This window comes from Streptomyces sp. NBC_00273 (assembly GCF_036178145.1).
Classification (GTDB): domain Bacteria; phylum Actinomycetota; class Actinomycetes; order Streptomycetales; family Streptomycetaceae; genus Streptomyces.
On sequence record NZ_CP108067.1, the window covers coordinates 9,692,391 to 9,749,211 of the forward strand.

Genomic DNA, 56,821 nt, shown 5'->3' on the forward strand with positions numbered 1-56,821 from the left:
GAGTATCGCGGTCAGGGGTGCGAAGACGGTGGAGGCGAGTCCGCCGGCGAGAGTGACGATCGTGAGGGCGCGGATGTGGCCGGGGGCCCACCAGCGGGTGAGGGCGGCGAAGGCAGGTTGGTAGAGGATGGCGGCCATAGCCGCTCCGGCGAGCAACCATCCGGCGAAGCCCCCGCCATGCCCGGCCGCCGCTACCTCGACTGGCCCGTCGCCGACCCCGACAGAGCGCCGATCGCCGTCGTCCGCGACATCCGCGACGACATCGACGCCCGCATCGCCGAGCTGCTCACCCAGCTCGCCCCCTAGAGCCAAAGCCCTACAGATCCCCATCGCAGTCGTCTCACCCCAAGGAAGAACAGATGTCCTCCGCTCCTGCCGCCTCCGTCCTGTTCGTCTGCATCCACAACGCGGGCCGCTCCCAGATGGCGGCCGGGTTCCTGCGCCACCTCGCCGGCGACCGCATCGAAGTCCGCTCCGCCGGTTCCGGGCCCGGCGAGCAGATCACCCCCTCCGCCGTCGCCGCCATGGCCGAGCTGGGCATCGACATTTCCGACCAGAAGCCCAAGGTCCTCACCCCCGAGGCCACCCAGGCATCCGACTACATCATCACCATGGGCTGCGGCGACGCCTGCCCGTACTTCCCCGGCAAGACCTACCTCGACTGGCAGCTCGAAGACCCGGCCGGCCAGGGCGTCGAGGCCGTCCGCCCCATCCGCGATGAGATCAAGGCCCTCATCGAGGAACTCATCGTCGAGATCGACGCCAAGCCGAAGACCTGAGGCACCTGACGAGACGACCCCGACCGACGATGTGCCAACGTCATCGTCATAGGCCGGCCCCACCGGATACACGGCCGCCCGCTACACCGCCCGCGCCCGGCTCAAGCCCTTACTCTTCGGCAGCTCCATCCTCGTAGGCGGCTCCCTCACCACGACCATAGAGGTCGAGAACTTCCCCGGCTTCCCCGACGGGATCGACCGGCCCGACCTCATGGTCAACATGCGGACCCAGGCCGAGAAGTTCGGCGCCGAGATGATCGACGACGACATCGTCTCCATGAACCTCACCAGCGACAGCAAGGAAGTCACCGACTCCGAAAGCACCGTCCACCGCGCCAAGTCCGTGACCATCGCGACCGGCTCCGGCTACCGCAAGCTCGGCCTCCCCAACGAGGGCGAGCCCTCCGGCCGCAGGGTGTCTGGTGCGCCACCTGCGACGGGTTCTTCTTCCGCGACCGCGACATCGTCGTGGTCGGCGGCGGCGACACCGCCATGGAAGAGGCCACCTACCTCACCCGCTTCGCCCGCTCGGTCACCATCGTCCACCGCCGCTCCACCCTGCGCGCCTCCAAGGTCATGCAGAACCGGACGTTCACCGACGACAAGATCTCCTTCGCCTTCGACAGTGAAATCGCCGAGATCAAGGAAACGAACGGCATGCTCTCTGGCGTCGTACTGCGCGACACCTTCACCGGCAAGCTCCGCGACCTCGACGTCGGCCTGTTCATCGCCATCGGACACGACCCGCACACCGAGCTGTTCACCGGACAGGTCGACCTCGACGACGAGGGCTACATCAAGGTCGCCTCGCCCTCGACCCGCCCGAAATCCCCGGCGTCTTCGCCGCCGGCGACGTCGTCGACCACACCTACCGCCAAGCCATCACCGCAGCCGGCTCCGGCTGCGCAGCGGCCCTCGACGCCGAGCGCTACCTCGTGACGGATCACATGCTTCGCTGGTCGTGGGTGTCCTGGCGGAGCTGGTCGGTGTGCCGGGTCAGGGCGTCGATGCGTTCGGCGAGGTCGGCGTTCTGGGGCCGCAGGTGGGTTCGGGTGGCGGTCAGGGGGCGCACGAGGCGGGCGGCATCGTTGTCTGCGAGGGCCAGGTTCAGGTCGCTGACCGCGTCTTTGGCACTGGCGGGCAGGTTGGTGAGGGCGGTGATCTGGCCGGCGAGGCGGCGGAGGTCAGCAGCGTTGTCGCGGGCCCAGGCGGTCACGGTGCGGTCGGCGGCGCGGGTGTCGCGGGTGGCCTGGACACGTTCTTCGCCGGTGCTCCCGGCGGTGCCGGGGCGCAGGCGCAGGTAGCGGCGTTCGGCGGCCTGGCGGCTGGCGACCCCGAGGGGTCCGGCGAGCTCGGCCCAGCTGGCACCCTCGCCGCGGGCGGTTTCGATCAGCCCGCTTTCCCAGCCGGCGAGTTCCTCGCGGACCTCGCGCAGCATCAGCAGTGCGGCCAGGGCCGGGTGCGGGCCGGAGTCGGCCGCGAGTGGTGCTGTCGTCGTCGGTGTTCCCGCGGAGGATTGCTGCGCCTTCTTTACGGACCGGTTGATGGCCTCCAACGCTGCCGCGGCGGCAGGGAAGGGAACGGGTGTGGTCGGCGGGGCGGGTTCGTTCATGGGGCTCTCCGTCGCTCTGTCATCCTCCAGATGACTCCCTGCTTGTCATCGTTTCGATGACATGTTACAACGGGAGCACGTTGAAGCGCATTGGCAGTTTCTGCCTGAACCAACTGGAGGTGTTTCGCAATGTTGATGCGCACTGACCCGTTCCGCGAGATGGACCGGATCGTTCAGCAGCTGTCGGGCACGTCGGGTACGTGGTCGAAGCCGTCCGTGATGCCGATGGACGCCTACCGGCAGGGCGACGTGTACGTGATCGCCTTCGACCTCCCCGGAGTGAGCACCGAGGCGATCGACATCGACGTCGAGCGGAACATGCTGACGGTAAAGGCCGAGCGCCGGCCCGCAGAGAAGTCCGACGGCGTGCAGATGGAGCTCTCCGAGCGGCCCCTCGGTGTCTTCTCCCGGCAGGTCATGCTGGCCGACACCCTCGACACCGAGCGCATCCAGGCCGATTACGACGCGGGTGTCCTGACCCTGCGCATTCCGATCGCCGAACGCGCCAAGCCCCGCAAGATCAGCATCGGCGGCGAAGCGGGCCGCAAGCAGATCACCGGCTGAACCCTCCCGCACCAGCCGGCAGCGGAGGGCGGGAAGAGCCCATTCCCCCTCCGGCACCCCGCCCTCCGCACCCCCTTGGACCCCTTCACCCCTTTCTCGGAGGTGACGTGATGTCGATGCGCAGGGAGTCGTTCCTGGCCCACGTCCAGGAACGCGGCGAGTACGAGACCCTGGAAGACGCCGATCGCATTGCCCGCGTCGTCCTGGCCCTGCTGGGCGCACACCTGGTCGGCACCGTACGGTCCGAGCTCGCCGCCCGCCTCCCCGAAACGTACGCCCTGATCCTCCTGAACCCGCTGCAGGCAGCAGAGCCGCTCTCGCCGGAGCGATTCGTGCGTGCGACCGCGGCCTGGATCGAGGGCGCCACCGAGACGACCGCACTGTGGGACATCGGCGCGGTCCTGTCCACCACGGCCGCCGCCGCGGGTGACGTCCTGACCCGCGAGGTCCTCCTGCAGCTCCCGCCCGGCTACGACCTCCTCTTCGGCCACCCCCAGCCCACCTGACTGTCGACCCGCCTGCCCCCAGACCTCCACCGGCCGGATCCTTCGCAGAGAAAGGCAACCGCAGCCATGTACGACCAGCCTCGACCGAACCGGGCCACCCCCGCCATGACGTTCGACCAGATGCTGGAACGCGTGCGCTACGAAGGCGCCTACCCCACCCGTGAACGCGCCGAGAAAGCCGTCCACAACGTCCTAGCTGTATTGACCCGCAGGGTTGTTCACGCGGCTGATGGGTGGCTTGCCGTCGAGTGCGGTGTGGCAGCGGTGATGGTTGTAGGTGTGGAGGAAGTCTGCCAGGGCCGCGGTCCGCTCGTCGTTCGAGGTGTAGGGCCGTAGGTAGGCCCACTCGTCGAGGAGGGTGCGGTTGAAACGTTCGACCTTGCCGTTGGTCTGAGGCCGGTAGGCACGGGTGAGCCTTCCGGCAGCGCCGAGGTCGGCCAGGACGGCCTTCCAGGCCAGGCCTTTGCGGTAGGCCCACGCGTTGTCGGTGAGAACGCGTTCGATGCGGGTGATGCCCTGGGTGTGGAAGAACGCGGCGGCGCGTGTGAGGAAGCCTGCGCACGTCGCGACTTTCTCGTCCGGGTGGATCTCGCTGTAGGCCAGGCGGGAGTGGTCGTCGACCGCGGAGTGGACGTAGTCGAAGCCCATGCCGCGGATGGGTCGGCCCGCGTCGCGGCCCAGGACACGGTGGCCGCCGCCGTCGGGGATCCGGCCGAGCTTCTTCACGTCGACGTGGATGAGTTCGCCGGGTCGCTCGCGTTCGTAGCGGCGGATCGGGGTGCCGGTCGGGCGGTCGATCCAGGCCAGGCGGTGCAGACCATGCCGGGTCAGAATGCGGTGGACGGTCGAGGCGGGCAGTCCCAGGACCGGGCCGATGCGGGCGGGCCCCAGTTTGCGGGTCCGGCGCAGGTTACAGACCCTCGCCTCGATGGCGGCCGAAGTCCGGTGCGGTGTCGTGCGTGGCCGGCTGGATCGGTCGTGCAGTCCGGCCTCGCCTTCCGTCCGCCACCGGCGCATCCATTTGTGGGCGGTGGCCCGCGAGATGCCCATCTCGGCGGCCACGTGGGCGACCGGGCGGCCCGATACGACTCGTTCGACCAGCAGGCGCCTACCGAAGACGGTCAGCCGGGCATTACGGTGGGACACGAAGACCTCCGTACGGTGAGTTCCTAGACAGCTCCCACCACACCGGAGGTCTTCGCCATGTTCAAGACCTGCCGAGTGTCAACAACGCTCGTGATCAATACACCTAGCCGCCCTCGGCCGCCAGCTCACCGGCGACGAACGCGTCGACCTCGCCCAGTGCCTGCCCGTCGAGGCCGCCCTCACCCTGACCGCCCAGATCCCCACCAACGAACACCTCAGCGGCTGGGGATTCGTCAAAGACCTCGCCGCACGCACCGGCGCCACCCCCGCCACCGTCCGCTGGGACACCGGCGCCGTCCTCGCCGTCGTCACCCGCCTCGCAGGACCCGACCTCCTCGCCCGCATCCTGCGCCAGCTCCCCGGCGGCTACGCCCTCCTCTTCGGCCAGGCAGAACTGCGCCAGCCCCAGCCCGCCGCCTGACCCCAGGTCCTGGCGGCCGGAACCCTCGGGGAGGCGGCCAGATCTGCCGCAGCCGCGGCGCCTGGGGCGGCGACGCTGTGCGCTGAGGACGCCGACCGGTGCATCCCGGCCCGGCACCGTTCGAAGCCGATTACCTCACCGTCGAACACACAGAAATCTATGTTGGCCAGAGTAGACATTGGGTGGTGACGTGGTTATGGTTTCTCTCGTAACCCAGAGAGACCGCAGGGCCTGGCAGAGACGAACTGCCGGGCAGCAGTATCCGCAGCACAGGTAGTTGCAGTTCGTTGGACGGTGCGGTGGTGGAGTTCCGAAGCCAGGGTTGTTGCAGGTCGGCGACGGGACTGACGACCGGACCGGGTGGCCCGCAGTGATCAGGGGCCGCCGCGAGTAGTACCGCAGTGGCAGTACCGGAAAGTGCAGTCAGAATCACCCAGCAGTGAAGTGAGTAGCAGCACCTCGGTGAAGGCGTCGGCTGCGGGCGCGCGCACCGGGAGGTTCGGCAGTGGGGTTCTAAGCCAGAGCAGACGCAGGACGGGCGACGGGGCTGGCTGCCGAAGTGGCGCTGTGAGAGGCCACCAGCGGTACAAGCAGTTGGCAGTGACAGCAGTACGCAGTTCCCGTTTGGTAAGTAGTTGATCACCGAGGGTAGAACGGAGGGATTGGGCGCCATCAGGATCGCCCGGGCAGAAGTCTTGAGTCCGGGTACCGCAGGACATCGATAGCGAGGTGGTCTCCGGTCAAGCAACCGCGATCCCCGCGCCCCCGACTGCGTATCGGTCGGGTATGCGGAAACAGAAGGCTGGCGCAGTATCAGGGCCGGCAGATGGTGTAACAGTTCCTTCGGGGCCCTGGTGCCATTGGCACCAGGGCCCCTCCACGCGTTCCACAAGAGAGGTTCCATGACAGCAGACGACTCGTTCGGCCGTCTCGACGACGACGACTACCCCGCCTACACCATGGGCCGGGCCGCCGAGATGCTCGGCACCACCCAGGGCTTCCTCCGCGCCATCGGCGAAGCCCGCCTGATCACCCCGCTCCGCTCGGCGGGCGGCCACCGCCGCTACTCCCGATACCAGCTGCGGATCGCAGCCCGGGCCCGGGAGCTCGTCGACCAGGGCACTCCCATCGAGGCCGCCTGCCGCATCGTCATCCTCGAAGACCAACTCGAAGAAGCCCAGCGCATCAACGCCGAGTACCGCCGCGCCGCCGAATCAGCGAATCCGACGGCTGCGACCTGACTGAGTCGGGGAAGCTGAAGGCCTGCCGGGTACCGGCGGGGGGACCGGGCCGACGAGCTCGCCGCCCTCGCCGCGACGGAGCGCCACAACGAGCACCAGGCGCGCGAGTCCGTGCGGCATGCCCAGGAGATCCTGCGCCGGGTTGTCGAGGCGAAGCAAGGGCTGGCCGACACCAGTCGCAAGGAGACGCTGGAGATCGCGGCCGAGTACGACAAGAAGGAGACCGAGGCGTACCGGGAGCTGTAGCGGGCCGGGCGGGCCGCCGAGGACGCCGGGCGCGAGGCGTGGGCCGCGATCCGCAATCCGGAGACGGTCGCCCTGTTCGAGGAGCAGGGCTCCCGCAGGCAGGGCCCGTCCGACGTCGCAGAGTTGCAGACCCGGCTCGCCGCGATGCGTGACCGGCTTTCGGAGATCGAGCGGCCCGCCAACAGCGTCGTCGAGAGGAAGGTCGGCCTCGCCGAGCGCCAGGCGGCAGAGTTCCGTGGCGTCGCTCAGAAGCACACCACGGCGGTGGGCAAGCTGCAGGAGGAACAGACACTGCGCTCGCACATGGCGATCGAGGCTCCCACCCAGCACGCCACCGAGACGCAGCAGCGCGCCGCGTACACCAAGCAGGCCCGGCAGCAGACCGCCGCGCAGGCCCGCGAGAACGCCCGGCGCGCACAGAGCGAGTACCAGTACCAGTCGCCGACCCGGGGCCGCTCCGGCCCCTCCCTCGGAAGCTGACCCCCCTGCGTCAGCTTCCTGTTGACGTGGGGTGTGCGATGGCTCGACTGCTTGTGCGCGCCCGACCCGGGCGTCGAGGTGGCCGGACGGCCGGCGTCTCGAATCGAAGGGCGCAGAATGCATGTTCATCGCTGGCGGGGACGTCCACGACCAGGAAGTCGGGCCTTGTGCCGCTGTGGGCTGGGAGCGGGATGATGTCACCTGCCCCAGATCTTTCCGTACGCCTCCCGATAGCCCGCCGGATCCCAGGATGTGGCGTCTTTGCTGTTCAGGGCGGTGGAGAGGTGAACGGGTGCGACATATTGGCTGGCTGGTTTGTCGGCGAACGCGCGGTTGAATTCGTCGATGATCTGCCAGCCCTGTTGGGAGAGCGGCTCTGGCACGGTGGCGGCTTGGTAGTGCTGGTGGTTGATGCGCTGGAAAGCGGAGGGGTCGCCGTCGCCTGCGCCGATGTTGAAGGGCGGGCCGTCGCCTTCCCTTTGCCCCGCCTGCAGAGCGGGGGCGGCGTCTGCGAAGTAAAGGTCGTTGATGGCGACGGAGTAGGTCCAGTTGTTCCGGAAGCGAGCCAGCAGGGAGGAGACCGCCTGGGGGACGCGGCTGGCCGAGTCCGTGATGGGGATGTTCTCGTATGAAAGGAGACTCACGCCGGAGCAGGTGGCGAGTTCCCTCCGGATCAGTTCGGATTTGTTCCTTGCGAAGGGCACCGAGGCGTCGGTGAAGATGACGGCTCCGGCCTTGCCGTCGGAGCGCGCGATGATCCAGTCAGCGCTGATGGTCGCGACGTCCTCGACCTTGGTCGTGATGTTGGTGAAGAGCCTGGGATGCTCGCTCGGCCCTGGAGCAGGAACTGCGTGCCACCCGATGAGCGGGATGTGCCGGGCATGGGCCTGCGCCATTTGCCGAGAGGTCACCGCGGGGTCGAAGCCGCTGATGACGATGCCCGCGGGCTTGAGGTTGATCGCCTGGCTGAATGCGGCCTGGATCCCGGCCGGCGTGCCCTGACCATCGATGACCCTCACGTCCCAGCCGATGACCTTCGCAGCTTCTTTCACGCCCCGTGCAACGCCCGACACCCCGGGGTTGGTCATGGCCTGTGCGACGAAGGCGATGGTTCTGTGTGAGGCGGCTTTGGGACCGGTTGTAGGGCCGTTCCAGGAACTGGGGCTGTTCATGGCCTGTTCGACGTTGCCGTTGGCCCGTACGAGGGTGGCCGGGCAGCCGGCCTTCGACGGTCCTGTGGCGTTGGAGCCTTGATCGCAGCCGGTCGTGACGGTGGCGAGAGTGAGGAGGGCCGCGGCCGCCGCGAGGGGTGTCTTACAGACGGTGTGCATGGGCGATGTCCTTCTTGCGGGGGCAGCGCACGAGATCCGTTCCGGGGTGGGGATCAAGGCGGTGGCTCTCGACGGCACCGGCAAATCAGGGTGGCGGCGGATCGTCCGTCAAGCGAGGACCGGGTGGTGGCGGGAGGCTGTGCCGATGCAGGCGCGGCCGAGGGTCGTGATGGACACGGCCTTCGACGTGGAAGCAGGTCGGGCGGGTCAGACGCGCTCGCGGCCGCAGAGCGGTGGGCCCGCGCAATCACTGCTGGCGGTGCTGCCGTGCAGCCACTGTCGCACGATGGGCCCCGGCGACCAGGCCAGATCCACCGAACGCGGCGAGGCCGTACCTGCGACCGCAGCTACCGGCGAAGTTTGGATGCATCCTGGCTCCTGGGCGCTTGGCGGGTCGAATGGGGCCGGCCTGTTTAGCATGGCGGTGATGGGCCCTGATCCGGCGATGGCTGGCCGCAGCTCGTTGTATTCGGCGCGGTTCGGCGCACGCCAGCGACGGGGGAGCAGATACGAGGTATGGGCCGAGCCTTCCCGCGATCCCGATGAGTTGCCAGTCGTGTCTATCACGTAACGGATTGTTCATGTCTCGCTCCAGCAATGAAGCCTTGACCCACCCGAGCATGCCGTTCAGTGCGGCAGGTAGGCCAGGCGGTGTGGACTGGCCGGCCCACCGGCCCGCCCCTCCGTGGCGTGTGTGTCGATGGGCTACTCGGAGGTGAACTCGGCCCAGATGACCTTTCCCTCAGCGGTATAGCGGGTGCCCCAAGCTTGTGTGAGCTGCGCGACGAGGAAGAGACCGCGGCCACCCTCGTCGGTGGAGGCCGCCTGCCGCAGGCGTGGCGCGGTGCTGCTGCCGTCGTAGACCTCGCAGATCAGGGACCTGTCGAAGATGAGGCGTACTCGGATGGGTTCCCGGCCGTAGCGGATGGCGTTGGTGACCAGCTCGCTGAGCAGTAGTTCGGTGGCGAACGCGGTTTCCTCCAGGTTCCAGTCGGCTAGCTGGCGCATGGCGGCGGCACGGACGTCGGAGACGCAGGACGGGTCGGCCGGCACGTCCCAGCTGGCGACCCGGTCGGGGGGAAGGGCGTGTGTCCGGGCGACCAACAGGGCTATGTCGTCGCCGGGGTGCTTGGGTGCCACGGCGTCCATGACGGCTGTGCAGGTGCCCTCCGGCGCGCGGCCGGGGTGGGCCAGCGCACTTCGCAGTAGGTCGAGGGCCTCGTCGATGTCACGATGACGGTCCTCAAGGAGCCCGTCGGTGTAGAGGACCAGGCTGCTGTTTTCAGGGAGATGGATCTCCACTGTTTCGAAGGGGAGACCGCCCAAGCCAAGGGGCTGACCTGCGGGAAGGTCCGGGAAACTCACATTGCCGTCGGGGCCCACCACCGCCGGTGGAGGGTGGCCGGCACGTGCCATGGTGCACAGCTGTGTGGTGGGGTCGTATATGGCGTACAGGCAGGTCGCACCGATAAGGGGCTCGCGGTCACAGTCCGCCCCGTCAAGGCGTCCCACAAGGTTGTCGAGGTGAGTGAGGACCTCGTCGGGGGGAAGATCGAGCTCGGCGAAATTGCGGGCAGCAGTACGCAGCTGCCCCATGGTGGCGGCGGCGTGCAGCCCATGACCGACGACATCACCGACCAGCAGGGCGACACGAGTGCCGGTGAGCGGGATGACGTCGAACCAGTCGCCCCCCACGCTGGATTCAGCGGGCAGATAGCGGTGAGCGAGCTCGACAGAGCTGTGCTCGGGCAAGGAGTGAGGAAGCAGACTGCGCTGAAGCGCCAGGACTGTGGTGTGTTCGCGGGTGTAGCGGCGGGCGTTGTCGAGACACAGCGCCGCACGGGCGGTGAGTTCCTGCGCCATGGAGAGGTCATCGTCGCCGAAGGGAGAAGAGTCCCCTGAGCGGTAGAAGGTGGCGATGCCCAGGACCACGCCGCGGGCCAGCAGGGGGGCGCTGATGAGGGAATGCACGTTCTGGGCGAGCAGCATGTCTGTGCGCTCCAAGTCCTGAGCGCGCCAACCGGCGGCAGCCTTCAGATCGGGCTCCAGCACCGCCTGCATGCTGTCCAAACATCGCAGATGAGGTGTGCTCGGCCGAAGGTCCACCCGCTCGCCGACCGGGTAGAAATTGCAGTCCTCACGGATGCCGTGGACCACCGTACGGTGCAAGTCGGTGCGAGGATTGACGGGTTCCTCCCCGCGCAGTACGGCCTCGGGGAGGTCAATGGTGACGAAGTCCGCCAGACGAGGTACCGCCACCTCGGCCAGCTCCCACGCGGTGCGCTCCACATCCAGCGTAGTGCCGATGCGGGTGCTGGCCTCCGCCAGCAACTCCAGACGGCGTCGCGCCGCGACGGCCAGCCGCCCCACAATCGGCTCACCCACCAGCACCAGGCGGTCCGCCTGGCCTGGCACCAGCACAGGCACCGGATGAGTCCGGGGCCGCACAACGGGAAGTGTCGCAGGCGCGTGCTCAGCCAGCGGGAGAAGAGAATCACCGAAGCGGGGCAGGCGAGGGCTACCACGCCGTGGCACATCAAGCGGCAGGACGACCTCGACGACAGAACCTGCCACCCCCGAAGGGCTCGTCAACGGACGGCTCAGAAGGGTTGCCTGTCGGCCGTGGGACAGGGGCACCACCGCGGCGGCCCGCTGGCCCGAAGAGATCAGTTCGGCGGCCTTCGCCTGCAAGATCACCTGGTCACGCCAGTCCAGCCCGCTCCGGGCCAGACCATCCTCTCCGATCACGTACCTGCCCCAGAACGGCCCGTCGACGCCCACCCGGCGCCGGGCATCGAGGTAAGCCCGCAGAAGAGACCGCTCCCGTTCCGTGCTGCGCTCCAGCAGCCGACCCTCGATAGCACGAGCGGCGTCGCATATCACCGTCCCCATCGCCAGATCCGCCTCGAGACGGGGACAGCCAAAAGCCAAAACACCCTCGATATGGCCATTGAGCGGATCACGGATGGGAATCCCCCAGCAAGCGTTCGCCTGGGAACGCTCGGAGAAGTGCTCAGCACCGTAAACCTGACAGAACCGCCTCTCCGCGAGCGCAAGAGCGATTCCGTTGGTCCCGGCAAACTGCTCGGCAAAAACGAAACCGGGCCTGCTGTGGGAGGCAGGGAGGTGACGCATGAGTGACGCGTCACCAAAACGGCGCAACAACACCGCCCCGCGCCGGTCGGCGAGTCCCACATTCATGTGACTCCCCGAGAACACCGCTTCCAGTCCGTCGAGCACTGGCTCGGCCGCATCGACGAGAGGGATCGCCAAGTCCAGATCTTCCCAGAACGGGGGATCGGAGCTGTCCGGCGAGACCCCCATCAGATGACAGCGCTCCCACGAGCCCAAGATGGGACTACGCACGCCGTCCTCGACACGCTCCCCCATGAGGAATCGCTCACGGGCACCCGTGGGGCCGCAATTGCCCCCGTCCAGGCCCCGCTCGATCATTTCCCTCACCGAACGCGCCACGACACTACCTCGATGATCCTTTGGAAGCACCTCTCCCCATACTAGAACCACTGCTCATAGGTGGAAATGATGTGGCAAGCGAGCTGAAATAGAGATGAAGCTCCAGCTGAACCGCGTCGGCCAAGATCGCTGCCCAGGAAGAGCCTCATGGGAGGCCAGGTCTGTTGTTCCTCGTGAGGTGGCCGTTGCCGCCGGTTCATTCGCGGCAGGCCGTCTGAGAGAGCCCTGATTATCTGAGGTAGCTCGGGACAGTACCACTGCAGTGCCGGTCGACCCGCTGCACGGACTGGCCGCAGGCCCCTGCACAGCAGGTGACGGATGGCGTGGGCTTCTCGTCTGCATCGTCGACAGCCCGCTGGTAGCCACGCTCTTAGAGCTCGTAACACGATCTTGATGAGATGTTCTGGTCAGCCGTGACCGGTGTGACGATTCGGCCGTTCGTGGTGGTGTGAGTACTCGGCCGTGGATCGTGGACGACGACTTGTGGGCACTGATCGAGCCGCTGCTGCCGCCTTGGCCGACGAGGTCGCCAGGGCCGCGGCCGGTAGCCGACCGATTGTGTCTGCAGGGCATCCTGTACGTCCTCTGCAATGACATCGCCTGGCAACTCCTGCCGCCTGAGCTGGGGTTCGGCTCGGGCCAGACCTGCTGGCGGCGCCTGGAGCAGTGGCAGCAGGCCGGAGTCTTCGACCAGCTGCACCGAATCCTGCTCGCCGAGCTGAACGCGTCCGGCCGGCTCGACTGGTCGAGGGCGTGCGTGGACGGCTCTCACATCCGGGCGAAAAAGGGGGAGCCGACACCGGTCCGTCGCCGGTCGACCGGCGGAAAACAGGCAGCAAACACCACTTGATCTGCGACGGCCGTGGCACCCCGCTCAAAGTCATCACAACCGCGGCGAACGTCAACGACGTCACCCAGACCCTCGCCCTGGTCGACGGCATCCCGCCAGTGGCGGGCCCCGGCCGGCCCCGCAGGCGCCCGGACGCCCTGCTTGGCGACAAGGGCTACGACTCCAACCCCAACCGGAAAGAGCTGCGCAAACGCCGGATCCTGCCCGTCATCTCCCGCAAAGGAGCCCCGAACATCAAGGGCATGGGCAAGCTCCGCTACGTCGTCGAGCAGACCTTCGCTCTACTCCACCAGTTCAAACGACTCGCCGTCCGATGGGAACGCCGCACTGAACTCCACGACACCTTCGTCTCCCTTGCCTGCAGCCTCATCTGCTGGCGACGCCTCAACAAGCCCGACTCATGATCGTGTTACGAGCTCTTAGCGTGAGAGAGCGTCAACCGATAGTGACGGATCTAGCTTCAAGTGCAAGGGATGCAACGCCGCAGCAGCCTGATAGCCATACCCGGCACCCCTGGGCGATCCAACCCTACGAATGGCTCGACCAACCCGATCAAGAAGGTAGAGCAGCCTGACCGCGCGGTCGGCAGCAGATTGGGGCGCCTTCAATGAGGGTTGGACGTCTCCCGATGGAGCAAACGTCAGCAGTTGGCGTCACTACGTCCCCATCAGTCGAGGGGGAGGCGTTGTCCTGGGCTTGAGGCTGCGGTGTACTTGATTCGTCCACGGCGTTCCGCAGGTAGAGGGGGCCACCGCATGGCTGCATCCATTACAACGGTCATCGCGGCAGTAATTGCGGCACTTGCAGCGATCAGCGGCTATCTGACGACGCAGCGCTGGAAACGACGCGAAGATAGGGCTCGCCTATATGCCGACGCGCTACAGGCGGTGCGACGTTACGAGGAACTGCCCTTTAGAATTGCACGACGAGTGGATTCTAGTCCGGCTACCCGCGAACGCATGGCCGGTACTGTTAGTGACTCCTTCGTAGAGCTTGGCCACTACCGTGCGTTACTCTTACTGCACTCACGCGAGGTTGGTGACGCTTATTCGCTCCTGTTGAATCGGACGCATCGCAATTGCCGACCGCACCGCCAAGAGGCATGGAGCATGCCACCTCCAAGAAATGACGCCGCCGCACATATGGGTGGGAAGTTTCTATTCGATAACAAGCCGGAGCTGGCCCTGTGTGTCGTAGCGATGCGGCGATCGCTTCATTTCGGCGCATTCTATCGGGCGTGGAGGACGAGGCGGGATTTGCGAGAACTTATCAAAGTGCGAGAAGTAGATCCCGACATGCAGATGGAGTTGACGACCCGAGTCCGCTCTATCGCAAAGGACATATTGTCGCTGCGACCGCCTGCACCACGATCTTAGCGAGTTGATAGCATCGTAGCGGAGAGTGCCGCTACCTGGATGGGGGGCGCTGTGCGTGCGCGCGTCGGCGTAGTGAGTCGGTTCGATGCCTGGACTGCCGAGGAACATCCATTTCGGGAGCCGCTCACCCAAGTAGGCCTTGACTATGTCCCGATTCGCCTCGGCGCCTTGCAGCTCAGGTCGGAGGCCGGAGGGGAATCGATCCTCCAACTTTACGACCGGGATGTGCAGACAGAGGCACAAGATTCCTCTCCTGTCGACGTGATCCTTTGGCGAGTATCGGAGAGTCTCTTCCTGCCTTGCCGGCCGTTGATCGAGATATTGGCACGCAAGTATAAAATAATAAACTCGCTGCAGTGTATGACCCGCTGCAGCGACAAGTGGGCGACCCACGAAAATCTGAACCTTAGTGGCCTCCCGACCGTCCCTACGCAACTTCTACTTCCCGACAATCTCATTCCTGACCTCGGCACCATGAGAACCGTCGTGAAGCCCTGCTTCGGAGCCGGTGGGCGCGGTATCCGTCTGATGATTCCAGGGGAACCCTTCATTTCGAACGAGCCGTACATAGCGCAACCTGAGATTACCTCTGACCCGCGAAGTTATGTGCGCGTCCTTGTCTGCGACGGGTCGGCTGTTGCTGCTATCCACCGGAATCCTCCAAATAAGTCGAGAGAGGGCGGGAATTTGCGGGTTAATAACCTGGAATCCGGGGGCGAATCGGAGCCGGCGAACTTGAAACCTGTTGCTGAAATTGCAGTCGCAGCTGCTGAGGTATTGGAAGGCACAGTTGTAGGAGTAGATCTGGTTCCGGGCCTTAATGGTAGCTATGAGATTCTTGAGATCAACTCGTCACCGGGCCTGGAAGGGGTCAATCGACATTCTCCTATGAATGTCTACTCCGTTGCGGCACGTGCAGTACGTCGTGCGGTTCTTGGGTCCGGCTGTACTTAGACCGTGTCCTACATGGTGAGGTTGAGGAAGCGTTTGTAGCAGCAGATGGCTGCGGCCAGGCCGAGGAAGGCCAGGTAGTTGCGGGGATGGCGTTCGTAGCGGTGGTTGATCCGGCGGTAGCCGGTGAGCCAGGACATCGTCCGCTCGATCACCCAGCGGCGGCGGCCCAATCGTTCGCTGGATTCGATGCCCTTGCGGGCGATGCGGACCCCGATGTGCTTGCCCCAGAGCCATTGCCGCAGGTGGGGGATGTCGTAGGCCTTGTCTGCGTGGAGTCGTGTCGGCTTGGAATCGGCTGCGTGGGATTCGTGTCCCATGTGGAAATGGGACAGCATCGGCTTCAGTCCGAGGCTGTCGTGGGTGTTCGCAGCGGAGAGGCCGACGCGTAGGGGCAGTCCGCCCGCATCCGACAGGACGTGCATCTTGGAACCTGGCTTGCCCCGGTCCACGGGACTCGGACCTGTGAATTCGCCCCCTTTTTAGCGCGGACGTGGGCGGAGTCGAGGACCACACGGGCGAGGTCGACCAGCCCTTGCTCGTCCAGGAGCTGGAGGACCTTCTGGTGAAGCCGCCCCCAGACCCCGGCTCTGGACCAGATGACAAACCGGCGGTGCACAGTCGACTTCGACGCCCCGAAGCAGGGCGGCAGTGCCCGCCAGGCGCATCCGCTGACCAGCACGTAGATGATCGCGGCAAAGACCGCCTCATCATCGATGTTCGCCATCCCACCGCCCTGCGGCCGAACCCGCGTCGGCGGCAACAACGGCCGCACTATCTCCCACAATCCATCCGGAACGATCCATCCCCACCGCCCACTCCCCATGCCCACCACAACGCCCAACAAGCCATGTAGGACACGCTCTTACTCCACACGTCGGTGGCATAGCCGCAGCCGTTGATCTGGCGCGCGCAGCGCCACCAGCTTCTGAATCGCGGCCGGCAGCGCGGAATCCTCCAGGATTGTCTTGCTCGCCATTGCGAAGTACCCGGCGGCTTTGGCAGTGGTCGTGGTCGGATTGCTGAAGAGATTCAAACGGGCGGTCATAGCGTGCTCCTTGGCGTGGGTGGCATCAAGACGCTGGTGGCTCGCGTCCTGTGACATCCCTTCGGGATGACGTGGTCCGGATGGGTTGCTCGGGTCGCCGGTACCGTTGGGCGCCGGTCCGCCGCCATCGGAGGGCGATCAGGCTGTGCGCAGCGGCGCGGGCGCTGTGGTGACCGGTGGGGCGCGGCTTCCCGGGGCGGCACTGCTGCGGATCATGGCGCGGTCCGGCGCGGGTCTGCGGTGATGCACAGGGCGGCCAGGGCTGCAGTGCCGAGCATGATGCCCAGCGCCCAGGTCGCGGCGGTGGCGTAGCCGTGCACGGTGGCGTCCCGGAGGACCTGTGCACCGTGGTGGTCGGCCAGGTAGGTGCTTGTCGCGCCGGCAGCGATGGTGTTGAGCAGTGCGGTGCCGATCGACGCGCCTGTCTGCTGGGCGGTGTTGACGGTCGCGGAGGCGATGCCGGCGTCGTGGGGAGCGACTCCGCTGGTGGCCGTCGCGACGGCGGGGCCGAACAGTGTGCCGATGCCGAGTCCGAGGAGCAGCTCGGCGGGCAGGATGACGGCCGTGTAGGAGCTCTGCTGGGTGAGCTGGGTGAGGAGGGCGAGCGAGCCGGCCGCGCACAGCAGTCCGGGCACGATCAGCAGCCGGGGCGGCAGCTTGGGAAGCAGGCGGCCGGACAACTGGGTCGCCGCCGCCACGTTCATCGAGACCAGCGGAAGCATGGCGAGGCCGGCCCTGACCGCGGAGTAGCCCATCACGGACTGCAGTTGGTAGGTGAGGAAGAGGAAGACCCCGAACAGTCCGAGCGTGGCCAGAGCGATGGTGGCGAGGGCCGCACCCCGGTGGCGGCCGGTCAGGATCCGCAGCGGAAGGAGCGGAGCACGCAGCCGGGCCTGCGCGATCCCGAACGTCAGGAGCAGGGCGGCGGCCAGGGCCAGGCAGAGGGAGACCCGGGGTGTGTGCCATCCGTGCTCGCCGGCCTCGGAGAACCCGTAGACCAGAGCGGCGATGCCGCCGCAGCCAGTGAGCGCTCCCAGGACGTCGATCCGTGCATCGGTGCGTCCGGGCGGATCGGGCAGCGCGGCGATGGCGCCGACCGCGGCCAGCAGGGCGATGGGAATGTTGACGTACATGCACCAGCGCCAGTCGAGATAGCTGGTGATCAGTCCGCCGCCGACCAGGCCGATCCCGCCGCCTGCGGTCAGCACCCCGCTGTAGATCCCGATGGCCTTGGCCCGTTCGGCCGGTCCGGGAAACACCGCCATCAGCAGCGCGAGGGTCGAGGGGGCCAGCAGTGCGGCGAAGACGCCCTGTCCGGCGCGAGCGGCGACCAGCATCCAGCCGGAGTCCGCCATCCCGCCGAGACCGGATGCGACGGCGAAGCCGAGGATGCCGGCGATCAGGGTGCGTCTGCGGCCGAGCCGGTCGGCGATGCGGCCACCGAGCAGGAGCAGCCCGCCGAAAGTCAGCGTGTAGGCCGTGATGACCCACTGCCGGCTCGCGTCGGACATGCCCAGATCCTGCTGGGCGGTGGGCAGCGCGATGGTCACGATGGTCGTGTCCAGCACGATCATCAGCTGGGCGATCGCGATGACCACCAGCCCCCACCAGCGGCGCGCACGCAGCCGGGCCGGATCGGTACTCCACGTGCTCTTCGTGCCGTTCGTCTTCTTGCCTGTTTCGTTCAGCATGGCGAACCCCCTTGTGAAGACGTGCGTCAAGCACTCACATTCATTACCTGCCGACAGGTAAAGTTGGCGACGAGGCGAAGCTAGCCCATTGCTTGCCGATCGGCAAGCAATGGGGGTAAGCCCTTTACGGGCCGCCCCCGGGCCGGCTGAGACGACGGCGACGAAGGGACTTCCATGGCAGGCCGCCGCACCGACACACGTAAGCGCGCCCAGCGCGTAGCCCTTCAGCTCTTCAGCGAGCACGGGTACGACGGCACCTCGCTGCGCATGATCGCGGAGCAGCTGGACATCACCAAGGCGGCCCTCTACTACCACTACAAGTCGAAGGAGGAGATCCTCGCCGCCGTCCTGGCCGACTTCTCCGCCGCGGTCGCCGAACTCACCGACTGGGCCAAGCAGCAGCCCGCAGGACCCGATACCCGGCGCGAACTCCTGCGCCGCTACGCCGAGCTGACAGCCGGTGGCATCACGGCCGCGGCCCGCTTCGCGCAGGACAACGAGCCAGCGCTGCGCAACCAGCCGCTCGCGGCCGAGGTGCAGCAGCACGTCATGACGCTCTTCGAGCTCTTGGCCGGGCCCGGCGCGCTGTCCGGTGACGGCGCCCCGGCCGCATCGCTGCGTGTCCGCCTGGCGATCACCGCACTGCACCTGGCCGGCGACGACGCCGATCGAACGGAAAACGGAGGCCCGGAGCTGATCGATGCGGCACTCGGCATCGCTTGCGACTTGATCGATCCGCCGTTTCCCCGGCCAGCGCCTTAGTACCGCAGGAGCGGTACTCCGCCCGTCCTGGTCAGCGACCTGGCGTCGATTCTGTTGGCTGAAGGATTCTGATGCCGACAGAGTCCGCCGCAGCACGAGGGCCGGGCACGGCGACGGCCGGCCCCAGGTCGAGGCGCTTGTCCATGTCCAGGCGGAAGGTGCCGTACGGGTTAACGTTGGACCAGAACAGCGCGGTCAGGCCGCGGCGGTCCTCGTTCGACAGCCTTGATGCCCACGCCGGTTCGGACAGGACCTGCTGGACTGGCCGAATGTTTGCCGTCCGGCCGGACAGCCGGCCCGGCCGCTACGGCGTCGGCTCCCATGCTTCGGGGCCTGCTCCCCTCCACTCCACGAACCCGGGATCGGTGAGATCCACGTCCTCGGCACTCTCCAGGCCGGCGGCGGCCAGGAGGCCCTGATGTCTGCAGGGCGGTGCGCGACTCCGATGGCGACGCCGTCGTAGCGGACCCGGCGCCACCCCTGTTCGTCGGGCGGGTAGACGATCAGCTTGGCGGACATGCCTCCACCATGGTTCTGCCACTGCCGCCCAGCAGGCGGTGCGCGGCCACCCGGGCTACCCGTCACGGCCGCACCACGCAAACAGGCCGAAGGTGAGCCTGGGCAAGCCGCCCTCGAGGACGGCTTGCCCAGCAGGAGGCGGCTGGGTTCAGGAGCCGAGTGCGGGCGGGTTGCTGTGATGACGGAGCCGGAGCCACAGGGGGTGTTCGGCGAGGGCGTCGAGCAGGATCGCGGCCACCTGCCGGTCCACGGTGCGGGTCCGCCTCGCCTCGTGGAGCACGAAGGGCGTGTGCGACGCCCAGAGCTCACGTGCGGCTGTGTTCAGGCGCCGGCTGACCAGACCCATTGCGGTGATGGCCGGCTTGCCCGTCAGGTGGGGTGACACGTACTCCGCGATGACCTGGCCCCGGAGGCCAGGCGGGCCGGGCTCCGCGCACACCCGCCAGACCAGGTCCAGCTCTTCCACGGTGTGCAGCGCCTTCACCCAGGTGCGCAGCATCTCCTCCGTCCAAGGGTGCTCGTCACGACCCGGCGGCTTCCACACCACGTCCTCCGGCAGCACCTCCGGCCGACCGCCTGGCTCGGGCTGCGGCTTCCCGTAGGCCGCGCGCAAGGTACGGATCGCGTCCTCGTGCGAATCGGTCTCGGTGTCGATCGTGAATCTCAACGCCCACCCCTCAAGCTCAGCGCACTGTGCCCGGAGGCTGCCCGGCGCGCACTGCCGCAACAGGTGCTCCGGGGGAGTGGGCAAGCCCCAGGGACCCTGGGCAAGCCGCCTGGACCTGCGGCTTGCCCACCCTGTTCGGAGCACACCGGGCGCGACGGCGTCGGTCACGGCCCCGGTGTCCCGTCTCAAATGATCTGGTCTGCGGGTAGGGCTTTGAGCTGCGGCGACCAGATCGATTGAGACGCCGTGGTACCGAAAGTCTCAAGTGATCTGGTCCCGGAAGCTGGGATGCAGGGTGCTGTCTCAGTTCAGCTGGTCCGGCGACGGTGGAGGGCGAACCTACGACCTGTGGAAACGTAGAAAAAGGACCCTTCCGGTAGCGACCGACGGGGCCCTTCTCATAGCTGGACAGCACTCCGTTCCGGTGTGGGCGAACATCAGCCCGCACCGAAGCGTGCGCGCGTCACTCGGTGCCGGGGACTCCCGAGACCTCATCCTCCCGAAGGGCGATGTGCTCCTCGCCGTCGATCTTGATTTCAGTGCCTGCGTACTTGCCGGACAGAGTCTTGTCCTTGGCAGGCACCGCCACCTCGGTGTCTTCGGCCATGTCTCCTCCCTCCGGTCGACACGGTGTCGACCCGTACCGATCGTGCCATAACCAACAGTCACCGAGGCGTCACTCCCCGGCAGATTGGAGAACCCTGTCGACGCCAACCAGCCGACACCATCGGCAACCTGATGCGATGCCAGAACGTCGAGAAGTTCCAGGTGGCATCGGCCCACCATGCGCTTGAGAGCGGCTGGTCGACCTGCAAGACGTCGCCCCTGATGATTCGCCGTACTCACTGAGACTGGACGAAGCGGCCCCGACGGACCAGATCATTGGAGACCCTGAGCGAATCGGAACAGATCACTTGAGACGGGGACCAGATCAACCGAGACCGGACCCCCGGCCGCCCGGTAGCCACACCGGCCGGGCCTTGCGCCACTCGGAGAGCGCCGGTGGCGGGCCAGCTGTGCCCCGGCTCGTGGAGTCACAGAACAAGCCCGCCCGCCCCGGAGCCTGACTCAGCAGGGCCCTCTGGTGGTATCCACGCGCCATACATGCCTGGCCGGGGGAGGCTGTCGGGTGCCAGGCCCGAAGCAGGCTCAACAGCTCTTCCTGCATTCACGGTTGGGGAACCAAGGGGCTTCGCTGAACGTATCTTGGTGAGCATGCTGTGGTCCGGGCGTGCGTCGTGCTCGCATGCAAGCCAGTGGATGAGGGAGGTAGCGCATGCTGGAGGAGACATTGACAGCACTGGCCGCCGCGGGTGGGACTGCGGTGGTGCAGGCCGCGGGAACCAGCACCTGGCAAGGATTTCAGCAGGCAGTGTCACGATGGTTCGGCCACGGGGATGAGGAAGCGATACGCGTCGATCTGGACCGCAGCGCGCAGATGCTGGCGGCTGCACGAGAAGACGATGACGTCATGGCCGTGCGGGACGAACAAGCGGCGTGGCAGACGCGTTTCGCGGTGGCGCTGGCGAGCCTCGCCGAACCCGAGCGAAGGTCGGCTGCCGAGGCCCTGGCCGCCCTGATCCAGGCGACTCCGCACGCCGACGGTGTGTCGGCGGCGGGGGACGGACTGGCGGTTCGAGGGAAGGTCGAGATCCGGGCCGACCACGGGTCCGTTGCAGCTCTGCGCATGGGAGACGTGTCACTGGGAAACCCTTCACAGTCGGGTCCGCCCCAGGGCTGAGCGCGCCCGACGGTACTGAAGCCCCGCAGATCACGGCCGGCATCGCCATCACCGCCTACCAAGGAGGGGTAGCGGTCGGCCACGCCGACCGGGTGACCTACTACGCTGCGCCACCGGGACCACGGGATGCCGCGCGCAGACGCGAGGCACAACTGCACTCCTACCTCAACGCCGCCTCCCGCACCGTGGACCGCCACCCCTATCCCGGCCTGGCTGAAGGCCCGGGCCCCTTTCCCCTGGCTGAGGTCTACGTTCGCCAGCTGGCCGAGGACCAGCACTTCTCCGAAGACCGTGACCGCAGCAACGCAGACAGCCCAGACGTGGCCAGCCTCCCAGTGCCCGCCGAGGCCATCTTCGCGGGAGGTGGCCGCATTCGCGTGGTCCTTGCCGCCGCTGGCGGCGGCAAGTCAGTCCTGCTGCGCCGCTACCTGGCAACCGAAGCCGGCTTCTGGATGGCTGATGGGCGGATTGACCGAGCTGATCCGGCGATCCCGGTGCTGATCCGCGCCACAGCCCTGGCCGGGATGCCCCTGCTGGCCCAGGGGCTCGCACAGGCCGCCATCGAAGAACTCGGCCCCTACGGGCTGCGCGAGACACCAACCTCGGAGTTCTTTGGGGAGCAACCGGCCCCTCAAGTGCCCTGGCTGGTGATGGTCGACGGCCTTGATGAGATACCGGACCGTGCCACCCGCGTAGCCCTGCTGGAACGGCTGGCTCGCGAGGCTGACCAGGAGCTGTCCCCGTACAGATTCGTCGTGGCGACTCGCCCCTTGCCCGCCGGGGAGCTTGACCGACTGGGGCCCGGCGCCGAACGCTTCGAATTGCAGCCCTTCTCTGCGGCCGACATGTGGAAGTACGCCCGAGGGTGCTTCCGCGACCTGCCGGAGGTCGAACGCCAGGTGAGCGCCTTCGCCGCGGGCCTCAGGCAATCCGGGTTGAATGGTCTGGCCCGCACTCCCCTGGTGGCTTTCATGTTGTGCCAGCTGTACGCCGCTGATCCCGCACGGCCACTGCCCGACGGCCGCGCGGGTGCCTACCAGTCTTTCGTTGAGCTGGTCTACGAGCAGAACACCCACAAGGGCATCCGCCGTACTCACGATGAGGTGACCCGGGCTCTGAAGGACCGTCACCAGATTCCGCGGGACCAACGCGCCGCTGAACAGGCGGCGCACCGCGTCCAAGAGGACCTGCCCCAGCTGATCGACCATCTGGCTTACGAGAGGATCAATGGGAACACCGCGCTGGCCGTCGACATTCTGGCCAGCCAGCTGAACGTCCAGCGCCCGGAGAAGGTCAATCCAGTGCTCTGGAACGCCTTCTTGGGCGACCTCCTTCGGCCCACCGGCCTGCTGGCGGAGCGCTCAGGTGACTTGGACTTCCTGCACCAGACCCTCCTCGAATACCACGCTGCCCGCCATGCGACGCGCGACGAACAGGCCCGTGCGGCTCTGCTCGAAAGGCTATTCCAACGCAGGCGCGATGATGTTGGCCACGATCTGGATCAGCCGTCCTACCTGGGCTTTCTCCTTGACGGACTCCTTTCCCCGGCAGACGACCTCGCGGAGGCGACGATCCGGGCGCTAGAGGAGCTCGCTGCGTCCGACCAACGCGTCGCCTGGGAACTCTTCGTCAAGCAGGTGCGGCTGCGCACCAAGCTCCCCCATGACCTCACCGCATGCCATCTTGTGGCATTGGCGCACAACCCGGCCTTGTCCGTCAACCGGTTGCTGGCCGCGAGCACACTGGCCATGGTGCCCGGGTATCAAGCCCGGGGCGCCGCACTTCTGGTCCACTTCACCCAGGACAGCAGCCTCTCCGTCAGCGATCGCGTGCGGGCGGCGAGACTCCTGGCGGAGGTGGACGGCCACCGGTCACAAGGCACTCAGCTCCTCGTCGACCTCTTGGCGGACCGCAGCCTCGACTTTTGGCTCCGGCTCGACGCCGGCTACCACTTGGCCGCGATGAGAGAACGCCGTGACGACGTCGTGCGGCTCTTTGCCCCCCTCGTCGGCGCCGCCAAGACCCCCTCAAGGCAAGTGACGCATGCCGCGCTCCTGGCGGCGTTCGGTGAGGAGAGCGCGATCGCGCTGCTCTTGCGTCTGGCCAACGATCCGACCATTGGCATCCGCGACCGTGTCGACGCCGGGCGCGCCTTAGCCCGGCTCGGTGACGAACGCGCCGCATCAATTCTCGTCACCCTGGCGGACTATGACGACCCGGAGGGTGACATCCAGGGCCACATGCGGGCGGCACGGGCCCTGGCTCTGCTGCCCCGATATCGGGCGAAGGCAGCTGCGGCACTCATCAAAATCGCCACGGACACAACCGTCTGGGACAATCGCACCCGGGTGGATGCTGCCGTGGCCTTGGCCTCGCTGGACGGATACCGGGCCCGCGGCGCCGAACTGCTAACCGTCCTTGCCGAGGGGGAGTCCATAGGGAGGTACGCCCGGGGGCAGGCGAGGCAGTCGCTGACCAGACTTCGTGACGTCGCCGTGGAAGGCAGGCGAGACGTCTACTGATCTCCTCAGGTTGACTCGCCGGTGAAGAGCTTGAGCACCTGCCCATATGCGTGCGAACCTGAAGAGGATGGGCGCATGTCCGCCAAGCTGATCGTCTACCCGCCCGACGAGCAGGGCTGGCGCAGCGGGCGCGGATGCGCAGGCTCGGCGTTCCCAGCCCCGCACCCCCCCGGTACGTCCGAAATTCGCTCGAAGTCTGCTCGTAGTCCGTCCGAACCTTCCCCGAAATGCGTCGGGCCGCGCAGGCCTGATCCCCGGAAGTCGGGGCAGACGGCCGGATGGGGAAGGAGGCTCGGCATGCCTGGATTCCGTGGGTGGTTCGGTCGGGTTAAGGACGGCGCCGGGGCGCTCGGTGAGCGTCGTACGCAGCTGCAGGCGCGGCACGAGGCCGAGCTGCTGGCCGAGCGGCAACGGGTCGCAGAGGCCCGCCGGGCCCGTCCGCGCAACCCGGACCCCGCCCGAGCGGTGCCCTGGGGGGTACGGGTCGCGGCCGAGGCCGGTTGGCGGTTCCTCGTGCTCGCGGCCGCCCTGTGGGTCATCATGCGGGTGATCGGTTCGGTCCGGCTTGTCGTCCTCGCCTTCGCGGCCGCGCTGCTGATCACCGCTCTGCTGGAACCGACGGTCGCCCGGCTGCACCGTGCGGGGCTCTCCCGGGGGCTGTCCACCGCCCTGACCGCGCTCTTCGGGTTCGTCGTCCTTGGGCTGATCGGCTGGTTTGTCGTCTGGCAGGTGCTCGACAACTTGGACAGTCTGTCCGGGCGGCTCCAGGAAGGCATCGAGGAGCTGAAACGATGGCTCCTCGACAGCCCCTTCCACGTGACCGAGCAGCAGATCAATGATGTTGCCGGCAGCCTTAGCGATGCCATCGGCACCAGTACCAGCGAGATCACCTCGACCGGGCTCCGGGGTGTGACCGTCCTGGTGGAGCTCATCACCGGAATGCTGCTGGCGATGTTCTCGACGCTCTTCCTGCTGTACGACGGCAGGCGCATCTGGCAGTGGACGCTGAAGCTGGTCCCCGCCGCCGCCCGTCCGGATGTCGCCGACGCGGGACCGGCCGCCTGGGGCACCCTGACCGCCTATGTCCGCGGAACCTTGATCGTCGCCTTCATCGACGCACTCTTCATCGGTCTCGGCATCTACTTCCTGGGCGTGCCACTCGCCGTGCCCATCGCTGTAGTGATCTTCCTGGCCTCGTTCGTGCCCCTGGTGGGCGCCGTCGCGTCCGGGGCCCTCGCGGTGGTCGTCGCACTGGTCACCCAGGGGGTGTTCACCGCGCTGTTGACCCTGCTGGTGGTGCTCGTCGTCCAGCAGATCGAGGGCCACGTGCTGCAGCCGTTCATCCTCGGAAGGGCCGTACGGGTTCACCCGTTGGCCGTGGTCCTGGCGGTCGCCACCGGCGGAGTGGTCGCCGGCATCGGCGGAGCGGTCGTCGCCGTCCCTCTGGTCGCCGTGTCCAACACGGTGATCGGGCACCTGCGCGCCCACGGCGGGGACGACGGTTCGGCGGAAGGGTTTCCCGCGGCGGTCGAGGAGGAGCGGGCGGATCCGCCCGCGGACCCGGACCAGGACCCCGCCTGACATCCAGGCCGGGGCTGCAGGACGCCCGCGGCCTGCAGCCCGCAGCCACCGCTCACGCCGTAAGGGGTGATCATGGCGCATGCGGGGATCCGTAACAGGTGATCACGGTCGGCGTTCGAAGAAGAGTACTTGCTGGTGGATCCAGTAACCGGGCTGCCAGCGCCCCTGATCGAGGACGTCCGCCGTGCGGCCGGGCTCGGACCCCTCGCGGAGGAGGATGAAGTCCAGCACGAGCTGCTGCAGGCTCAGATCGAGGTGGCCACTCCCGTGTGCACAACCCTTGACGAGGTGGGGGCATCTGTTGCGGCTGCGCCATGCGGCCGCCTCTGCCGCAGGGGCGAACCGAGCCGACCGGTCAGCTGTGCAGTGGAGATGTGCGCGGCGCACGGCGTATCGGTGGTCGCAGTCACGGGCGAGGCCCGACCTGACGGCCATCTCGTTCCTGCAGGGCGCTCTCGATGACGCCCTGATCAGCCGGCCGCGCCGCCTCGAAGCCGACTTCGCGCACGTGACCTTCTGCGACTGTTCCGGACTGAACGCCCTCCTCAAGGCCAGAGCAGCAGCCCTGCAGGCCGACGCCGCCTTCGCGCTGGTTCACGCGGATGCCCCGGCCGTGATCCGGCTCCTCGGCATCACCGGTACCGGACCGCTCCTCGGACTCGGGCGCGCCATAGCCTGAGCCGACATGATCTTCGGTCACATGCCGACGGCCAGCGGTGCACAACCGGTGGCGTCACACAGTCGCGTGACGGCGTCGATGAGCCGTACTTCCCGGATGTGGGCACTGTAGTCAGGGGCTCGCCCTCGGTAAAGAGATCGCGAGGCTGGTGAACGATCCGCGAGGCCGCGGCGCCTGCGACGTGGTGGAGTCGGCAGGCTGCGTCAGAAGCGGAATACACGCAGGTCGCGCACGGTGTCGGCCAGGGCGCGGATGAGGTCGTTCTCGGCGTCGGTCCGCCAGACCAGAGCGAAGGTCAGGGTGGCCATCTCGGGGGACGGGGAGGAATCGGATGTTCGACATGCCCCAGTGTCTGGTGACATGGCCGGGGAAGGTGTGGATGATGTCGCCCATGCCGACGTGGCGGACATGATCACGCGGCTCGAGGGCGGCGGTTGGCCGCTGGGTCTGGTCGAGGAGGTGTACGTCTTCGGGTCGTACGCACGTGGTGCGCTGGAGCCGAACGACGTCGACGTCGTCATTGAGCACGGCACGGACAAGCGCTGGCTCGGAGAGCCGCTGGACGCGTCGATCAACGGGCGTGATTCGTACGTGGGGATGAGGCAGGCCCTGCGGGGACGTACCCGGGGGATCTCCTCCCAGTTCCGTGGCCGCAGCAGCTTGCTCGACGAAGGCTTCGAGCTGTTCTTGCTCTGGCGGAAGGGCGAGCCGTTCCCTCTGGCTCGCGAGCGCCTTGCCTCCCTGACAGCGGACCCGGAAGCCGGGCCTGCGCCCAGGGACCACATGCTCACAGAGTTCGAGGGGCTGGAGAGCCTGGTGCCGCGCCCGGCGCGGATCGAGCTGTTCGGCCGGCATGTAAAGGGCAGGATCACCATCACACCGCTGAGGCTGGTCGACGGCGAACTCGAGAACCCTGAAGCCGCCCGGCATGTACGGCGGCGCTGGGTGGAGACGAGCCCGTTGCGCCGGACGGCGACTTGCGCCCTGGCCGCGTTGGAGCAGCGAGGCGTGGACCTGGGCGAGGTGACGCTGCACGGGCAGCGGCTGTTCGGCCGGGACCAGCAGGCTGAACGCTGCTTCGTCGATCTGGGGTGGAACGGCTTCGGATACATGGGGCGTCTCCTGGACGGCGGAGTCACCTGGCTGGAAGTGTTGCGCCCCCATCGCAGCAAACCCATGGACGCACTGCTCATCGAGCCCGTGCGTCGCACGTAGCCGACACTCGCATAGCCGCGTTCCGGCGTGTCACGTGAACCAGGGCCCTGCTTCATACGTTCGTGTGTGCCTGATCGGCGTGTCGGGATGGATGAAGGCAAAGCGGACAGCCACCACCTGCACGAGATGCTGCCCGGGGGTGAGGGTGTCCGATCAGGTTCCTGGCGGCGAGGACATGCCGCGGCGGTGGTCAGCTTGCGGGCGTGAGAGTGCGATGGCGCGCTTGATAGCCCTTGATTCCCGTGGCGAGTTGGCTACCGAGCACGCGCGGGCGGTTGCTGGGCTCTTGGTGTGTCGCTGCGGACGGTGTGGAACTGGGTGGCGGTGGCCCGGCGCGAGGGCCGGCTGTCCCCACGGACCTCGTCACGGGTCGGTGTGACGCCGGATGTGCGTGTGCGTCTGGCGTTGTGGGGTGGGAACGTGGCCGCGGTCCACCGTGAGCTGCTCGCAGAAGCGGCCACGGCTGGTGACCCGAACTCGGTGCCTTCTCTGCGCGCCGTGCACCGGGATTTGTCGGTGGGGGAGCGGGCGGGCCTGCGCGGGGTGAAGCAGCCCGTCGTCGTTTCGACGTCTACGGCAAACGGCCGCCCACGTACCGCAATGCCTGCTGGGAGGGCGATCACATACGGATCTCGGTCCGTGTCGCCCTGGACGGGACCGCGGTGTGCCCGTGGGTGACGTGGTTAATCGACGTGTCATCGAAGGCGATCGTGGGGGTGGCGGTCACCCCGCACCAGCCGGCCCGGGACGCGGTCCTGGCCGCGCTGCGCATGGGGATCAGCCGGACAGCCCCCTACGGGCCGTTCGGCGGCCTGCCGGGCCGGGTGCGCGTGGACCGCGGCAAGGACTTCCTGTCGAACGCGGTCGCGAATGCACTGGGCGGCTTCGCGGTACCCGTTCACGACCTGCCGGCCTACAAGCCGTACCGGAAGGGCACGGTGGAGGCCCTGAACAGCGCGGTGGAGCAGATGCTGCTGGTCTCTCTGCCGGGCTACACACGCCGTGCCCGCCCCGCGCAGGCATACCGGCCGACTCCTGCGGAGGACGTGCTGTCCTACCCGGACTTCGTCAAGGTCCTGCTGGACTGAGGGCTGTCCCGTAAATGATCTTCAGCTGGGTATGGACGTGGTTGGCGGCCACTCCGGCCGCTCGCCTATCCGGTGAGGTTGAAGTTGTGTAGCGGGCGATGCCGAGCATGGCGTGGTGGACGCCGGCACCTTTGAGGCGGCAGTCGCAGAGGATCTTCCAGGTCTTCATGCGGGCGAAGACGTGCTCGACGCGGGCGCGGACCTGTTTGTGGGACTTGTAGTGGGCCTGTTTCCAGTCGGGCAGTTCTTCGCCTTTGCAGCGGCGGTGGGGCATCACGAGCCCGGTTCCCGGATAGCCGCCGTCGGTGATGGTCATGGTCGTGCCGACGGCGGCCTTCGCACCGGACTCCTCCCATGCCTTGCAGTCGTTGCGGTTGCCTGGCAGGGGCCGGCCGACCACCACGACGAGCCGGGTATCGGCGTCGATGACGACCTGGTGGTTGGTGGAGTATCGGTAGTTCTTGGACTGCTCGGCGATCGCGTGGGCACCAGGGTGCCCTCCACGATGAGCACGGTGTCCTTGGCGAACCGTTTGCGGGGCTGCAGCGCGAGTGACGGGCCGACCTGGTCGATGATGCGGTCGGCCGCGGACTTCGATGCGCCGAAGAGCGGTGCGAGTTGGCGCATCGTCAAGTTCGTGTGCCAGTAGGCCGCCACGAGCAGTACCTGGTCCTCCAGGGGAAGAGACCACGGGCGGCCCTTGCGGACCGGGTCTGTACCCTCACGGCGCAGAGCGGTCACCAGCTTGCCGAACGATCGCGCGCTCAGCCCGGTGAACGGGGCTATCCAGGACGGCTCAGACGCCGTGATCACACCAGCCACAAACAAGATCGTCTCACCCGCGACCAGAGGGGGCTCAGATGCGGACGCTCAACCGCAGGTTAAGCAGATGGCGTAGACGAGCAGAGGCACCGCGAAGGGTTCCGAGCTTCCTTACCTCATCCACCTCAAGCTCCAGCCGGTCGGCGAGAGCGAGTACGGCGGCGTAGGGCCGCTCGCCCTCCTCGAGCTTCGCGGCAACGGCTTCGAGGACAGCTCGAAGAACGACAGGGCTCGCACTGGGATGGTCTGCGAGCAGGCGAAGAAGCTTGTTGTCGTTCCAGACGCTGTCGCGGGCCGCACTCAGTTCCTGGAGGGCTTCGGGCGGCGTGTGGGGATTGGTGGCCAGGGCTTGCCAGACGAAAGGGTACGGACATTTCGCGAGACGCTGCAGGACCAAACTGTCTCTCTCGGCACGTGCCAGTGCGAGGTAGTCGGCAGGCGTAGGCACGAGGATGACCTCTCAAGATAGTCGAAGCCGCCATCCTGCCACTGGACCTTCGTCGCAGCGGACTCCGGGCCGGTCATGACCAACCTGCCTCGACCATCACTTACGGGACAAGTCTTACTGATCTTTTCGTAAGTTCGGCGGGTGTAGTGGGTGGATGGTCAGGCCGGTGTGGGCGAGGAAGGACCATGGCAGTTGTGGGTTGTGGTTGATGCGGTGGATGCCTTGCTCGGTGGCGTCGGCGACATCGGCGAGGTGGTCGCCGGCGAGGTTGGCGAGTTCACGTTTCTTGAGTGAGGACCACAGCAGCTCCACCGGGTTCAGCTCGGGCGCGTAGGCGGGTAATCGCTCCAGGGTGAGCCAGTCCTGGCCAGCGACCCAAGCCCGCATCGACCGGCTCCAATGGGCGGACAGGCCGTCCCAGACCAGGACCACCCGCTCGCCGCGGTAGAACGCCTTCATCTGCTCCAGGACCTCGATGAGGGCGGCGGTGTCGTAGCTTCCAGGCTTGAGATGGAAGCACAGGCGAGCCCCTCGATCGGGGTCGGTGGAGTGGTATCCCAGAGCCCCGGCCATCGACGCCCGCTTCCAGTTCAGCCGGTGCCGCAGCAGTGGGGTCCGACCTCGGGGTGCGTAGGTGCGGCGGATCTGAGGCAGCAAGGAGATGCCTGATTCGTCGAGGAACACGATCCAGGCACGTGTGTTCACGGCCCCTTTTTGATGCGCGGCCACTCGTGCGCGATCCAGCGGGCGATCTCCGACTCGTCCCTCTCGACCGCCCGCCGCTCGGGCCGCTGCAGACTCCATCCGAGCCGGCCGGTCAGCAACCGCCACACCGACGCCCTCGACAGCACCACTCCCGTCACCCGCTCAACGACGGCGCCAACTCGCTCCAGGGTCCACAGGTCGGCCTCGAAACCATGGGCCTGGGCACCCCGCTCCAACGCGGCCCGGACGGTCTCGACCTGGGCGTCGTCCAGCTTGGGCGGGCGACCGGTGGCCGCACGCCGACGCAAGGCCGAAGCACCACCTTCCTCCCACGCCCGCCGCCATCGCCGCACGCTCTCGGCGCACACCCCCACCGCCCGCGCGATCTCCGCATTCGAGACACCGTCCTCGAACAACTCGACCGCCCGAACACGACGCGCCTCCGCCAACTGAGGCCGCAGCAACGGAGGAAGGGAGGCACCAGCCGTAGAAGGCGAAGGTTGATAAGCCACCCCGACAGCCTCCCACCCACACCGCCACTACACCCACCGAACTTACGAAAAGATCAGTAGGGCTTGCAGATTATTAACACGTTGTCTCGATCTTGCTTTCGGGATCGCTGCTCTGGGCGAGGACCCGAGCCTGGAGGGGCGCGAGGGCAGCGGGTGGGGTGGTCGCCGGTGGGATGACGACGCCGTGAGCTTCAGGCTGTTTCCTGATTTTCAGCAGGGTGCGGTGCATGGCTGTGCGGCTGCTGCCGAAGAGCACGGCGAGGGGTTCCGCGGCCAGCGCGAGGTGCAGGTGGAGGATGGTGGCCAGGACCTGGTCGGGGAAGGCGAGCCGGAGCGGACGGCCACGCCGGTCGTCCTTGTCAGGAGTCAGAGCCTGCGTGAGGTCGATCAGTTGCTGCGGGGACATGCCGGTCAGTGCGGGGTCGTTCAGCAGGGCCTTCTTCCACTCCGGCGCTGGAGTCTGTGGGGCCCGGGCCGCCGGGATGGCCGGGGCCGGCTGGGGATGCAGGACGTAGTTCCAGTCGCCATGGAAGCCATGGCGGGTCAGTGGCAGGGCCGCCATCTCCGCGTCACCGATCTGTACTCCGGTCGGGTAGGTGCTGTTGTCGAGTTCGGCGTGGACGCGCAGTCCGGTGCTGGTGGTTGTTGCGGCGATGGACTGGACGATGACTTCGTGGCTGGTCAGCGGGCGGCCCCGCCAGTTCATGGTGATGTGGGAGAAGAGACCGTGCTCGATCTTGTTCCACTTCGATGTGCCCGGCGGCAGGTGGCAGACGGTGATCGTCAGTCCGGTTTCGGCGGCGAGGCTGGCGAGTCCGAGTTTCCAGGCCCGGGTGCGGTAGCCGTTGGATCCGCCGGCGTCGGCGGTGATCAGCAGTCGTGTCGCCTGCGGGTAGGAGGCCTGGCCCTGGCCGTGCCACCAGCGGCGGATCGATTCCACCGCGAATGCCGCGGTGTCGTGATCGGTGCCGACGTTGACCCAGCCGGTGTTCGCCGCCACGTCGTAGACCCCGTACTGAATTGCCTTCCCCAACTGCGGGTCGGCGAAGTCATGCATGTTCACCGGCACCGGATCACCGGCCGGGCGCCATTGGCGGCCGTCGTTCTTGAACGCGCCGACGAGCTCCTTCTTCTTGGTGTCCACACTGATCACCGGCTGGCCGGCGTCCCGGTGCTCGCGGGCTTGCCCGTTGAGGTAACGGAACTGTGCATCCCGGTCCACGTGCTGGCTGCCCTCGAGCGTCTTGGCGTTGGCCTGCAGACTGAAGCCCTCCTCCCGCAGCAGATCCGCGACGGTGTCGGCACTGACCCGGTGCCCGGCCCGGGTCGGTTCCCTCGCGAGTGCGCGGGTCGACTTCACCGTCCAACGCAGCGGCGACATCGGATCACCCCGCACATCCGGCTCGACCAGCGCCAGCAGAGCAGGCCGCAGCCCCGGATCGAGATCCGCGGCCCGCTTGCGGCCCCCGCCCGGCCGCCGCACCCGGCCCAGCGGCTCCTCACCGGCCTCCAGCTCGAACACCCCTTTGCGGACCCTCGTCTCACTCACCGCGGCCGCCCATGCGACGGCCCGAACGCCGCCGTGCCCCAGGACACGGGCCTCGGCAGCCATCAACAGCCGACGTTGCCGCTCGTCCAGATGCGGGAACAACACCGCGAACTTCACAGACAGTTGGTCACGAGTCTCGTCCGAGATGCGCATACCACACCAACGAGCTTTAGAACGGGAAGCAACACCTTGATTCCCCGTAAGTCCTTAGAAGCCCTAACAGAAGTTGTTGATCATGTGACTTTCGGTTCGGGTGGTCGTTGGTCTGGTCGTGGGGAAACGCCAGTCACGGCCGTGGATCGTGTCGGATGAATTGTGGTCGCTCGTCGAGCCGTTGCTTCCGGATCCGGCGCCGAAGCGGGTGGAGGGCCGTCCGCGGGTGCCGGACCGGCAGGCACTCTGCGGGATCCTGTTCGTGCTGCATACCGGGATCCAGTGGGAGTACCTGCCGCAGTAGCTGGGGTTCGGTTCCGGGATGACCTGCTGGCGGCGTCTGGCCGCGTGGAACGAGGCAGGTGTGTGGGACCAACTGCACCTGGTGCTGTTGAAGAAGCTGCGGGTCGCAAGGAAGCTGGACTGGTCGCGGGCGGTGATCGACTCCTCCCATGTCAGGGCCGCTCGGCGGGGCCCAAAAGCGGTCCCAGCCCGGTCGACCGCGCTCGGCCGGGTAGCAAGCACCACCTGATCGTTGACGGGCAGGGCCGGGAACCGCAACGACGTCACTCAGCTGATGCCGCTGCTGAACAAGATCCCGTCGGTCGCCGGCCTCGTCGGCCGGCCCCGCAGACGCCCGGACAGTGTTCTGGCCGACCGCGGCTACGACCACGACAAGTACCGCCGCCTGGTCTGGGCGCTCGGCGTCAAACCCGTGATCGCCCGCCGCGGAGTCCCACACGGCTCCGGCCTCGGCGTCTACCGGTGGGTCGTGGAACGGACCATCGCCTGGCTTCACGGCTTCCGCCGGCTACGGATCCGATGGGAACGACGCGACGACATCCACGAGGCCTTCCTCGGCCTCGCCACCTGCCTCATCACCCACCGCCACGTCCAACGCCTTTGTTAGGACCTCTTAGGGTTCAGGGCAGTTGTACTGCTCGGGCAGCGGAACGGTGACGCAGTACCGGCCCCGGCCGCGGGTCTCTTCGACGACGGCATCGGGAACGGTGAAGACGGCGGTCTTCGAGAGGGGCATCAGGACCGTGCCGATCTGGCGGACGAGTGAGGCTTTGTCCGAGGAGGGGTCGATCGCGTAGAGCCCCACGGGCAGCCGCGTTCCGGGCTGGAATCCGTAGACGAGGATGCGGTGGCTGCCGTGGTCCACGGCCATGCGGTCGGTCCTGTCCGGGAGTTCCACCGGATGGCTATGGCGGGCCGTGAGTTCTCCCTGGGTCGCCTCGATCTTGAGTTCACCGGCGGCGGCGAGGGCTTCGCGCGCCGTGTCGGGCGGCACGAACCACCACTTCTCGCTCTGAAGTACGCCGTCGCCCTGCCCGTGCACCGTGAGTTCCCGCCCGGTGAAGAGCGAATCGGCCGGTTCCAGCTTCGCGTAGGTGAGGGCGGAGGAGGTTGGCCGGGCGGTAGTCGAGTACTGCCGGCCACCGGCGTTTACAGTCACCCGGACCGGCTCGTCGGGCGAGAAACCGTTCAGACAGAGTGCCACCTCGTTGGGGGTGCGGACTTGGTCCCGTCCAGTGATGTTCCCGATCCAGACCGAGGGCGGGTCCCCGAGGCCCGGGATCCTGCCCGGGTCCGCGGCGCAGTCCGGGGCGGACCCGTCGCCCGCCGCGAGGACGGTGATCTGCTGTGCCAGCAGGAGGTCTGTGGCCGGGTCGGTGGTCGGGCCGGAGGAGGTCCGCGGGGCGCCGGAGGTGGGCGGCGGGCCGGTGGGAGGGCCCGCGGACGGCGACGGCGACGGGGAGCCGGAGCCGCACCCGGTGACGAGCCATCCCAGAACGACGATGCCCGGGAGCAGCGTTCTCTTCTTCACATGTATCACGGTCCTTTCGACGGTCGGCCGCTCGGCGAAAGCCCGGCGCACCGGGCCCCGACGGCCGTGGCCTGTTGCCGGAGTGCGTTCTCGATTTCCTTGTGGCGCTGCGCGGTGATCTCCCTATTGGTCTCGGCGTCGCGGAGCTGACCGAGTGCGTCCCGCAGGTCCGCGCAGCCCGCCTTCAGCTCCCCGCGCTGGAACTCCCAGGAGGCCGCGAGCGCCTGCCAGAGCCCGCGCCGGGCGAACCCGGGCTCCTTTGTGATCGCCTCCTTGATGGTGGAGATGGCACCGTCCAGGTCTCCGCGTCCGAAGGCGTGCACCGCCGCGACGGAGATGGCCAGCACCCGCAGCTCCTCGACCGCGTCGCCGCCCTCGGCGGAGCGGACGCGCTGGAGGGCCCGGCCGATCGTCCCGTCATCGGGGACGAGCCGCGCCGTCACCCTGCACTGCTCTACCTGGGCCAGGTTCACGGAAGCCCGCAGTCGGCCGACTTCGGAGAAGGCGTTGTCAGCCGCGAGCCGCCGGAGCTCGGCCGAGGATGTGGCCAGCGCCTCGGAGTCCACTGTGCCCGGGTGGCAGCTCGATGACGTGCCGAGCGCCAGCTGGTACCGCGTACCCGCGAGGCTGAGGCGGGCGCGCAGCGCGATCGGGCCGTTCGGGTCGATGGCCTGGTAGTCGGCGAGGGCCGCTTCGAAGTAGGGCTTGCGCCCGGCGGCCGGGAGGCCGACGGCAACCTGCTCGAGGGAGTGCCCGCGGAAGAGGCGGACCAGGTCGGCCGTCACGAATTCGGCGCCGTCGTCCCGGGTGCCGCCCACGCCCGACGCCAGCAGCCGGTCCAGCGCACTGCGCGCCTCGGCGAACCTGCCGCCCCGCCAGAGGTCGAGGGCGTGGGTGAATCCAGCCAGTCCTTGCGTCCGGCGGGCCAGTTCGGCGATCACGTGTCCGCGGCCTGGGGCGGAGTTCCAGCCCTGGTCGAGCCGAATCTGGCCGCCGAGGTACCAGCCGGCGAGTTCGGGTGCGTGGACCACCTGCGCGGCTCGTACGTAGACGGCGGGCCGGAGGCCGATCTGCCCGGAGGCGTTGGTGGTGACGAGGCCGCCGATTACGATCCCGGCGTTGGTCCGGGCGACGAAGCCAGCCGTCCAGTCGTCCAGCTTCCGATGGTCCTGCCCCACCTCGCCCAGCACGCTCAGCGGAGGCGAGGTCACCCGGGCGTAGTTGCGTGCTGTGCTTCCCTCCGGCAGCTGATCCTTTGTCAGGGCCGTAGTGAAGGCCTCTGACACGTCGTCCAGGACCTGCTGGTCTTGGCCCGAGCCGACGCCCTCGAAGCCGACCACGGCAACGTCCTGCGTGCCGGGCAGCCGTTCCAGCTCCGGTGGGGGCGGACGGGGCTGGAAGACGACCACCAAGGCGGCGCATGTGAGCAGGAAGCCCGCCAGGCCGGCGATGGAGAACCAGCGCGCACGACGGGACAGCGTGGGGTGGTCCTTGAATGCCTTCCTGACGGCGACGATCCCCCCGACCAGGACCGCGAACACGAGGAGAACGGCGGCTACGGGGCTGGACCTGATGCCGAACAGCTGCAGCAGCGGACCTAGGGCCGCCGAGAGCAGCGTGGTGGCGAGCGCGAGCAGACCCAGTGCCCATGGAGGGCTGCCGGAACCGCTCTCCGACGCCTGCGGTGAAGGGTCAGGGTCCTCGTCCGGAGTGTCCGGCCCAGGGCCGTTCAGGATGATCTCCCTTCGGAACACGGTTCGCGTACGGGCTTCCACCCACCATTCCGGCACCGGGGACACCCCTGCCCGTGGCGCGCCTCGCCGGGCCGCCCACTCCCCACGTTCGGGTGAGCGGCCTCCTGGCTGGCTCCGGAAGTGCACCAGGAACGCGTAGTTCGGGCGACTCGAAGGAGGAGCGAGCGAGGTGACGACCCCCGCCGCTCTTGCTGTCTATATGGGGTCGGTGGGAACCCGCCCTGCCAGGAGGGCCGCGCCCGCCTTCTGGAGTCGCAGCAGAAGCCGACCCCCCCCCGGCTGGTCGGGGCTCATTCATACGGATGTCCGGGAGCCTGGCAGAGCGCTGGTGACCATGGGTGGTCCCGCCGCCGGACCCTGCCAGGCTGCCGCAGATAGGGCCTGACGCCGCGGCGGTCTCGGGTCGGAGCGGCCGTTCACCCGGTTCTTCAGCGTCTGCGGTGTCGGCTGCCGCGGCCGCAAGTCGGGCTTGCGTGACACCGGCCTCCTCACGCAGCAGCGCCCGCTCTGCCGGAGACGGCAACCGCGGCTCGCCCTCCAGCAGTGCCGTGTTGCGGGGTCCGGTACCCAACTGCACTGGTTGTTGGGATCGCCCGGGTGTGGGCGCGTGCGCGGACGGGGGAGGGTCGCAGGCGGGGGCCGGCCGGTCTGTCGGCAGGGATGTGGGAGAGGGTGGTGTGCTGGTGGAGTGGGACTGGTGGACGGTGGATTTCGGGGACGCGCATGCGGGCGCGGTGGGTGTACTCGTCGGTGGCAGCGAGCCGGGTCCGGTGTATTTCGATGTGGGAAGTGGCTCGGACGTGCCGTCGACCAGGCACCTGTCAGCCTGCGGCGGCCGGTACCGCCGTCCGCGTGCGGATGGCGCGGCGCCGCCGAGTACCCGCTGGGCTGGGCGACGATCGGCGACCGGCCCCTGTACGAAGCCGACGTCGACCTCGTGGGACCGCTCGCGGACTGGACCGCGCACCTGTCCGTGGTACGTGAAGCGGCCGTGCCGCTGTCCGAGCCGTTGGCCGCGCTCCTGGTGGAGATGGCCAAGCGGCTGACGGTCACGGCTGAGGACGCGCCGCTGGCCGCGCTGCGTGCCGCCAGGGTGCTGGAGCGGATGGCGGCCCGGGTCGGGCAGACAGGCCGCCGGCGCGCTGTGCGACGACGGCCTGTCTGCCGAAGCGGTGGCCACCGGGCTCGGGACGACCTACTCCAAGGCCCTGTTGATGCTCCTGGCCGCTCAGGACCGGTGACACCGCGCGTCACAACATCGGCCCTGTTGGCTTTCGCGTTCGCCGGAGCGGATTCCGGTCCGCGGGCCGGGCGGGCTCCGCGGCCGGCGGCGCCGGTGAGCCTGCCCCCGTACGCGGTCTGCCTCTCGGCACTGGCCGTCGAAGGTCCTCGCCGCACTCCCCGAGCACGCCGAAGAGACCGTCTGGGACCTGCCCGACGCCGCCGCGGCCGACCCATGAGGCTTCCGCCAGTGGGACCCCGACGACCCCGAAGGCGAAGACGTCCGGATCGCGTCCGCCAGGGGTTCGCATGGGCCAGCCCATGAGGCCGAGCATCACGTGGTTGGGCTGTTGCCGATCTGGAGTTCGTTCACCCACGCCTGGGCTGCTACGAGGTTTGGGGCGGTGCCGACGGGTTCGTACGCGAACCCACTCCATTCCTCCAGGACCCGGGGCTCGCCGGGCCGGAGGTGGCCGGCACCGCCATTGACGGGCCGGTGGCGCCGGTGGATGTCCATCGGCGGGCGGCGCCGCTTGTTGTACGCGGCGAGCGGGTTGTCGGCGTCGACGCGGGGAACGGCGCGGGAGGGCTGGTTGGGTGGTCCGGGTCGGCGGTGTTTGGCCATGTGCTCGATGGTCTCAGGCCGCGACCGTGGTCGGGCGTGCGGCGGCGAGGTCCTTCGCACGGTTCTGTACGTCGTTTACTGCCTTGGTCTGGTACGGGCGGGCTGCTTGCAGCAGCGTGTTGAGCCGGGAGGCCACGAGGGTGGAGTCGATTCGGGCCGCGTCGTCGAGTGCCTGCTGGGCGGCCTGGGCCCCGTGTTCGGCCTCGCCCTCGTCGAAGAGGGCGGCGGCGAGTCCGATGCGGTCCATGACACGGACCCGGTCGAAGCCCGGCTTGCGCAGTGCGAGGGCGTCATGGAAGTGGATGCTCGCGGAACATCGGTCACGGCCGAGTCCGGCGAGGTCGCGGGCGGAGACCGCGCGGGCGCCGGCGTGCTCGGCGGCGTCGAAGTAGCCCACCCAGGCGGGGACGTTCTCGCCGAGCCCGTCAGCCAGGAGCCCGTCGGCCACGCCGAGGTGCCTGTCCGCCTGGCGCTCGTCACCGAGGGCCGCGTGGACCCGGCCGGTCTGTGAGGCGACCAGTGCCCGGGTTACGGGCATCCTCGCCTTCGCCGCAGCCACGCCGAGAAGACCGAGGGCATCCTGCGGGCGGCCGAGGTAGATCATCTGGTGTGACATGCGGGTGACGATCTCCACCCCGCGATCCGGCTGGCCGGCCTCCCCGGCCGCGTAGATCCCGTAGCTCCAGTACCGCTGAGCGGTCGGATACCGGCCACTGTCGTGACTCACCCACCCGGCCAGCGCCGCCAGGTCGGCGGTCGCCGTGAACACCCGGGTCCGCAGGCTGCGGGGCACCCCGTCCTGGATGCGGCGGGCGACTTCGGCGAGCTGGGCGACGATCGCCGAGCGGTACAGGCCGCCTCCCTTGGATGCGTCGGCCCGGGTGAAGAAGGCGGTGACCTCTTCGAGGGCGGTGACGGTGTCGGTGTCGAAGCCCTTGCGGTCGCTGCTCAGGGTGTGGGCTTTGCCGCCGAGCATCCGTTCGGCGGCGAGGATCAGCGGGGCGCCGATGGCGAGCTTGAGGGTGTCGCGGCGGTTCATGAACAGGTCCATCTGCGTCCATCCGGCCAGGGTCTGGGCGGCTGCCTCGGTCAGCAGCGGGAGCTGGATGCTATCCAGCACCGGACCGGCGGCGGTCAGACCGAGGTCACCGGGAGTGAGGACCTGGCCGGCTGCTTCCGAGACGACACCAGCGAGCAGGGCAGGGACCGGCGGGCGGGGCCGCTCCCCGTCGGTCCAGCGCCGGATACGGGTTGCGTCCGGCGCGATCTGCCGATGGCCTTGGGCTTTGGCAGCTGCAGCGATGCGGCGGGCGATCTCCCCGTGGGACAGGCCTGTCGCTGCGATCCACAGCTCCAGGTGCGGGTTGCCGGATCTGCTGGCCACCGGTGCCTCGCCCTCCCCGACTCCGTGTACGGAGTGTGGCATTTCCGCCACGATTCGCGACCCCTACGGTACTGGCCCAGGCAGCTGCCCGCCCGCGATTCTTCTGAAGGCGGCAGCCGTCCGGCTGCCCGTCCGACACACAAGGGGAAGGGATAGCGCATGCAGACGCTCGCACCCCAGGCTCCGTGGGCGATGAGGCTGGTCACCGACCGACTGCCGATCGGCCCGCCGTCCTACGCCGCGGTGACGCTGGATCCGTCCACACAGACCGCCCGCTACACCGACACCGCCGGCCAGGTGCTGGAGATGGGCCAGCACGGCACCAACCAGACCGACCCGACCACGTCCATGTCCGGCGGCGGCGACGGGTCCAGCCCGCAGCCGCAGACCGCGGACGATTCCAACCCCGACTACAGCTCGGACTGACCGATGACCTCCACCGTCCTGGTCCTCACCGTGCTGGAGGACGTCACCGCGGACCTGGTGATTTCCACGCTGAACGAGCGTGAGGTGCCCGTAGTCCGCGCGGATCCGGCCGACATCGGCGCCGGGCTGTCCTTCGGCGCCCGCATCGGCGGCGGGGTGCCCGCCTGGGGCGGACGGCTGGTCACCGGCAGCCGGGAGGTGGAGATAGGGGAGGTGGCGGCGGTGTACTACCGCCGCCCCACCCCGTACGCCGCCCGGTACCGACACCTCCCCGCCCAGCAGCGCGACTTCGCCGTCGCCGAGGCCCGCCACGGGCTCGGCGGCATCCTGCACACCCTGACCGGCGCCCTCTACGTCAACCATCCCCTCGCCGTCGCCCGCGCCGAGTTCAAGCCCGCCCAGCTCCAGCGTTTCACCGAGCTCGGCCTGCCGATCCCCGCGACGCTGGTCACCAACGACGCCGAACAGGCCCGTAGGTTCGCCGCCGAGCACGGACCGGTCATCTACAAGCCCTTCCGCGGCCTGCCTCCGGGGGAGGACGGGCAGGCCGGAGCCATCTGGGCGCAGCGCGTAGACTCCGACACCTTCGACGAATCCCTCACAGTGATGCCGCACCTGTTCCAGGCCGAGGTCCCCAAGACCGGCGACGTCCGGATGACCGTCGTTGGCCGGAAGGTATTCGCCAGCCGCGTCCAGACCCCGGACGGAGCCCTGGACTGGCGCCGCGGCGACTGGAACAAGCTGATCCACACCCACATCGACGTACCCGACCCCATCGCCACCGCGGCGCACAGCTACCTGGCATCGTTCGGTCTGGTCTTCGGCTGCTTCGACTTCGCCCTCACCGGCGACGGGGACAACGCGGAACACTGGACGGCCATCGAGTGCAATCCGAACGGACAGTGGGGCTGGCTCCCGGACGCGCCGGCCATCACCGAGGCGTTCGCCGACATCCTCACCAGGAAGGAGGCGGCAGGCCATGACGTTGCCCGCCGACCTTGAGAGCGACGCCGCCCAGATGCGGCAGACGATGGCCAACGCGCTCGCCCAGAACGGCGCCCTGGCCGATCCCGCCTGGCGGGAGGCTGTGGAGAAAGTGCCGCGGCACCGGTTCGTGCCCGGCTTCTACCTCCCCGCCAACCAACAGGATGCCCTCGGCCTGACGGTGTGGGAGCCCGTCACGGCTGAGCTGGACTACGGCCGGTGGCTGGCCACCGCCTACACCGACACCACCCTGATCACCCAGTTCGACGGCGACGAACCCGACTGGAAGCAGCCCTCCGCCCGGCACGGCGGGGCACCCACCTCTTCTTCCACGCTGCCTTCCCTCGTGGTGCGGATGTGGTCGGATGCCGATGTACGCGAAGGGCACCGGGTGCTGGAAATCGGCACCGGTACCGGCTACTCTACGGCGCTCGCCTGCGAACGCCTCGGCTCCGCAGCGGTCACCTCGATCGAGGTCGACCCCCACCGACTCGGCCAGGCCGCCGACGCCCTGTACGGCCTGAGCTACACCCCCACGCTCGCGGTGGCGGACGGAGTGTACGGGTACTGGCCCGAGGCAAAGTTCGACCGGATCGTGGCCGCCTGCTCCTTCCGTACTGTGCCGCTGGCCCTGCTCGCGCAGACCCGACCGGGCGGGAAGATCCTCCTCACCCTCTCCGGCTGGCTCTATGGATACGCTCGCGTCCTCCTCACGGTCGGCGCCGACGGGACCGCCGAGGGCCAGCTTCTGGATGGCACGGTCTCATTCATGTCGGCACGCACGCACGCGGCGCCCATGTTCGGCAACCCCGACCACTGGGCCGCCCGAACCGGCGACGACGGCCGCCTCGCGCGGCACTCGCCGCCCCGGATCACCGCCGCCACCGAGGAGGCGTTCCACCTGCGGTTCCTCGCCCAGAGCGCAGTGCCGGACGCGCAGATGACGACCGTGGGGGAAGCGGTGCACCTGGTCGACGTCGTCACCGGCTCCGCCGCCACCCTCACCCCCGACGACAACGGCGCGTGGACCGTGCGCGAAGGCGGCCCGCTCAAGCTGTGGGAGCGGATCGAGCACGTCTTGGACGCTTACGACGCGGCCGGCCGGCCCGGTCCGGAGACCTTCACCCTGCACGTTTACGACGGCGGACAGCACCTGCGTCACTCGCAGATGCCCGCCCTGCCACTGCCCGGGCCCTGACGAGCCCATACGTGCCGTGCGCCCGGCGGGAGAAAACAACGCCCCAGCCGGCTCACGGCGTTTTCAACCACGCAGCGTGACCGGCTTCGTGCCCCCGGGAAGCTCGTTGAACTTGGCGGCGGCCGCGGCGACGGCCTGGTCCACGCCGACCCCCGCCTGGCGCCGGGCCCCGACGGGTCGGGTCCGGCTTGTACGCCCTCACCACGCTGTTGTCCGCGCGCCCCGCGTCCGCGTCCCGGCTGCGGGTCTCCCCGATGGCCACCCGCTCCCGCTCCACCCCCCGCCGTGGCCCCCAGTCAGCCGGCCCCGGCCGAAGTCGCCGTCCCCGCCAGCCGTCGTACGGCGTGACGTGCACCGGTCGGGCCGGGTCTGGAGCAAGCAGGGACTGCGGGTCGTCGCCGACACCGGCGAGGCGCTGGTGACCGCCTGCGCGTCCGGAGCGCAGGCCCGCTGGCCCGCCCTGTACGCGCAGGCCCGCGCGGAGGGGGACCGGTCGGCGCGCACGGAGGCGATCGACGCGATGACGGCCGGCCGTTGGGAGCTCGCGGGCGCGGTGTGGCAGGAGACCGACCTGCTGCTGTGGAAGCCGCCCACGGCCTGGTTCAGCATCAACGCCTTCTGCGTGCCCGACGGGGACGGGCGCCGGCTGCGGAACTGGTACGTCAACTTCGAGCACCCCACCCGCCGTACCGAGGCCGGGTTCGACACCCTCGACCTCACCGTGGACCTGGTGGTCACGCCCGATCTCACCCGCTGGGAGTGGAAGGACGAAGACGAGTACGCCCACGTGCGCCGGCTCGGCATCGTCTCCGACAGCGAGCAACAGGCCGTTGACGCCGCCCGCGGTGAGGTCCTGGCGATGCTCGCCGAACGCTCCGGGATCTTCGCGCAGGCGGAGCGGTGGGCGGCCTGGAGGCGGGAGCCGGCCTGGCCCACGCCTTGTCTTCCCCGGCCCACGGCAGCCGGGGAGAGGGTGCACCGGAAGGGGGCTGAACAGTTGCCTGGACGGTTGCTTTGAGCGGGGGACCGCAGGTGTGACCGGGAGTTGGAGCCCGGCAAATCGGACAGCGCCCGCTGTTCCTGGTCAGCCCCACTGGGCAAGCCTGTCCGCGCCGACGACACCTCTTACCCACGCAGTAGCCGTGGGGTAGAGGTCCTCTTCAGTCCCCGGGGCCCCGGCGCCGTGTGCGCTCCAGCATGAGTCGGCTCCTGACAGTCGTGGCGACGGGGCACGGGCACATCGTTCAACGTGTGCCAGCCGCTCTCCGACGCCGCCGCCGGCCCCTGGGCCGTCTCTCACCCACCACAGTTGGTAACGCAAATGGTGCGTGATGTGACTTTGGGTGGCAGCGTGAGCGGGGAGGAATCCTTCCACGCATCTCAGAGGAGTCGCCGTCATGGGCGGTATGCAGGACAAGCATCAGGAACCGGGCAAGGGCCGCGAAGAGCAGCAGCGGACGCGCCCGGGCCAGACTCACGCCGGCGCGGGCCAGGAAGGCGAGCGGGGCTTGAGCCCAGAGGAGCTCAAGCGGCGCCGCCAGGAGGAAATGTTCCGCGAGCGCGAGCGGGACGAGATGCGCGACGAAGAACTCTGACCACCGTCAGAGCCGTCACGCTCAGGCACGCAGGACCCGGCCGGGCCCGTAGTCACGTCGGCCGGGTCCTGTCATGCCACGCCCCGCTGTGTTACCTGCCGTGGCATTGCGGGCCGAGAAGATAGACCCGGACCTCCCGTGCCCCGGCCCCCGCCCGTCGCGGACTTCGAGTCGGCAGAGGAAGGGGATCCACACGGCGCTGACCACCGAAGGACCGCTGCCAGCCGCCAGGTGGCCTCCCACGGTGACTGCCGCCTCCGCGTCACCGGCAGGCTCCCGCTTGCGGCCGGGTTCAGGGCAGGACGACGATCGAAACGGGCCGTCATCCGGCCCGCCGGCGCATCAAGGGCGGCATGGCGGCGAGGTGGGACAGCAGGCCAAGCGACTTCCACATCACGATTCGACGCTACGGTCCGACCTTGCACCTGACCCCGGCCGGCGAGCTGGACATCGACTCGGACCCCGCCTTCGCCCCGGTGTGGACGGCCCTGGACGACCACATAGCGGTGGTGGCCTGCGACATGCGCTGCCTGACATTCCTCGACGCCGCTGGGCTGGAACTCCTCCTCGACCTCGCCGCCCACCTCGACGGACGCGGCATCGCCTTCTTCGCCTACAACTGGCAGCGCCAGCCCCTGCGGCTCCTGGACCACATCACCTCCACACCGTCCCAGGCAGGCGACCGGTCGACACCGACCCGTCCGCTGTGCCGCACGCTTCCGCGACATGGATACGTTCCATCCCGCCCGGTGTCGCCCGGGCACCCGCCTGTACGCCCCGCCGGCTCCCGCCGGCCCTGCTAGGGGCGGGGGTAGTGCTCGAAGTCCATTCCGTAGACGCGGGCGACCATGGTGGGGATCGCGAAGATCGCAGCCCTGGCTGCATAGGCCGACTTGCTAACAAAGCCACTCGTGCGCAGAGCAATGGCCAACACGGCTTTCGCCACACCCGACGACCTCGACCGCACACTCCGCCTTGAGTGAAGGGCAGCAGGGGCGGCCGGCCCGTCGCCCACGACGCCGAGCTCTACAAGGAGCGGAACACCGTCGAGCGCCTGATCAACAAGCTGAAAGCCTGGCGGGGCCTCGCCACACGGTTCGACAAGACACGCGAGAGCTACCTCGCCGGCCTCTACCTCCGCGCCTCGATGATCTGGATCAAGGAACTCACCAAAACCACCCCTTGATCACGACCAAATACGCTCCCTAGATCGGGGTGCCCAAGGGCGTGCCGGCGGCCTCGCTGGGCGTGGTCGGCGCTGGGCTACGCATTCACGGAGCTTTCAAGGCGAGCGGTGTTGGCGCGTGGCCTGCCACAAGGGGCCGGCGTCCATGACGCCGGCCCTTTATCTTGCACGCCGCGGACCACCAGTTGCCGCTTGCGGCCGTTGATCTTTACGCCCGACCTGGGCTTCACCGTCGAAGCGTCGGGAACTATTCGTACACGGGAACGAGGTTCGTGCCGGAGTCGATCACCCTGCCACGGTTCTTGGCCCGCTGTCGTTCCGCCGGTGTGACGCACAGGGTGTCGCCCTTGAACTTCTCACGCCAGACGTAGCCGGGCTTGCACGTGTCCGGCCCGTAGGCTCCGCCACCGGGCTGCCGGTGGGGGTTACTGCCGTTGGACGGGAGACTCGTGACAGAGGTCTGGCTCTGGGGCGCGATCGCCGCAGCGGCCGGCAGCGCGATGCCTCCGGTGACGAAGGCAACTGAGGCGAAGACCATCATGGAGCGCGAGATCCGGCGCTTTGACTGAGCGGCGGTCGGGCTGGGGCGATGATACGACATGAGGCTCCTTGCGGATAGAGGCCGCCGGAAAACTGTCGGGCAAGCTGCGCTCGAGCGACCGGCGGCTGGTTGATACGGGGCCACTGGAAGGCCGCCGTTCTCCTGGCTGGTCTCGCTGTCTTTGCGGCGTGACCACACTTCAAGTAGGCGCGTTGGTGGTAGCCACCGTCATGCCCCTGAAGAACGTGTCTTGACGGGAGGGCGCAAATCTGAGCGGCTCGGTGCCAGCCCCGGACATCCCTGGGAGGGCGTCACGTTCGCCGCGACGGGGGGAGCCGTGACGTCCTGGACGTGCGCCTGGTCCGCCCCGACCTGGTGGCCGAGATCAGCGCCGACCGCGCCGTGGACCGAGACGGCATCTGGCGCCACCCGCTCCGCTTCAAGCGGCTGCGCCTGGACGTGGCCGTGCTGTGGCCGCACACCGGATCCGACCTACGCACCGGCCTGTGGTCGGGCGTATGTGCCCCAGGCGAGGCGCCGAGCCATCGCGGCCCCCGTCGCCCGCAGCCCGTCCACGCAGAGCCGGCCGTTCTCACATCGGAATCGGGTCAGGCCCGCACGGATCGCAGGACACTATCGAAACCGACATCGCCACCTCTTGGCCGAGGTTTTTATGCCGGCCGCTACGACACTGCGGGGCGGCTGCGCGCGGTCAGCCCACCCTGCAGCTGTGCCCGGACGCGGCCGGGCACAGCGGGGTCCTTGGGGGTGGTGGTCCGGGTGGATGCGGCGACGTGCGCGGTGATGCGGGAGAGGCGCCCCCGGTCGTGATGCCGAAGAAGGCGTCGGGCGGGTCGACGACCGTCGATCTCCTGGACTATCTCTTCGGTCCCGGCGAGCGCGACGAGCACACCGACCGCCACCTCGTCGCCGGCTGGGATCCGGATCTGCCGTGCCCGGCCCGCCACCCGGAACGCATCACGCGCGCGGACCTGGCGCTGCTCCTGGACGCCCCCGTCGAAGCGCTGCGCGGCGTACCGCCGGCGGAACACATGTGGCATGTCTCGGTCCGCAACCACCCCGACGACCCCACCCTGTTCGACGACCAGTGGGCGCACGTAGCCGCCGCCATGGTGCACGCCGCCGGGATCGCCGTGCACGGCGACGAACAGGCCTGCCGGTGGGTCGCCGTGCGGCACGCCACCGACCACCTCCACATCCTGGCGACGTTGGCCCGGCAGGACGGCCTCCGCCCCCGACTGCGCGGCGACATCCTCGCCATGCACACCGCCGCCCGCGCCAAGCCCGAGCCCCTGAATCAGGTGATCACGGAAATCCGCTGAGCGCCCAATGGCCGAGCACAACCTCATCAAGCACATCGACACCGACCCCGCCAAGGTCGCCATCACACCTCAGGGCACCCGCTGCGCCCTGGCAGGAGGAAGCGTGCAGGACCACGTCAACCAGCCCCGCCCCGGCACCACGTACAACAACTACATGCCGAACGCCAAGGGCCTCATCATCGGCGAGCAGCAGCACTTCACCCAGAACAACACCGACGGCCTCGACCCCACGCTGTTCGTCCAGCTCGCCGGGTACATCGGCCAGGTCAGTCCCATCTTGGGCATGCCCGACGAGGACCGCGTGGAGCTGGAGCGCGTCGCCCAAGACCTCCACGAAGAGGCGACCTCCGATCACCCCGAGCCGGGCCGCCTGCGCCAGTTCGCCACTCAGCTCAAGGACAAGCTCCTGGAGGGCGCCACCACCATGGCGGCAACGCAGGGCATCCAGATGGCTGAGCAGGCCCTCGCCGGGCTCATACAGTAGATCGTCCAGCAACGCCGCGGGCCCCGGGGGAAGTCCCCCGGGGCCCGCGGAACTCCACCACACCGGGATCGGCCACTGGCTCGGCAACAGCGCCGAAGAACTGCTGCATCCGCATCCGCATCCGCAGTGCCGCCGAAGGTGAGGCAGCCGACTACGGCCGCTTGCTCCGCACCGTGGCGGCGGAGGGCCGACAGGCAGTGTGCTCGGCCCATCCAGTGATGGGCCGGCGCGACGTGGTCGGAAATCCTTCGCCCTGACATGCCTCTTCCCGTTCCGGTCAGGATCCGCTCTCCTCTCCGCCCTGCTCCTCGTCCCTCTCCTTGCGTGTCCGGCGGATCTCCAGCATGACCGACAGGGATGTCCCGGCGATCGTGAGGACGTCTGCGACGAGGGAGAGTACGTCGTTCATGAGGTGCCCCTTCAGTGTCTGCCGGTCCGCGCTGCCGCGGCTTGAAGGCGACAATGGAGGGGAGTTGAGTTGTCCGGACCCCGTGGACGGGACGCCGCAGGTAGGTTCCGGATGGAGGGGCGGTTGTCCCGGACGGACCGGACGGACGCGAGCGGCTCGGGGTGGGGGGCGAAATGGTCGGCAGGCCCTGGGGACCGATCCGGCCCGCGAGCCCGCAGGCTCTGAAACTGGCGGAGTTCCTGCGCGCGCGGGTCGACGAGTCGCAGAAGACCCTCGCCGTGCTGGCGGAAGACATCTCCCTGTCCAAGTCCCAGGTCGGTGTCTACCTCAGCGGGAAGATCCCCCCGCAGGCCTTCGTGACCGCGATCGTCAACGCGACAGTCCCGGCTCCGTTGCGCGAACGCCGCCACAGCGAAGCCGGCGCCCTCCTACGGGATGCGCTGCACCCGCCCAGGCCCGACCGCAGAACAGTAGATGCCGTTGCCGGGGACTCGATGGAACTGGCGCGGCTTCAGGCCCGGCAGATCGAGATCTACGACCGCCTCACTCGGTCTCTGGAGCAGCAGGCCGAGATCCGCCAGACCGCTGACAACTCCGCGAAGCTCGTCATGGTCCTCCTCGGCATGATCCACACACTGCAAACCCGGGTCACCGGCCTAGCCGAGGAACGCGACCACCTGGCTCAAGCCGAGCGCGGCGTCGCTTTGGAAGCGGCACAGCGCAAGCTCAGCCGTGCCGAGGCGCAGAAGGAGAAGGCCAGGCGGGAGCTTGAACTGGCCGAGGAGAAACGACGACAGGCCCAGGAGCTCGCGGACCGGCTCCAGGCGAGGATCGAGGAGCTCACCGAGGACCTCGACCGCCTTCGAGGGGATCAGCCCTCTCCGCACGACCACCTGCCCGACCTCGCCGGCGCCGTGCCACTTGCACCGGGTCCCGTCGCTGAAGATCCAGAAGGTGATGACGTTGACGACGCCCTCGCACATGTGAGCGTGGTCAACGAAAGCGACGCCGCCACCATCGACCGCATCACCACCGAACTCGACGACACCGGCCTGACCATCTTGGACAACTCTCCCACCAGCACGGACGCGTCGGACAACCTCGGTGCCGAGGAAGCTCACGCTTCTCCGAGTGCCGAAGCAGGACGCGGCGGCCACGACCGATACGCCGCCACCGCACGCGACCTCTACGGGGCCCAGGCCGCCGGCTCTACCGTCGTGTCGGGTCTTCCCCTCACGGAAGACGGGGCGACCGCGCAGGATTACGACCTCCGCAACGCCCGGATGTACCGCCCTGTCCAATTCATCTGGTTGCTCGACTGCTCCCGGTCGATGGCAGGCGAGAAGATCGGCCAGTTGAACTACGCCATCAGAGAGTTCATTCCGGAAATGTGCGCGCGTTCGAGCGACAACCCCGACGTGGGACCGGAGATGCGGGTGGGGACGTTCAGCTCTGGTGCTCGCTGGCAGACGGAAGCGGTCGACATCCACCTGGCGAGATGGTCCGACATCGACTCCCAAGGCGGTGCCGGCGACGGGGCCTGCGACATGGGCGCAGCCTTCCGGTTGGCTGCCCGCGCCCTGCAAGTTCCACCGATGCCCTTACAGGCGCCGCCACCGGTGCTGGCCTTGGTGTCCGGCGCGCCGCCGACGGACGACTGGCGCTCTGGACTGCGCGCCTTGGCTGCCTCTGCGTGGGGCAATCAGGCGGTTCGCATCGCCTTCGGCGTCGGCGCCGGCGCCGATTACGGTGTACTCCAGGAATTCCTGCAAAAACCGGAGTTGCGCCCGAATGACGCCAATGGCCCTCGGCAGGTCGCTGCAGCCGTTCGCTGGGCAGAGACCGTGGCTGGGCTCGCCACAGATCATGACGACGTGTGGTGACCGCCGCCGGGCCGCACCTGTCTGGGCCGCACCAGCCGCCGGTAGAACAAGACGATCAGCCATAATTCCGTACCCCACGTAGCCTGCGCCGCCACAACCACAAGCGCGTGGAAGACCGTCGCCGCACCGACCCGTAAAGAAGGTTGGCCCATGCTCGACAAGGTCCGCGCCCACCTCCAAGCGAAGATCCGCCACCGACGAATCATGCGCGCCGCCTTGCAGCTGGTGGGCGACAAGGGAGAACGGACGACTTCTCCGGTCGATCTGATCGCCCTGATCTTCGGCAATCACGCCATCGAGATCACCGCAAATGAGGCGCTCCGCTTTCTCGGTGTCGGGGCCGCGGTGGGTGACATCGGATCCGGTGTAGCCGGGCAGGTGCCGGCAGAAGAGGGCGTTGATGGTCCCGAAGGCACGCTCGACGATGCCTTTGGCGGTGGGAGCGTGAGGCGGGGCGGGCTGGACGCTGATGCCGAGGCTCTCGCAGGCGGCGGTGAACGCCCGGGAGACGAAGATTTTGCCTCGGTCGACGACGATCGTCTCGGGCAGGACGGCCGGCCGCGCCGCCGCACCGGCCAAGCGCTCGTCCAGCGTGGCCAGACGCTGGTATGGGAGTGCGCGCGCACGGTCCATGCGCAGGACGTCCGGCCAGGTCGGCCGGGCGGGGTGCGGGACGGCCATTTCGGTGAGCAGCAGAGCCGCATCGACGGCTTTGGTCGCGCTCGGGCACAGCACAGCGGCGAGCATGGCACGGGTGGCGACGTCGACGGCGATGGTCAGCTCGGGGCGGGCGAGGCGGCCGTCGTCGAAGAGGGCCAGGACGTCCAGGCGGGTGGTGTCGACCGGGACGGCTTGTCCGGGTCGATCCCGCACCACGACGTGGATTCAAGCTGCTTGAACGACGGGAACCGTGAGGTGATCTGGTCGAGCTCGTGCCGCACCTTGCACGTGCCGGCGTCGCACTCCCGCCCGCCGTGCACGAAGACACTGTGACCACGGTCAGCAGCGCCGCCCCGACGGCGCCCCGGAACGACAGCCATGCCGCCATCGGCCGCCCTCTCACCCACCGGATACGTTCGCGCCGAGGATGTTACCCCTGTTCCAGGAGACGTCCCTGGTGGCGGTCCCCGAGGTCAGGAAGGGCTTGGCCCACCCGAGTTCGGCGAAGTGTCCGTTCTCTTTGTCCGGCGCACCGCTGCCGATGTCGACCATCTTGTCGATGACCACGACGAAATGACTCGCCGACTGCCCCGCTTGACAGCTCTCTACCTGGAGTAAGCGAAAGATCGCGGTCACGAAACCAGGTCAAACAGCAGAGAGCAAGACTCCCGAACTCACTGTCCGCCACCCCACCAGGCCATGAACACGTCTCCACTGACGAATACGCGACACCTCAACATGCGCGCCCACCAATCTCACGACCGGGTCCCACCGGCCCTGGTGGAGTCTGAGCTGTCCCGGCTGGTGGCCGATGGAGGCAGGACCTGGTCAAAGATGTGCGGCCGTGCGGACCAGGCCGGCCAGGGCGAGGGAGCGGCTGTGCGCGGGCCAGGCGATGTGGGTCACGACGGGAGGCGCGTCGGTCAAGGGGACGGCCGTGTGCTCGGCCCACAGCCAGGAGCGGGCGGAGTCGGGGACGACCGCCACGGTGCGTCCGAGGGCGATCAACTGAGCCAGTTGCGTTTGGTTGTGGATCTCGGGGCCCGGGCCGGGTGCGTAGGTGCCGTGGGTGGGCCAGCGGGCGAGCGGCAGATCGGGGACATTCCTGACATCAGCCAGGGACAAGGTCTCGCGGGCGGCGAGCGGGTGCCCGGCAGGCAGGACGGCGACCTGTCCCTCGGTCGTCAGTGCCTCGCTGTCGAACCCCGCGAGGGAGTTCCACGGCGCATGCATGAGCGCGACATCAGCCCGTCCGTCGCGCAGCAACTCCTCCTGCTCGCACATACCGCACAGCAACACCTCGATCTCGGCACTGCCGGGCTCGGCCGCGTAGGCGTCGAGAAGCTTCCGCAGCAGTTCGTGCGACGCGGCGGCCTTCACCGCAAGGACCAGCCGACCGCGGGAGCCGCCAGGGCTGTCGGCACCGCCGGCGCGCCGGGTGCGGCGAGCAGCGGCAGCGGTCGCGTCGAGGGCCGCCCGGCCCTCGTGCAACAGCACCTCTCCGGCACCGGTCAGGCGGACACCACGGCGGTTGCGCTGCAGCAGGCAGACCCCGAGGCGCCGTTCGAGCTGCTGGATCGCCCGCGATAGCGGCGGCTGCGCCATGCCGAGGCGCTCGGCGGCGCGCCCGAAGTGCAGTTCTTCGGCGACCGCCACGAAGTACCTCAACTCGCGGGTCTCCAGGGTGTCCACGGCCGCAGCATACGCGGTGATACTTGACAGGTATGACAGGACACCGTATCGGTGTTGGCCGTGCCACTCGTCCGCGAGTCAACATCATCAGCATGAGCGAAACGATGATCGCGCTGGTGACCGGCGCGAACAAGGGAATCGGGTACGAGATCGCGGCCGGGCTGGGCAGCCTCGGGTACCGCGTGGGCGTGGGAGCCCGCGACGCCACCCGACGCGAAACCGCCGTCGCGAAGCTGCGCGCCGGCGGCGTGGACGCGTTCGGGGTACCGCTGGACGTGACCGACGACCACAGCGTCACTGATGCTGCGGAACTGATCGAACGGCTGGCCGGGCGCCTGGACGCCCTGGTCAACAATGCCGGCATCTCGGGCGAGATGGACCCGGGATGGGTGCAGGACCCGACCGCGCTCGACCTGGAGGCGCTCCGCACGGTCGTGGATACCAACGTCATGGGTGTCGTCCGGGTCACCAACGCGATGCTGCCACTGCTGCGGCGCTCGGCCTCGCCACGCATCGTCAACGTCTCCAGTAGCGTCGGCTCCCTGACCCGGCAATCGGACCCGGACATCGAGATCGGCCCGATCATGGCGGCCTACGCGCCGTCGAAGTCGTTCCTCAACGCCCTCACCGTGCAGTACGCCCGGCAGTTCGCCGGTACGAACATCCTGATCAACGCCGCCTGCCCGGGCCTGGTCGCGACCGACTTCACAGGCTTCCAAGGGCCGCGCACTCCTGAACAGGGCGCGACCACGGCGATCCGGCTTGCCACCCTGCCCGACGGCGGCCCGACCGGTTTGTTCTTCGAGGACGACGGCGTCGTCCCCTGGTGATCACGAACCCGCCAACGCACACATCTCGACGACCGGTGATCAGCTCCCTGCGAACCCACCCACCATCCGCTACCGGGAGCTGGACCCCACCTGGAACTTCGACTTTGATGGTCTGCGGGAGAGTGTCAGTTGAGCATCGTCATCTGAGTGTCAGTGGTATAGCGCCCTGGTGGTCGGCACTGACGCATGATGCTCACTGGTTGCTGACATGAGTGACGAATGCCCATGTCATGCTCGCGCCGACTGCTATGGCAGGCGCTATGAACGCAGTGAACGCCACTTTGAGGCTTCTGCACCTTCCCTCCCTAGAGCTCAGTCGGCAGCTGGTTATTTGCCGCGGATTTCATCGAGGCGCTGCAGGGGCCGTACTCGGCGGAGCGGTGGCGCCACTGGCTGGGGGCGGCGGCCGTCTTCGGTGACGCGGTGACGGAGCACGCCAAGCAGTACGGGCTGGAGAATCGATTCAAGCTGGAGAAGGGCGTTGTGACGAAGGCGCTGCACCCGAGCTCGGCTGAAGACTGACAAACATCACCCCCGGCGCGTTGACATGCACGATGCCCCGCCCTCTGGGCGGGGCATCGTGCGGTGATCGGCAGACGGCAGCGCCGGCGAGGCTGGCTGCAAGTACGGATGTCGGCGGTTCCAGGATCATCCGATGCTGGGCCGGCTCTGGAATGTTGCTGGGTTCCAGGAACATCGCACCGACCTGTGTCGGTCATCGGGTCCGGGGCGGTGCGGCATCAGAACGTGCGATCGATAGCATCCCGTCGCGACGTTGTGGTGGCCTGACGAGGTGGGGAAGCTATGAGGCAGCCGCCCCCGCCCGGGCAGCGCCCCTACCGCCCGCTGAACGCGGCGCCACAGTCATTCCGGAAAGGGTGGTGGCCCGTATTGCGGCCCGCGCGGCAAAGGAGGCGCTGGCCGAAAGCGCGGACACCGCGGGCGCGGCCGCACAGCTTGCCGCCCCCCACGCCTCGGCGACCGTCGCCGGCAGCTCAGCCCGCCTGGGGCTCAACGCGGAGCTGCCCTATCCGTCAGACCTCGTCCTGGCCTCCCGCCACGTGCAGCACTACGTCAGCGAGCGGGTAGCCCACCTGACCGGGATGCGCGTCACTGAAGTCACCCTCGCCATCGAGCGCCTCGTTCCCGCCGACGGCTCGCAACGCCGACGCGTGCAGTGAACCGGAGCGCATCGCGACCGGGAAGGAGAGGCGGCATGGAACGCGACCAAGACGCACCGGCGCAGACAAAGAGACCCCCGGCGACAGACGAGGCCACTTCGCGCACCGCGGTGCCGCTGCCCCAGAAGCCTCCACCTGAGCCCCGTCCGGCTGCGCGCCCATGGTCCGCGCGCCGGATACCCGCCGCGATCACAGCACTGATCATCGGGGCTGCGGCCGGCCTTCTCCTGTTCGACGTCATCAGGGTTCGCGCGGGCAGCCCAGCCGCAGCGTGGCGCCGGCGCTCGGCCGACGAACTGGCCACCCGCCCGCTGGACGACACCTTTGTCCAAACCGGCGCAGGTGTCATCGCCGCCCTCGGACTCTGGTTGATCATCCTGGCTTTGACCCCCGGTCTGCGTCGCCAGCTGCCCCTGCAGACACCCGGCGCGCGAATGTATGCCGTGCTGGACCGCAATGCTGCGGAACTCCGTCTTCGGGATGCCGCGATGCATGTCCCGGGCGTCAGCGCCGCCAAGGTCAAGTTCTCTCAACACCGCGTAGCAGTACACGCGGATGTCCGCTTCCGCGCCCCGGCCGATGTCAAGGCCGATCTGCAGGCCGCTCTGGAGGAGCAGCTCGACCGGCTTGCCCTGGCCCGCCCTCCGCGGCTCGACGTCCGGGGTACGCCCCCGCCGCAAGTAGCCCCGCCCGGTTGACCGCCCCGCCGGAAGAGGCAGGAAAAGGGGATCTCGATGAAGAGGAAGTCCGTAGTCAACCGAACCCTGCTGGCCGTAGCGGGCATCATCCTGCTCGGTGGGGGCCTGCTGATCCTGGCGGGCGGCTTCGACCTCTACCGGCGCTGGCGCATGACACCACCCGACGGCTGGCCCCTGACCGTCCCCGCCCACGTCCTCCTCGGCGAGGCAGACCGCACGCGCTGGACCGGCGAAGGATGGTGGTGGCCTTCGGCCATTGCAGTCCTGGCGATCGTCGTCCTGCTCGCCCTGTGGTGGCTGCTCACGCAACTGCGCCGCTCCCGCCCCGGCCCCTTGACGGTGGGAGAAACGCCGACCGTGGACGGGGTGGAACTGCGCGAAGAGGCGCTCAGCGATGCCCTCGCAGCGGACGCCCGCCGGCTGTCCGCTGTCAGCCAGGCCCGCGCACGCATGACCGGTTCCTCCCGCCATCCCGAGGTAGACCTCGACATCACCCTCAGCCCCGCCACCGAGCCCGGCCCCGTTCTCCAGGAGCTGTACGACGGTCCACTGGAGCGTGCACGGCAATCAACGGGCCGTGACCTCAACGCCCGTGCGCACCTGAGGGCGACCCCGCACAAAGCCCGCCGCGCAGACTAGGGCCACTACCCCTGCACCCCTGCGTGGGGCATCTGCCCGGCCCGCACATGAAGCGGCCTGATAGCCAGCATCGCCCCCTGGGCTTGAGTTCTAGCAGTCGTCCCGGTCGTCGGGAGGCTCGACGTCCGGACTGACAAGAAGTGGCGCAACGGGTATCGATCACGCGGCCAGGGCCGCAGACCACTGCCTCCGGCAAGGAAGGCAACGGTGGTACGTCATCGAGGCGATGATGCCCATGAGGCGGAGAAGCGGTGCCCCTCCGCGCCGCAGGTCGGCCCCGACGCTGCCTGACTGGCCGGGAACCTGGCATGAGCGGCACCCTGGACACATGGACAGTGTGCCCATCGTTGTGCACCAGCCGTCCCCGACCGGCGGACGCCGGGTGACCATGCGCCGCCAGGACCGCGAGCAGGTCCTTGGTACGGCCTACTCCGATTACGACCTGGTGGTCTTCCTCGAGGCGACGGGGGTGGTCTCGCCGGCCAACGTCCTCGACGATCCGCAGCTGGTGCAGTGGAGTGGCGCAGGCCCGCACGAATGGCACGCCGCCTGAGCGGATCATGCAGCGGGGTCAGACCTCACCGCGCCAGGCGCCGCTCTCGGTACCGCGCTCCTCGACGAACTTCTTGAACCGCTGGAGGTCACCGGTGACCTGGCGGTCGATGAAGCCGAACTTGTCGGCGATGGTCTCTGCCAGCCCGTCGGGGTCGAAAGCCAACCGCAAGGTCACCTCGGTGCGAGTCGGGTCGACGGGGTGGAAGGTAACAACGCCCGACCGCTCGGTCTCTCCGCCCACGCTGACCCATGCGATCCGCTCGTCGGGGACCTGTTCGGTGATCTCGGCATCGAACTCCCGGTCCACCCCACCGACCTTGGTCACCCAGTGGGTGAGGGTCTCGTCGACCTGCTCGACGCGCCGCACACCGTCCATGAACAACGGGAACGTCTCGAACTGAGCCCACTGGTTATAGGCGGTCCGGACGGGGACGTCGACCTCGATGGATTCCTTGACCTCGGCCACGGCAGAGCTTCCTTCCGGCAGGGGCCGCACTGCGGCCCGCTCGTCTGGGACGGGTGGATGTTTGCCCGCCGGGGCGCGCCTACCTGACCACCGAACCCGCGAACCCCTCAGACGGCCGCTCGAATCGGCGACCCGGGAGCCCCGCTCACGGCTCCGCAGCCGGGTGCCCCGGGCGGCTGCCCGTCGGGGTTCAGTGCGCGAGCGGCCAGTGGTGACTGCGCAGCACGTATGGGGCCAGGGTGCGGGCGCGCCGCCACATGCCGTACAGCTGCTGGGCGGGACGCTGCTGCTCGCCGTGGACAGCATTGAGGATGATCAGGCCGCAGGTCAGAGCTGGCACGGACCACTGGGCGTAGGACAGGCGGCGTTCGGCCTGACCAGTGTCGACAGGGAGACGTTCAGCCTTCTCGGCGTCCTGGGGATCGACGGAGGAGGCGAGTTCGATTTTCTTGCCGAGGACGCGGGTGTAGGCGGTGGCGGCCAGGGCGGCGCCGGTCAGAACGGTCTTGGCCAGTGTGGAGGCGGCGACGCCCTGCTGGGTGACCACGCGCGTC

The 56,821-nt window shown here is 68.3% G+C and carries 53 protein-coding genes and 7 pseudogenes (2 of these 60 only partly in view); 34 read left to right on the top strand and 26 right to left on the bottom strand.

Annotation, left to right across the window (positions count from 1 at the left end; genetic code table 11):
- A protein-coding gene (locus OG386_RS43685; protein ID WP_405785943.1) for an MFS transporter crosses the window boundary here: on the bottom strand, window positions 1–330 show its 5' end (the start). The gene continues 702 nt to the left of window position 1, outside the view; the window shows 330 of its 1,032 coding nt (coding positions 1–330); the start codon lies at window positions 328–330; the stop codon falls past the left edge of the window.
- A gap of 29 nt (window positions 331–359) precedes the next feature.
- Here OG386_RS43685 and OG386_RS43695 point away from each other — a divergent pair, with 29 nt between their 5' ends.
- A complete protein-coding gene (locus OG386_RS43695; protein ID WP_328792846.1) occupies window positions 360–779 on the top strand; it encodes an arsenate reductase ArsC in 420 nt (139 codons plus the stop codon).
- A gap of 42 nt (window positions 780–821) precedes the next feature.
- Window positions 822–1,714: pseudogene (locus OG386_RS43700) on the top strand (NAD(P)/FAD-dependent oxidoreductase); the annotation flags it as partial.
- An 8-nt stretch (window positions 1,715–1,722) separates the two neighbouring features.
- Here the strand turns inward: OG386_RS43700 and OG386_RS43705 are convergent.
- Window positions 1,723–2,391 carry an HSP18 transcriptional regulator gene (locus OG386_RS43705; RefSeq protein WP_328792847.1) on the bottom strand — a complete coding sequence of 223 codons (669 nt, stop codon included), beginning with the start codon at window positions 2,389–2,391 and terminating at the stop codon, window positions 1,723–1,725.
- Window positions 2,392–2,520: 129 nt separating this feature from the next.
- Here OG386_RS43705 and OG386_RS43710 point away from each other — a divergent pair, with 129 nt between their 5' ends.
- Window positions 2,521–2,955: an Hsp20/alpha crystallin family protein gene (locus OG386_RS43710; protein ID WP_328792848.1), complete on the top strand. Its 435-nt coding sequence runs from the start codon at window positions 2,521–2,523 to the stop codon at window positions 2,953–2,955.
- A gap of 110 nt (window positions 2,956–3,065) precedes the next feature.
- Window positions 3,066–3,461: a DUF2267 domain-containing protein gene (locus OG386_RS43715; RefSeq protein WP_328792849.1), complete on the top strand. Its 396-nt coding sequence runs from the start codon at window positions 3,066–3,068 to the stop codon at window positions 3,459–3,461.
- A gap of 192 nt (window positions 3,462–3,653) precedes the next feature.
- Here the strand turns inward: OG386_RS43715 and OG386_RS43725 are convergent, their stop codons facing one another.
- The gene (locus tag OG386_RS43725) at window positions 3,654–4,607 is read right to left on the bottom strand and encodes an IS481 family transposase (protein ID WP_328792850.1); all 954 of its coding nucleotides are present in this window, start codon (window positions 4,605–4,607) and stop codon (window positions 3,654–3,656) included.
- A 103-nt stretch (window positions 4,608–4,710) separates the two neighbouring features.
- Here OG386_RS43725 and OG386_RS43730 point away from each other — a divergent pair.
- The 4 genes and pseudogenes from OG386_RS43730 to OG386_RS43745 form a co-directional block, all read left to right on the top strand.
- Window positions 4,711–5,028 (top strand): annotated as a pseudogene (locus OG386_RS43730) (DUF2267 domain-containing protein); the annotation flags it as partial.
- 902 nt (window positions 5,029–5,930) lie between these two features.
- Window positions 5,931–6,269, top strand: a complete 339-nt coding sequence (locus OG386_RS43735) for a MerR family transcriptional regulator (RefSeq protein ID WP_202203329.1) — start codon at window positions 5,931–5,933, stop codon at window positions 6,267–6,269.
- Between the two features lie 111 nt (window positions 6,270–6,380).
- Complete coding sequence (locus tag OG386_RS43740) at window positions 6,381–6,515, top strand: hypothetical protein (protein ID WP_328792851.1); 135 nt, start codon at window positions 6,381–6,383, stop codon at window positions 6,513–6,515.
- 144 nt (window positions 6,516–6,659) lie between these two features.
- Entirely contained in the window at window positions 6,660–6,995 is a 336-nt protein-coding gene (locus OG386_RS43745; RefSeq protein ID WP_328792852.1) for a hypothetical protein, read from the top strand.
- Between the two features lie 197 nt (window positions 6,996–7,192).
- Here OG386_RS43745 and OG386_RS43750 read toward each other — a convergent pair whose 3' ends face one another.
- Both OG386_RS43750 and OG386_RS43755 read right to left on the bottom strand, forming a co-directional pair.
- A complete protein-coding gene (locus OG386_RS43750; RefSeq protein ID WP_328792853.1) occupies window positions 7,193–8,326 on the bottom strand; it encodes a substrate-binding domain-containing protein in 1,134 nt (377 codons plus the stop codon).
- A gap of 705 nt (window positions 8,327–9,031) precedes the next feature.
- Window positions 9,032–11,779 (bottom strand): SpoIIE family protein phosphatase, encoded by a 2,748-nt coding sequence (locus OG386_RS43755; RefSeq protein ID WP_328793561.1) that lies wholly within the window; start codon window positions 11,777–11,779, stop codon window positions 9,032–9,034.
- 469 nt (window positions 11,780–12,248) lie between these two features.
- Here OG386_RS43755 and OG386_RS43760 point away from each other — a divergent pair.
- Both OG386_RS43760 and OG386_RS47095 read left to right on the top strand, forming a co-directional pair.
- Window positions 12,249–13,054 (top strand): IS5 family transposase gene (locus OG386_RS43760; RefSeq protein ID WP_328792854.1). Its coding sequence is split into 2 segments (ribosomal slippage): window positions 12,249–12,566 and window positions 12,569–13,054, totalling 804 coding nucleotides; the frame shifts between segments, so codons are not numbered across the junction.
- Between the two features lie 1,332 nt (window positions 13,055–14,386).
- Window positions 14,387–14,980, top strand: a complete 594-nt coding sequence (locus OG386_RS47095; RefSeq protein ID WP_443053332.1) for an ATP-grasp domain-containing protein — start codon at window positions 14,387–14,389, stop codon at window positions 14,978–14,980.
- An 8-nt stretch (window positions 14,981–14,988) separates the two neighbouring features.
- Here the strand turns inward: OG386_RS47095 and OG386_RS43765 are convergent.
- From OG386_RS43765 to OG386_RS43775, 3 genes are all read right to left on the bottom strand, one after another.
- Window positions 14,989–15,803 (bottom strand): IS5 family transposase gene (locus OG386_RS43765; protein WP_328793562.1). Its coding sequence is split into 2 segments (ribosomal slippage): window positions 14,989–15,461 and window positions 15,461–15,803, totalling 816 coding nucleotides; the frame shifts between segments, so codons are not numbered across the junction.
- A gap of 39 nt (window positions 15,804–15,842) precedes the next feature.
- On the bottom strand, window positions 15,843–16,025 hold the full coding sequence (locus tag OG386_RS43770) for a hypothetical protein (protein ID WP_328792855.1): 183 nt from the start codon (window positions 16,023–16,025) through the stop codon (window positions 15,843–15,845).
- A 212-nt stretch (window positions 16,026–16,237) separates the two neighbouring features.
- On the bottom strand, window positions 16,238–17,716 hold the full coding sequence (locus tag OG386_RS43775) for an MFS transporter (protein ID WP_328792856.1): 1,479 nt from the start codon (window positions 17,714–17,716) through the stop codon (window positions 16,238–16,240).
- Window positions 17,717–17,890: 174 nt separating this feature from the next.
- Between OG386_RS43775 and OG386_RS43780 the strand changes: the two genes are divergently transcribed.
- A complete protein-coding gene (locus tag OG386_RS43780) occupies window positions 17,891–18,478 on the top strand; it encodes a TetR/AcrR family transcriptional regulator (protein WP_328792857.1) in 588 nt (195 codons plus the stop codon).
- A 667-nt stretch (window positions 18,479–19,145) separates the two neighbouring features.
- Here OG386_RS43780 and OG386_RS43785 read toward each other — a convergent pair.
- The gene (locus tag OG386_RS43785; RefSeq protein WP_328792858.1) at window positions 19,146–19,664 is read right to left on the bottom strand and encodes a hypothetical protein; all 519 of its coding nucleotides are present in this window, start codon (window positions 19,662–19,664) and stop codon (window positions 19,146–19,148) included.
- Between the two features lie 463 nt (window positions 19,665–20,127).
- Window positions 20,128–20,271, bottom strand: a complete 144-nt coding sequence (locus tag OG386_RS43790) for a hypothetical protein (RefSeq protein WP_328792859.1) — start codon at window positions 20,269–20,271, stop codon at window positions 20,128–20,130.
- 669 nt (window positions 20,272–20,940) lie between these two features.
- Between OG386_RS43790 and OG386_RS43795 the strand changes: the two genes are divergently transcribed.
- From OG386_RS43795 to OG386_RS43825, 7 genes and pseudogenes are all read left to right on the top strand, one after another.
- Window positions 20,941–21,405, top strand: coding sequence for a hypothetical protein (locus tag OG386_RS43795; RefSeq protein ID WP_328792860.1), 465 nt, complete (start codon window positions 20,941–20,943; stop codon window positions 21,403–21,405).
- 92 nt (window positions 21,406–21,497) lie between these two features.
- The gene (locus tag OG386_RS43800; protein ID WP_328792861.1) at window positions 21,498–23,927 is read left to right on the top strand and encodes an NACHT domain-containing protein; all 2,430 of its coding nucleotides are present in this window, start codon (window positions 21,498–21,500) and stop codon (window positions 23,925–23,927) included.
- A gap of 297 nt (window positions 23,928–24,224) precedes the next feature.
- Complete coding sequence (locus OG386_RS43805; RefSeq protein WP_328792862.1) at window positions 24,225–25,508, top strand: AI-2E family transporter; 1,284 nt, start codon at window positions 24,225–24,227, stop codon at window positions 25,506–25,508.
- A 98-nt stretch (window positions 25,509–25,606) separates the two neighbouring features.
- Window positions 25,607–25,842, top strand: a pseudogene (locus tag OG386_RS43810) (glutamate-cysteine ligase family protein); the annotation flags it as partial.
- Window positions 25,843–25,869: 27 nt separating this feature from the next.
- On the top strand, window positions 25,870–26,187 hold the full coding sequence (locus OG386_RS43815) for an STAS domain-containing protein (protein WP_328793563.1): 318 nt from the start codon (window positions 25,870–25,872) through the stop codon (window positions 26,185–26,187).
- A gap of 360 nt (window positions 26,188–26,547) precedes the next feature.
- Window positions 26,548–27,402: a nucleotidyltransferase domain-containing protein gene (locus OG386_RS43820; protein ID WP_328792863.1), complete on the top strand. Its 855-nt coding sequence runs from the start codon at window positions 26,548–26,550 to the stop codon at window positions 27,400–27,402.
- A 692-nt stretch (window positions 27,403–28,094) separates the two neighbouring features.
- Complete coding sequence (locus OG386_RS43825) at window positions 28,095–28,490, top strand: hypothetical protein (RefSeq protein WP_328792864.1); 396 nt, start codon at window positions 28,095–28,097, stop codon at window positions 28,488–28,490.
- Window positions 28,491–28,555: 65 nt separating this feature from the next.
- Here the strand turns inward: OG386_RS43825 and OG386_RS43830 are convergent.
- From OG386_RS43830 to OG386_RS43850, 5 genes and pseudogenes are all read right to left on the bottom strand, one after another.
- Window positions 28,556–29,312, bottom strand: a pseudogene (locus OG386_RS43830) (transposase).
- A 34-nt stretch (window positions 29,313–29,346) separates the two neighbouring features.
- A complete protein-coding gene (locus OG386_RS43835; RefSeq protein ID WP_328792865.1) occupies window positions 29,347–29,760 on the bottom strand; it encodes a hypothetical protein in 414 nt (137 codons plus the stop codon).
- 114 nt (window positions 29,761–29,874) lie between these two features.
- Window positions 29,875–30,465 (bottom strand): IS630 family transposase, encoded by a 591-nt coding sequence (locus OG386_RS43840; RefSeq protein WP_328786398.1) that lies wholly within the window; start codon window positions 30,463–30,465, stop codon window positions 29,875–29,877.
- A complete protein-coding gene (locus OG386_RS47100) occupies window positions 30,462–30,977 on the bottom strand; it encodes a winged helix-turn-helix domain-containing protein (RefSeq protein ID WP_443053284.1) in 516 nt (171 codons plus the stop codon). The genes OG386_RS43840 and OG386_RS47100 overlap by 4 nt, the downstream gene beginning before the upstream one ends.
- Before the next feature lie 73 nt (window positions 30,978–31,050).
- Complete coding sequence (locus OG386_RS43850) at window positions 31,051–32,679, bottom strand: ISAzo13 family transposase (protein ID WP_328792866.1); 1,629 nt, start codon at window positions 32,677–32,679, stop codon at window positions 31,051–31,053.
- A 118-nt stretch (window positions 32,680–32,797) separates the two neighbouring features.
- On the opposite strand from OG386_RS43850, the pseudogene OG386_RS43855 reads away from it, so the two are divergent.
- Window positions 32,798–33,589: pseudogene (locus tag OG386_RS43855) on the top strand (IS5 family transposase).
- Window positions 33,590–33,595: 6 nt separating this feature from the next.
- Here OG386_RS43855 and OG386_RS43860 read toward each other — a convergent pair.
- From OG386_RS43860 to OG386_RS43875, 4 genes are all read right to left on the bottom strand, one after another.
- Window positions 33,596–34,513 carry a hypothetical protein gene (locus tag OG386_RS43860; RefSeq protein ID WP_328792867.1) on the bottom strand — a complete coding sequence of 306 codons (918 nt, stop codon included), beginning with the start codon at window positions 34,511–34,513 and terminating at the stop codon, window positions 33,596–33,598.
- Between the two features lie 5 nt (window positions 34,514–34,518).
- Window positions 34,519–36,303, bottom strand: coding sequence for a hypothetical protein (locus OG386_RS43865; protein WP_328792868.1), 1,785 nt, complete (start codon window positions 36,301–36,303; stop codon window positions 34,519–34,521).
- 1,519 nt (window positions 36,304–37,822) lie between these two features.
- Complete coding sequence (locus OG386_RS43870; RefSeq protein ID WP_328792869.1) at window positions 37,823–38,113, bottom strand: DUF6087 family protein; 291 nt, start codon at window positions 38,111–38,113, stop codon at window positions 37,823–37,825.
- A 13-nt stretch (window positions 38,114–38,126) separates the two neighbouring features.
- Complete coding sequence (locus OG386_RS43875) at window positions 38,127–39,497, bottom strand: Tat pathway signal protein (protein ID WP_328792870.1); 1,371 nt, start codon at window positions 39,495–39,497, stop codon at window positions 38,127–38,129.
- Window positions 39,498–39,656: 159 nt separating this feature from the next.
- Between OG386_RS43875 and OG386_RS43880 the strand changes: the two genes are divergently transcribed.
- The 7 genes and pseudogenes from OG386_RS43880 to OG386_RS43910 form a co-directional block, all read left to right on the top strand.
- Window positions 39,657–39,923 (top strand): putative ATP-grasp-modified RiPP, encoded by a 267-nt coding sequence (locus tag OG386_RS43880; RefSeq protein ID WP_328792871.1) that lies wholly within the window; start codon window positions 39,657–39,659, stop codon window positions 39,921–39,923.
- 3 nt (window positions 39,924–39,926) lie between these two features.
- Entirely contained in the window at window positions 39,927–40,925 is a 999-nt protein-coding gene (gene tgmB / locus OG386_RS43885; protein ID WP_328792872.1) for an ATP-grasp ribosomal peptide maturase, read from the top strand.
- Window positions 40,903–42,105 carry an ATP-grasp peptide maturase system methyltransferase gene (tgmC, locus tag OG386_RS43890; protein ID WP_328792873.1) on the top strand — a complete coding sequence of 401 codons (1,203 nt, stop codon included), beginning with the start codon at window positions 40,903–40,905 and terminating at the stop codon, window positions 42,103–42,105. Before tgmB ends, tgmC begins: the two co-directional genes overlap by 23 nt.
- Window positions 42,106–42,454: 349 nt before the next feature.
- Complete coding sequence (locus OG386_RS43895) at window positions 42,455–43,123, top strand: DUF402 domain-containing protein (RefSeq protein ID WP_328792874.1); 669 nt, start codon at window positions 42,455–42,457, stop codon at window positions 43,121–43,123.
- Window positions 43,124–43,502: 379 nt separating this feature from the next.
- Complete coding sequence (locus tag OG386_RS43900; RefSeq protein WP_328792875.1) at window positions 43,503–43,700, top strand: hypothetical protein; 198 nt, start codon at window positions 43,503–43,505, stop codon at window positions 43,698–43,700.
- A gap of 419 nt (window positions 43,701–44,119) precedes the next feature.
- The gene (locus OG386_RS43905) at window positions 44,120–44,503 is read left to right on the top strand and encodes an STAS domain-containing protein (RefSeq protein WP_328792876.1); all 384 of its coding nucleotides are present in this window, start codon (window positions 44,120–44,122) and stop codon (window positions 44,501–44,503) included.
- Between the two features lie 179 nt (window positions 44,504–44,682).
- Window positions 44,683–44,886 (top strand): annotated as a pseudogene (locus OG386_RS43910) (IS5/IS1182 family transposase); the annotation flags it as partial.
- A 247-nt stretch (window positions 44,887–45,133) separates the two neighbouring features.
- Here the strand turns inward: OG386_RS43910 and OG386_RS43915 are convergent.
- Entirely contained in the window at window positions 45,134–45,487 is a 354-nt protein-coding gene (locus OG386_RS43915; RefSeq protein ID WP_328792877.1) for a hypothetical protein, read from the bottom strand.
- A gap of 734 nt (window positions 45,488–46,221) precedes the next feature.
- Between OG386_RS43915 and OG386_RS43920 the strand changes: the two genes are divergently transcribed.
- Both OG386_RS43920 and OG386_RS43925 read left to right on the top strand, forming a co-directional pair.
- Window positions 46,222–46,770 carry a hypothetical protein gene (locus tag OG386_RS43920; RefSeq protein WP_328792878.1) on the top strand — a complete coding sequence of 183 codons (549 nt, stop codon included), beginning with the start codon at window positions 46,222–46,224 and terminating at the stop codon, window positions 46,768–46,770.
- Between the two features lie 7 nt (window positions 46,771–46,777).
- Entirely contained in the window at window positions 46,778–47,254 is a 477-nt protein-coding gene (locus tag OG386_RS43925; RefSeq protein WP_328792879.1) for a hypothetical protein, read from the top strand.
- A 277-nt stretch (window positions 47,255–47,531) separates the two neighbouring features.
- On the opposite strand, the gene OG386_RS43930 is transcribed toward OG386_RS43925, so the two are convergent.
- Entirely contained in the window at window positions 47,532–47,663 is a 132-nt protein-coding gene (locus OG386_RS43930; RefSeq protein ID WP_328792880.1) for a hypothetical protein, read from the bottom strand.
- A 173-nt stretch (window positions 47,664–47,836) separates the two neighbouring features.
- Here OG386_RS43930 and OG386_RS43935 point away from each other — a divergent pair, with 173 nt between their 5' ends.
- On the top strand, window positions 47,837–49,546 hold the full coding sequence (locus OG386_RS43935; protein ID WP_328792881.1) for a vWA domain-containing protein: 1,710 nt from the start codon (window positions 47,837–47,839) through the stop codon (window positions 49,544–49,546).
- A gap of 324 nt (window positions 49,547–49,870) precedes the next feature.
- Here OG386_RS43935 and OG386_RS43940 read toward each other — a convergent pair.
- The 3 genes and pseudogenes from OG386_RS43940 to OG386_RS43950 all read right to left on the bottom strand — a co-directional run.
- Window positions 49,871–50,410, bottom strand: a pseudogene (locus OG386_RS43940) (transposase); the annotation flags it as partial.
- Between the two features lie 195 nt (window positions 50,411–50,605).
- Window positions 50,606–50,842 carry a hypothetical protein gene (locus tag OG386_RS43945; protein ID WP_328792882.1) on the bottom strand — a complete coding sequence of 79 codons (237 nt, stop codon included), beginning with the start codon at window positions 50,840–50,842 and terminating at the stop codon, window positions 50,606–50,608.
- Between the two features lie 192 nt (window positions 50,843–51,034).
- On the bottom strand, window positions 51,035–51,898 hold the full coding sequence (locus OG386_RS43950) for a LysR family transcriptional regulator (protein WP_328792883.1): 864 nt from the start codon (window positions 51,896–51,898) through the stop codon (window positions 51,035–51,037).
- A gap of 92 nt (window positions 51,899–51,990) precedes the next feature.
- Between OG386_RS43950 and OG386_RS43955 the strand changes: the two genes are divergently transcribed.
- The 5 genes from OG386_RS43955 (at window position 51,991) to OG386_RS43975 (ending at window position 55,799) form a co-directional block, all read left to right on the top strand.
- Entirely contained in the window at window positions 51,991–52,728 is a 738-nt protein-coding gene (locus OG386_RS43955; protein WP_328792884.1) for an SDR family oxidoreductase, read from the top strand.
- Between the two features lie 881 nt (window positions 52,729–53,609).
- Window positions 53,610–53,909, top strand: coding sequence for a hypothetical protein (locus OG386_RS43960; RefSeq protein ID WP_328792885.1), 300 nt, complete (start codon window positions 53,610–53,612; stop codon window positions 53,907–53,909).
- Window positions 53,910–53,944: 35 nt separating this feature from the next.
- On the top strand, window positions 53,945–54,607 hold the full coding sequence (locus tag OG386_RS43965; RefSeq protein ID WP_328792886.1) for a DUF6286 domain-containing protein: 663 nt from the start codon (window positions 53,945–53,947) through the stop codon (window positions 54,605–54,607).
- Between the two features lie 36 nt (window positions 54,608–54,643).
- Complete coding sequence (locus OG386_RS43970) at window positions 54,644–55,246, top strand: alkaline shock response membrane anchor protein AmaP (RefSeq protein WP_328792887.1); 603 nt, start codon at window positions 54,644–54,646, stop codon at window positions 55,244–55,246.
- Window positions 55,247–55,574: 328 nt separating this feature from the next.
- Window positions 55,575–55,799: a hypothetical protein gene (locus OG386_RS43975; protein ID WP_328792888.1), complete on the top strand. Its 225-nt coding sequence runs from the start codon at window positions 55,575–55,577 to the stop codon at window positions 55,797–55,799.
- Between the two features lie 18 nt (window positions 55,800–55,817).
- Here the strand turns inward: OG386_RS43975 and OG386_RS43980 are convergent, their stop codons facing one another.
- Complete coding sequence (locus tag OG386_RS43980; protein ID WP_328792889.1) at window positions 55,818–56,267, bottom strand: SRPBCC family protein; 450 nt, start codon at window positions 56,265–56,267, stop codon at window positions 55,818–55,820.
- Window positions 56,268–56,457: 190 nt separating this feature from the next.
- A protein-coding gene (locus OG386_RS43985) for a hypothetical protein (RefSeq protein ID WP_328792890.1) crosses the window boundary here: on the bottom strand, window positions 56,458–56,821 show its 3' portion. It continues 233 nt past the right edge of the window; only the last 364 of its 597 coding nucleotides appear in the window; its start codon lies beyond the right edge, outside the window; its stop codon occupies window positions 56,458–56,460.

Excerpts from the sequence above, each read along its gene's own strand:
- OG386_RS43805 (WP_328792862.1), top strand. The coding sequence starts at position 24,225 with ATGCCTGGATTCCGTGGGTGGTTCGGTCGGGTTAAGGACGGCGCCGGG.
- OG386_RS43790 (WP_328792859.1), bottom strand. The coding sequence starts at position 20,271 with ATGGCCGAAGACACCGAGGTGGCGGTGCCTGCCAAGGACAAGACTCTG.
- OG386_RS43870 (WP_328792869.1), bottom strand. The coding sequence starts at position 38,113 with ATGGCCAAACACCGCCGACCCGGACCACCCAACCAGCCCTCCCGCGCC.
- OG386_RS43965 (WP_328792886.1), top strand. The coding sequence starts at position 53,945 with ATGGAACGCGACCAAGACGCACCGGCGCAGACAAAGAGACCCCCGGCG.
- OG386_RS43925 (WP_328792879.1), top strand. The coding sequence starts at position 46,778 with ATGGCCGAGCACAACCTCATCAAGCACATCGACACCGACCCCGCCAAG.
- OG386_RS43850 (WP_328792866.1), bottom strand. The coding sequence starts at position 32,679 with ATGCGCATCTCGGACGAGACTCGTGACCAACTGTCTGTGAAGTTCGCG.
- tgmB (WP_328792872.1), top strand. The coding sequence starts at position 39,927 with ATGACCTCCACCGTCCTGGTCCTCACCGTGCTGGAGGACGTCACCGCG.
- OG386_RS43975 (WP_328792888.1), top strand. The coding sequence starts at position 55,575 with ATGGACAGTGTGCCCATCGTTGTGCACCAGCCGTCCCCGACCGGCGGA.
- OG386_RS43715 (WP_328792849.1), top strand. The coding sequence starts at position 3,066 with ATGTCGATGCGCAGGGAGTCGTTCCTGGCCCACGTCCAGGAACGCGGC.
- OG386_RS43900 (WP_328792875.1), top strand. The coding sequence starts at position 43,503 with ATGGGCGGTATGCAGGACAAGCATCAGGAACCGGGCAAGGGCCGCGAA.
- OG386_RS43915 (WP_328792877.1), bottom strand. The coding sequence starts at position 45,487 with ATGTCGTATCATCGCCCCAGCCCGACCGCCGCTCAGTCAAAGCGCCGG.
- OG386_RS43880 (WP_328792871.1), top strand. The coding sequence starts at position 39,657 with ATGCAGACGCTCGCACCCCAGGCTCCGTGGGCGATGAGGCTGGTCACC.
- OG386_RS43770 (WP_328792855.1), bottom strand. The coding sequence starts at position 16,025 with ATGACCGCCCGTTTGAATCTCTTCAGCAATCCGACCACGACCACTGCC.
- OG386_RS43710 (WP_328792848.1), top strand. The coding sequence starts at position 2,521 with ATGTTGATGCGCACTGACCCGTTCCGCGAGATGGACCGGATCGTTCAG.
- OG386_RS43780 (WP_328792857.1), top strand. The coding sequence starts at position 17,891 with ATGGCAGGCCGCCGCACCGACACACGTAAGCGCGCCCAGCGCGTAGCC.
- OG386_RS43735 (WP_202203329.1), top strand. The coding sequence starts at position 5,931 with ATGACAGCAGACGACTCGTTCGGCCGTCTCGACGACGACGACTACCCC.
- tgmC (WP_328792873.1), top strand. The coding sequence starts at position 40,903 with ATGACGTTGCCCGCCGACCTTGAGAGCGACGCCGCCCAGATGCGGCAG.
- OG386_RS43930 (WP_328792880.1), bottom strand. The coding sequence starts at position 47,663 with ATGAACGACGTACTCTCCCTCGTCGCAGACGTCCTCACGATCGCCGGG.
- OG386_RS43705 (WP_328792847.1), bottom strand. The coding sequence starts at position 2,391 with ATGAACGAACCCGCCCCGCCGACCACACCCGTTCCCTTCCCTGCCGCC.
- OG386_RS43750 (WP_328792853.1), bottom strand. The coding sequence starts at position 8,326 with ATGCACACCGTCTGTAAGACACCCCTCGCGGCGGCCGCGGCCCTCCTC.
- OG386_RS43955 (WP_328792884.1), top strand. The coding sequence starts at position 51,991 with ATGAGCGAAACGATGATCGCGCTGGTGACCGGCGCGAACAAGGGAATC.
- OG386_RS47095 (WP_443053332.1), top strand. The coding sequence starts at position 14,387 with ATGACCCGCTGCAGCGACAAGTGGGCGACCCACGAAAATCTGAACCTT.
- OG386_RS43820 (WP_328792863.1), top strand. The coding sequence starts at position 26,548 with ATGGCCGGGGAAGGTGTGGATGATGTCGCCCATGCCGACGTGGCGGAC.
- OG386_RS43775 (WP_328792856.1), bottom strand. The coding sequence starts at position 17,716 with ATGCTGAACGAAACAGGCAAGAAGACGAACGGCACGAAGAGCACGTGG.
- OG386_RS43755 (WP_328793561.1), bottom strand. The coding sequence starts at position 11,779 with ATGATCGAGCGGGGCCTGGACGGGGGCAATTGCGGCCCCACGGGTGCC.
- OG386_RS43970 (WP_328792887.1), top strand. The coding sequence starts at position 54,644 with ATGAAGAGGAAGTCCGTAGTCAACCGAACCCTGCTGGCCGTAGCGGGC.
- OG386_RS43935 (WP_328792881.1), top strand. The coding sequence starts at position 47,837 with ATGGTCGGCAGGCCCTGGGGACCGATCCGGCCCGCGAGCCCGCAGGCT.
- OG386_RS43745 (WP_328792852.1), top strand. The coding sequence starts at position 6,660 with ATGCGTGACCGGCTTTCGGAGATCGAGCGGCCCGCCAACAGCGTCGTC.
- OG386_RS43795 (WP_328792860.1), top strand. The coding sequence starts at position 20,941 with ATGCTGGAGGAGACATTGACAGCACTGGCCGCCGCGGGTGGGACTGCG.
- OG386_RS43695 (WP_328792846.1), top strand. The coding sequence starts at position 360 with ATGTCCTCCGCTCCTGCCGCCTCCGTCCTGTTCGTCTGCATCCACAAC.